This is a genomic window from Leptolyngbya sp. AN10 (assembly GCF_050565645.1).
GTDB lineage: Bacteria > Cyanobacteriota > Cyanobacteriia > Leptolyngbyales > Leptolyngbyaceae > Leptolyngbya.
This window is the reverse complement of the sequence record NZ_JBNXVP010000022.1, coordinates 1-57671: the sequence shown is the minus strand read 5'-3', so window position 1 is coordinate 57671 and position 57671 is coordinate 1. Positions and strand designations below refer to the sequence as shown.

The 57671-nt window shown below is 46.9% G+C and carries 49 protein-coding genes (1 of these 49 running past the window's edge); 21 read left to right on the top strand and 28 right to left on the bottom strand.

The window, feature by feature from the left end:
* Positions 1 to 803 carry the 3' portion of a Glu/Leu/Phe/Val family dehydrogenase gene (locus ACQ4M5_RS26545; protein ID WP_430678744.1) on the top strand. The gene continues 484 nt to the left of window position 1, outside the view, so 803 of the gene's 1287 nt are visible here — the last part of the coding sequence; the start codon falls outside the window, past its left edge; the stop codon is at positions 801 to 803.
* Positions 804 to 1034: 231 nt separating this feature from the next.
* On the opposite strand, the gene ACQ4M5_RS26540 is transcribed toward ACQ4M5_RS26545, so the two are convergent.
* Entirely contained in the window at positions 1035 to 1388 is a 354-nt protein-coding gene (locus tag ACQ4M5_RS26540) for a hypothetical protein (protein ID WP_430678743.1), read from the bottom strand.
* Positions 1389 to 1465: 77 nt separating this feature from the next.
* Entirely contained in the window at positions 1466 to 2494 is a 1029-nt protein-coding gene (locus tag ACQ4M5_RS26535; protein WP_430678742.1) for an ABC transporter permease, read from the bottom strand.
* Between the two features lie 23 nt (positions 2495 to 2517).
* Here ACQ4M5_RS26535 and ACQ4M5_RS26530 point away from each other — a divergent pair, with 23 nt between their 5' ends.
* On the top strand, positions 2518 to 3144 hold the full coding sequence (locus tag ACQ4M5_RS26530; RefSeq protein ID WP_430678741.1) for a type I restriction endonuclease: 627 nt from the start codon (positions 2518 to 2520) through the stop codon (positions 3142 to 3144).
* Here the strand turns inward: ACQ4M5_RS26530 and ACQ4M5_RS26525 are convergent.
* From ACQ4M5_RS26525 to ACQ4M5_RS26510, 4 genes are all read right to left on the bottom strand, one after another.
* Entirely contained in the window at positions 3113 to 4645 is a 1533-nt protein-coding gene (locus tag ACQ4M5_RS26525) for an ABC transporter ATP-binding protein (protein ID WP_430678740.1), read from the bottom strand. The genes ACQ4M5_RS26530 and ACQ4M5_RS26525 overlap by 32 nt on opposite strands.
* Before the next feature lie 140 nt (positions 4646 to 4785).
* The gene (locus ACQ4M5_RS26520) at positions 4786 to 6024 is read right to left on the bottom strand and encodes a BMP family lipoprotein (protein WP_430678739.1); all 1239 of its coding nucleotides are present in this window, start codon (positions 6022 to 6024) and stop codon (positions 4786 to 4788) included.
* A gap of 167 nt (positions 6025 to 6191) precedes the next feature.
* A complete protein-coding gene (locus ACQ4M5_RS26515) occupies positions 6192 to 8801 on the bottom strand; it encodes a chloride channel protein (RefSeq protein WP_430678738.1) in 2610 nt (869 codons plus the stop codon).
* 65 nt (positions 8802 to 8866) lie between these two features.
* Positions 8867 to 9541 (bottom strand): cytochrome b N-terminal domain-containing protein, encoded by a 675-nt coding sequence (locus ACQ4M5_RS26510; RefSeq protein WP_430678737.1) that lies wholly within the window; start codon positions 9539 to 9541, stop codon positions 8867 to 8869.
* 422 nt (positions 9542 to 9963) lie between these two features.
* On the opposite strand from ACQ4M5_RS26510, the gene ACQ4M5_RS26505 reads away from it, so the two are divergent.
* From ACQ4M5_RS26505 to ACQ4M5_RS26485, 5 genes are all read left to right on the top strand, one after another.
* Complete coding sequence (locus tag ACQ4M5_RS26505) at positions 9964 to 10686, top strand: pyridoxine 5'-phosphate synthase (protein ID WP_430678736.1); 723 nt, start codon at positions 9964 to 9966, stop codon at positions 10684 to 10686.
* Positions 10687 to 10722: 36 nt separating this feature from the next.
* Positions 10723 to 11049 carry an MgPME-cyclase complex family protein gene (locus ACQ4M5_RS26500; protein WP_430678735.1) on the top strand — a complete coding sequence of 109 codons (327 nt, stop codon included), beginning with the start codon at positions 10723 to 10725 and terminating at the stop codon, positions 11047 to 11049.
* A gap of 15 nt (positions 11050 to 11064) precedes the next feature.
* A complete protein-coding gene (locus ACQ4M5_RS26495) occupies positions 11065 to 11766 on the top strand; it encodes a hypothetical protein (protein ID WP_430678734.1) in 702 nt (233 codons plus the stop codon).
* A gap of 13 nt (positions 11767 to 11779) precedes the next feature.
* A complete protein-coding gene (locus ACQ4M5_RS26490) occupies positions 11780 to 12253 on the top strand; it encodes a type II toxin-antitoxin system VapC family toxin (protein ID WP_430678733.1) in 474 nt (157 codons plus the stop codon).
* A 241-nt stretch (positions 12254 to 12494) separates the two neighbouring features.
* Positions 12495 to 12854, top strand: coding sequence for an AAA family ATPase (locus ACQ4M5_RS26485; protein WP_430678732.1), 360 nt, complete (start codon positions 12495 to 12497; stop codon positions 12852 to 12854).
* Between the two features lie 200 nt (positions 12855 to 13054).
* Here the strand turns inward: ACQ4M5_RS26485 and ACQ4M5_RS26480 are convergent, their stop codons facing one another.
* The 7 genes from ACQ4M5_RS26480 to folD form a co-directional block, all read right to left on the bottom strand.
* Positions 13055 to 13345, bottom strand: coding sequence for a DUF7683 domain-containing protein (locus tag ACQ4M5_RS26480; RefSeq protein WP_430678731.1), 291 nt, complete (start codon positions 13343 to 13345; stop codon positions 13055 to 13057).
* A gap of 2 nt (positions 13346 to 13347) precedes the next feature.
* A complete protein-coding gene (locus ACQ4M5_RS26475) occupies positions 13348 to 13602 on the bottom strand; it encodes a colicin E3/pyocin S6 family cytotoxin (RefSeq protein ID WP_430678730.1) in 255 nt (84 codons plus the stop codon).
* A gap of 69 nt (positions 13603 to 13671) precedes the next feature.
* Complete coding sequence (locus ACQ4M5_RS26470) at positions 13672 to 14085, bottom strand: acyl-CoA thioesterase (protein ID WP_430678729.1); 414 nt, start codon at positions 14083 to 14085, stop codon at positions 13672 to 13674.
* Positions 14086 to 14157: 72 nt separating this feature from the next.
* Positions 14158 to 14637, bottom strand: coding sequence for a GNAT family N-acetyltransferase (locus ACQ4M5_RS26465; protein WP_430678728.1), 480 nt, complete (start codon positions 14635 to 14637; stop codon positions 14158 to 14160).
* A gap of 6 nt (positions 14638 to 14643) precedes the next feature.
* Positions 14644 to 15144 (bottom strand): divergent PAP2 family protein, encoded by a 501-nt coding sequence (locus tag ACQ4M5_RS26460; RefSeq protein ID WP_430678727.1) that lies wholly within the window; start codon positions 15142 to 15144, stop codon positions 14644 to 14646.
* 22 nt (positions 15145 to 15166) lie between these two features.
* On the bottom strand, positions 15167 to 16090 hold the full coding sequence (gene crtE, locus ACQ4M5_RS26455) for a geranylgeranyl diphosphate synthase CrtE (RefSeq protein ID WP_430678726.1): 924 nt from the start codon (positions 16088 to 16090) through the stop codon (positions 15167 to 15169).
* A gap of 40 nt (positions 16091 to 16130) precedes the next feature.
* Complete coding sequence (folD, locus tag ACQ4M5_RS26450; protein ID WP_430678725.1) at positions 16131 to 17006, bottom strand: bifunctional methylenetetrahydrofolate dehydrogenase/methenyltetrahydrofolate cyclohydrolase FolD; 876 nt, start codon at positions 17004 to 17006, stop codon at positions 16131 to 16133.
* Positions 17007 to 17245: 239 nt separating this feature from the next.
* On the opposite strand from folD, the gene ACQ4M5_RS26445 reads away from it, so the two are divergent.
* The 6 genes from ACQ4M5_RS26445 (at position 17246) to ACQ4M5_RS26420 (ending at position 28614) form a co-directional block, all read left to right on the top strand.
* The gene (locus ACQ4M5_RS26445; RefSeq protein ID WP_430678724.1) at positions 17246 to 17617 is read left to right on the top strand and encodes a hypothetical protein; all 372 of its coding nucleotides are present in this window, start codon (positions 17246 to 17248) and stop codon (positions 17615 to 17617) included.
* Positions 17614 to 18057 carry an NUDIX hydrolase gene (locus ACQ4M5_RS26440; protein ID WP_430678723.1) on the top strand — a complete coding sequence of 148 codons (444 nt, stop codon included), beginning with the start codon at positions 17614 to 17616 and terminating at the stop codon, positions 18055 to 18057. The genes ACQ4M5_RS26445 and ACQ4M5_RS26440 overlap by 4 nt, the downstream gene beginning before the upstream one ends.
* A gap of 17 nt (positions 18058 to 18074) precedes the next feature.
* Positions 18075 to 20555 (top strand): ATP-dependent DNA helicase RecG, encoded by a 2481-nt coding sequence (gene recG / locus ACQ4M5_RS26435; RefSeq protein ID WP_430678722.1) that lies wholly within the window; start codon positions 18075 to 18077, stop codon positions 20553 to 20555.
* Between the two features lie 199 nt (positions 20556 to 20754).
* Complete coding sequence (locus ACQ4M5_RS26430) at positions 20755 to 26724, top strand: choice-of-anchor I family protein (protein ID WP_430678721.1); 5970 nt, start codon at positions 20755 to 20757, stop codon at positions 26722 to 26724.
* Positions 26725 to 27001: 277 nt separating this feature from the next.
* On the top strand, positions 27002 to 27145 hold the full coding sequence (locus tag ACQ4M5_RS26425; protein WP_430678720.1) for a hypothetical protein: 144 nt from the start codon (positions 27002 to 27004) through the stop codon (positions 27143 to 27145).
* Between the two features lie 83 nt (positions 27146 to 27228).
* Positions 27229 to 28614, top strand: a complete 1386-nt coding sequence (locus ACQ4M5_RS26420; protein WP_430678719.1) for a serine/threonine protein kinase — start codon at positions 27229 to 27231, stop codon at positions 28612 to 28614.
* Here ACQ4M5_RS26420 and ACQ4M5_RS26415 read toward each other — a convergent pair whose 3' ends face one another.
* Together ACQ4M5_RS26415 and ACQ4M5_RS26410 are read right to left on the bottom strand one after the other, a co-directional pair.
* On the bottom strand, positions 28615 to 29154 hold the full coding sequence (locus ACQ4M5_RS26415; RefSeq protein WP_430678718.1) for a CAP domain-containing protein: 540 nt from the start codon (positions 29152 to 29154) through the stop codon (positions 28615 to 28617).
* A 67-nt stretch (positions 29155 to 29221) separates the two neighbouring features.
* Positions 29222 to 31288 (bottom strand): GAF domain-containing protein, encoded by a 2067-nt coding sequence (locus ACQ4M5_RS26410; protein ID WP_430678717.1) that lies wholly within the window; start codon positions 31286 to 31288, stop codon positions 29222 to 29224.
* A 164-nt stretch (positions 31289 to 31452) separates the two neighbouring features.
* On the opposite strand from ACQ4M5_RS26410, the gene ACQ4M5_RS26405 reads away from it, so the two are divergent.
* The gene (locus ACQ4M5_RS26405) at positions 31453 to 32958 is read left to right on the top strand and encodes a hydroxysqualene dehydroxylase (RefSeq protein ID WP_430678716.1); all 1506 of its coding nucleotides are present in this window, start codon (positions 31453 to 31455) and stop codon (positions 32956 to 32958) included.
* A gap of 421 nt (positions 32959 to 33379) precedes the next feature.
* On the opposite strand, the gene ACQ4M5_RS26400 is transcribed toward ACQ4M5_RS26405, so the two are convergent.
* Positions 33380 to 33772, bottom strand: a complete 393-nt coding sequence (locus ACQ4M5_RS26400) for a DUF3037 domain-containing protein (RefSeq protein WP_430678715.1) — start codon at positions 33770 to 33772, stop codon at positions 33380 to 33382.
* Complete coding sequence (locus ACQ4M5_RS26395) at positions 33750 to 34532, bottom strand: HipA family kinase (RefSeq protein WP_430678714.1); 783 nt, start codon at positions 34530 to 34532, stop codon at positions 33750 to 33752. The genes ACQ4M5_RS26400 and ACQ4M5_RS26395 overlap by 23 nt, the downstream gene beginning before the upstream one ends.
* 149 nt (positions 34533 to 34681) lie before the next feature.
* On the opposite strand from ACQ4M5_RS26395, the gene ACQ4M5_RS26390 reads away from it, so the two are divergent.
* Positions 34682 to 37273, top strand: a complete 2592-nt coding sequence (locus ACQ4M5_RS26390) for a filamentous hemagglutinin N-terminal domain-containing protein (RefSeq protein ID WP_430678713.1) — start codon at positions 34682 to 34684, stop codon at positions 37271 to 37273.
* Here ACQ4M5_RS26390 and priA read toward each other — a convergent pair.
* Positions 37227 to 39635, bottom strand: a complete 2409-nt coding sequence (gene priA, locus ACQ4M5_RS26385) for a primosomal protein N' (RefSeq protein ID WP_430678712.1) — start codon at positions 39633 to 39635, stop codon at positions 37227 to 37229. The genes ACQ4M5_RS26390 and priA overlap by 47 nt on opposite strands.
* 614 nt (positions 39636 to 40249) lie before the next feature.
* On the opposite strand from priA, the gene ACQ4M5_RS26380 reads away from it, so the two are divergent.
* The gene (locus ACQ4M5_RS26380; RefSeq protein ID WP_430678711.1) at positions 40250 to 41455 is read left to right on the top strand and encodes an RpoD/SigA family RNA polymerase sigma factor; all 1206 of its coding nucleotides are present in this window, start codon (positions 40250 to 40252) and stop codon (positions 41453 to 41455) included.
* Positions 41456 to 41830: 375 nt separating this feature from the next.
* On the opposite strand, the gene rarD is transcribed toward ACQ4M5_RS26380, so the two are convergent.
* From rarD to ACQ4M5_RS26360, 4 genes are all read right to left on the bottom strand, one after another.
* Positions 41831 to 42721 carry an EamA family transporter RarD gene (rarD, locus tag ACQ4M5_RS26375; protein WP_430678710.1) on the bottom strand — a complete coding sequence of 297 codons (891 nt, stop codon included), beginning with the start codon at positions 42719 to 42721 and terminating at the stop codon, positions 41831 to 41833.
* 75 nt (positions 42722 to 42796) lie between these two features.
* Positions 42797 to 43963, bottom strand: a complete 1167-nt coding sequence (locus ACQ4M5_RS26370) for a DUF4336 domain-containing protein (RefSeq protein ID WP_430678708.1) — start codon at positions 43961 to 43963, stop codon at positions 42797 to 42799.
* Positions 43964 to 44005: 42 nt separating this feature from the next.
* Entirely contained in the window at positions 44006 to 45718 is a 1713-nt protein-coding gene (locus ACQ4M5_RS26365) for a ShlB/FhaC/HecB family hemolysin secretion/activation protein (RefSeq protein ID WP_430678707.1), read from the bottom strand.
* Between the two features lie 91 nt (positions 45719 to 45809).
* Positions 45810 to 46847, bottom strand: coding sequence for an NAD(P)/FAD-dependent oxidoreductase (locus ACQ4M5_RS26360; protein ID WP_430678706.1), 1038 nt, complete (start codon positions 46845 to 46847; stop codon positions 45810 to 45812).
* A gap of 90 nt (positions 46848 to 46937) precedes the next feature.
* Here ACQ4M5_RS26360 and ACQ4M5_RS26355 point away from each other — a divergent pair, with 90 nt between their 5' ends.
* Positions 46938 to 47780, top strand: coding sequence for a YaaW family protein (locus ACQ4M5_RS26355; protein ID WP_430678705.1), 843 nt, complete (start codon positions 46938 to 46940; stop codon positions 47778 to 47780).
* A gap of 247 nt (positions 47781 to 48027) precedes the next feature.
* On the opposite strand, the gene ACQ4M5_RS26350 is transcribed toward ACQ4M5_RS26355, so the two are convergent.
* The 3 genes from ACQ4M5_RS26350 to ACQ4M5_RS26340 all read right to left on the bottom strand — a co-directional run bounded on the left by ACQ4M5_RS26350 (position 48028) and on the right by ACQ4M5_RS26340 (position 50300).
* Positions 48028 to 48606, bottom strand: coding sequence for a CAP domain-containing protein (locus ACQ4M5_RS26350; protein WP_430678704.1), 579 nt, complete (start codon positions 48604 to 48606; stop codon positions 48028 to 48030).
* Positions 48603 to 48767 carry a hypothetical protein gene (locus ACQ4M5_RS26345; RefSeq protein ID WP_430678703.1) on the bottom strand — a complete coding sequence of 55 codons (165 nt, stop codon included), beginning with the start codon at positions 48765 to 48767 and terminating at the stop codon, positions 48603 to 48605. The genes ACQ4M5_RS26350 and ACQ4M5_RS26345 overlap by 4 nt, the downstream gene beginning before the upstream one ends.
* A gap of 450 nt (positions 48768 to 49217) precedes the next feature.
* On the bottom strand, positions 49218 to 50300 hold the full coding sequence (locus tag ACQ4M5_RS26340) for a Gfo/Idh/MocA family oxidoreductase (protein WP_430678702.1): 1083 nt from the start codon (positions 50298 to 50300) through the stop codon (positions 49218 to 49220).
* A 413-nt stretch (positions 50301 to 50713) separates the two neighbouring features.
* Here ACQ4M5_RS26340 and ACQ4M5_RS26335 point away from each other — a divergent pair, with 413 nt between their 5' ends.
* A complete protein-coding gene (locus ACQ4M5_RS26335) occupies positions 50714 to 51070 on the top strand; it encodes an ArsR/SmtB family transcription factor (RefSeq protein ID WP_430678701.1) in 357 nt (118 codons plus the stop codon).
* A 21-nt stretch (positions 51071 to 51091) separates the two neighbouring features.
* On the opposite strand, the gene ACQ4M5_RS26330 is transcribed toward ACQ4M5_RS26335, so the two are convergent.
* Both ACQ4M5_RS26330 and ACQ4M5_RS26325 read right to left on the bottom strand, forming a co-directional pair.
* A complete protein-coding gene (locus tag ACQ4M5_RS26330) occupies positions 51092 to 51742 on the bottom strand; it encodes a GerMN domain-containing protein (protein WP_430678700.1) in 651 nt (216 codons plus the stop codon).
* A 137-nt stretch (positions 51743 to 51879) separates the two neighbouring features.
* A complete protein-coding gene (locus ACQ4M5_RS26325) occupies positions 51880 to 54345 on the bottom strand; it encodes a filamentous hemagglutinin N-terminal domain-containing protein (RefSeq protein WP_430678699.1) in 2466 nt (821 codons plus the stop codon).
* 249 nt (positions 54346 to 54594) lie between these two features.
* Here ACQ4M5_RS26325 and ACQ4M5_RS26320 point away from each other — a divergent pair, with 249 nt between their 5' ends.
* The 3 genes from ACQ4M5_RS26320 to ACQ4M5_RS26310 are packed head-to-tail and all read left to right on the top strand — an operon-like array spanning position 54595 to position 56319.
* Positions 54595 to 55011: a secondary thiamine-phosphate synthase enzyme YjbQ gene (locus ACQ4M5_RS26320; protein ID WP_430678698.1), complete on the top strand. Its 417-nt coding sequence runs from the start codon at positions 54595 to 54597 to the stop codon at positions 55009 to 55011.
* 28 nt (positions 55012 to 55039) lie between these two features.
* Positions 55040 to 56014 carry a hypothetical protein gene (locus tag ACQ4M5_RS26315; protein ID WP_430678697.1) on the top strand — a complete coding sequence of 325 codons (975 nt, stop codon included), beginning with the start codon at positions 55040 to 55042 and terminating at the stop codon, positions 56012 to 56014.
* Positions 56015 to 56016: 2 nt separating this feature from the next.
* The gene (locus ACQ4M5_RS26310; RefSeq protein ID WP_430678696.1) at positions 56017 to 56319 is read left to right on the top strand and encodes a hypothetical protein; all 303 of its coding nucleotides are present in this window, start codon (positions 56017 to 56019) and stop codon (positions 56317 to 56319) included.
* Here ACQ4M5_RS26310 and ACQ4M5_RS26305 read toward each other — a convergent pair.
* The gene (locus tag ACQ4M5_RS26305; RefSeq protein WP_430678695.1) at positions 56316 to 57371 is read right to left on the bottom strand and encodes a YcjF family protein; all 1056 of its coding nucleotides are present in this window, start codon (positions 57369 to 57371) and stop codon (positions 56316 to 56318) included. The genes ACQ4M5_RS26310 and ACQ4M5_RS26305 overlap by 4 nt on opposite strands.
* Positions 57372 to 57671: the final 300 nt, after the last annotated feature.

Sequence of the window (57671 nt, the reverse complement as noted above, 5' to 3'; positions counted from 1 at the left end):
GACGGCAGAACACACCGGGAGTCGTGACAGGAAAGCCGATCGCAATGGGTGGAAGCTTAGGACGAGATAGCGCGACCGCGATGGGAGCATTGTTTGTAATCGAGGCAATGTTACCGAAGTTTGAAATGAAACCGCAAAATACCACAGTTGCAGTTCAGGGATTTGGAAATGCGGGAGCAACGATCGCGGAATTGCTCTATCAGGCTGGCTACAAAGTCGTGGCAGTGAGCGATTCTAAAGGTGCAATCTATTCCAAAGCAGGCTTAGACATTCCAAGCATTCGACAGCATAAGAATTCGACTCGTGAAATTCAAGCGGTGTACTGCGAAGGTAGCGTTTGTAATGTTGCAGATCACGATCGCATTACTAACGAAGAACTATTAGAACTTGAGGTTGATATTCTGCTGCCTGCTGCACTAGAAAATCAGATTACAGAAGTGAATGCAAACAACATCAAAGCTAAGTTAATCTTTGAGCTTGCCAATGGTCCCATTACATCGAGTGCAGATGCAATCCTAGAGAGCAAAGGTATCTATGTATTTCCAGATATTTTAGTAAATGCGGGTGGCGTAACGGTGAGTTACTTTGAATGGGTGCAAAACCGGAATGGATTGTATTGGACATTGGGCGAAGTGAATCAATCGCTACAGCAAAAGATGGTGGAAGAAGCAGAGCGAATTTGGTCGATCGCACAAGAGATGTCGATTTCAGTGAGAACTGCTGCGTATGTTCATGCACTGAGACGACTGGGAGAAGCGATCGATGCGAAAGGAACTCGGAATTATTACACAAGCCGAAGCTAGATAAGAGAATGTTGAAGGAGTATCAAAGTTTTCTCGCTTCGTTCGATTTCGCCCCGGAATGAATTCGGGGCTATCGGGGGAAAGTCCTGTGAACAGGACTCAGAACACGGTTTTAGTCGGCTGTTAGTCCCCTTTAGTGGACTTCGTTTTGTTAGCCCCGAATTCATTCCGGGGCGGGTAGGCGCAAGCAACGACACGTTTCAAATATCTTCTAAACTTTTAGCTTAAGCTCTAGAGTCCAAACAGCTTCTTAACTTGGATATAGAAATAGATGACATAGACGAGAAGAGTCTGAGGGTCAACAACAAACCAGGCAAACATTAAACCGACAAAGAGCAGCAAGGAACTTCCAAAGAAATAGGCTCCTCTGACTTTTTTTCGACCAAACTTTGCCACAAAACCATCAACGGGGTGCACCTCAAAAAAGGTGTTCCAGTTGAAAAGACTTGCAAGCAAACCATAAGCGCCACCCACAATACAGCCAGCAAGAATTAGGGAAATTTTTGGCATTCCTGTTGATGTTGCTAAAGGAATCCAAACCAAGACAAGCGCGATCGAAATAACGACATAAAGCCAGATCTTCATAGAACTCTTTAACCATTAGAGACTATGCCCAGAATTCCCGAAGTCTATTTCAATCTAGCTTTGTTGTCTCATTGCTATTAAGCTTTCGCGCCGCGCTTCCATTCGCTGAATCCTTTACCCAAAATGACGAATAGCACTAACAAGCCTTGAATGACTCCAGCGAGTGAAGATTCAAGATCGAGATCTAACGGTAATCTCAGACTACCGATATTGAGAACGCTGAAGAAAAACGCGATCGGTAACAATAACCAAGCATTCATTCCAGCTAACAATGTCACCAACAGCGCTAGAAATCCTAAACCGCTGGAAATGTTCGGAATCAATCGGTGAAACACTGCTACGACTTGAAGCGCTCCTGCTATTCCTGCAAACGCGCCACAAATTGCGAATGAGCTTAGAAGCTGACGAATTGAGGGAATTCCTAGCACATACGAAGCGCGGAGATTTTGCCCGACTGCCCGGAGTTTCAAACCAAAATGAGTTCTGCCGAGAACCACGATCGTAATTGCGATCGACATGAAAGCGAGTAAAACAGCGATCGGGCTTGCATCGGTATTTCCAAAAGTCGGCAACCAGAGCGATTCTGGAAACTGTTCTGTTCCGCTCATTGATGCCACACCCGGACGTTTCCAAGGTCCAAACACTAGATACAATGCCAAACCATCTGCAAGGAAGTTCAGACCTAATCCTGCAAAGATTTCATTGATTCGACCATAGATATTGAGCACCCCTGCGAACAATCCCCAGAGCATTCCCCCAACACCACCTGCCAGAATTGCTAGGAACAGCGCAACGGCTGGAGGTAAGTTATCTTGCGTTAATCGCAGCATGAAAGTCGTTGCAATGCCACCAAACGCGATTTGTCCTTCGATGCCTAAGTTGTAGAGTCCTGCGGTAAACGTGAACAATAAACCGCAAGAGCAAATTAACAATGGAGCTAGAGTTGCAAGCACACGGGCAAACTGTCCAGGAGTGCTAAATGCACCTGCGATCATTTCGGTGAGAACCTCGATCGGGGATGCGCCTGCGAATAAAATGATGATCATCGTGAGGATCAGAGCGAGAGCGATCGAGCCGATTTGATACGTTAGTGTGCGGTTCAGCATTGTTTTGAAATTGAGGAAATTGTGTGGTTCAGTCAAAGCCTGCAAAGTCAATTAGATTGGCGGATTTGAGAGTGCAATTTGGATTGCAGCGGACTGAAGTGGAAGGATTTTTTTTGGAATGGTTGGAAGAATTGCCAGAACTATCAGAGTTTGAGAGACAGCGGTTGGATCAAGTGCGACGACAGTATCTTTATTTGCTGGAATATCCAGTATTAGAAGGGATTGTCAAGATGGTTGTATTGTCTCCATTGCTAGAGTTAGCAGGATTTTATCAAGAGCCGTTTCGGGTTGAAGGAGAAACCAGTATTCAAGTCAGCGCAACCGATGGGGATGAAATCATTCAAGGCAATATTGATGTTTTGATTGTTCAGAATCAATTTTGGATTACTGTAATTGAAGCAAAAAATTCGGAGCTTTCACTTACTAAAGCATTACCGCAAGCACTCGCTTATATGTTGGCAAATCCAGTGAAAGATCAACCAGGATTTGGAGTGGTGATGAACGGGAGCGAGTTTCAGTTCTTGAAATTAGTCCATCAATCATCGCCCCAATATGCTTTGTCTGATGTGTTTTCCCTCCTGAATCGTGGAAATGATTTGTATTCAGTGCTGAGAATTTTTAAGAGGCTTGGATCTCTGGTGCAGCACTGATTGATTCTGTTTCGGTCAAGCGTCCTCCGATCATCTGTCCAAGCTTTTCGACAGTGAGTTTTGAGGTTTCGATCGATGCCGAAACTTGACCCCCGCTAAAGACTAAAACTCGATCGCTATATTGCATAATTTCATCCAAGTCCGAGGACATAAACAAAATCGTTGTTCCGGTCTGACATCGAGTAATTAATTGTTGCCAAACCCACAGCGTTGATTCAATGTCTAAGCCGCGTGTGGGATGCTCCATCAACAATAGATTTAGCGGTACAGGTAACAATGCGAGTTGTGTTCGTTGTTGGTTTCCACCTGAAAGCCGCTCAACATGGGAGGTAGGTTTGCCTCGAATGTTGAACGTTGAGATCGCTTCAATTGCTTTTTGATGACTTCCTTTCCAATCAATCATGAGCTTCTGTGATGGGTTTCTCAGGATGAAATGCTCGTGAATTGATAGTCCTCGAATTAAGCCATCTTTTAATCGATCGGCAGGAGAGTAGCCGATTCCAGATTTGAGATAGTCCGAATAAGGCTTTTGAGTCATATCGGAATGATCGATGGTGACTCTTCCCAATGCAGGTTTGATCAATCCAGCACAGAGGAGTAATAGGAGTTGTTGTCCACTTCCTTCAAGTCCTGCAAGCCCGATCACTTCGCCTTTATAAGCAGTAAAGCTGCCCATATTGAGCGTTAAGCGATCGTCTTTTACAACAACATTGTGTAACTCCAACATTGGCTCGGTTTGTCGGGTGACAGGCTTCATCGGGGGAGCCAATTCTTTCCCGAAGATGAGATCAATTAAAACCGAGTCAGGACAAGGGATTTTAACATTGCCGACGACTTTGCCGGAACGCATCACGGTTACGCGATCGCACAATTCCTCAACATCTTCCAACTTATGCGACACGAAGATCACAGATTTACCTTCGGAAGCAAGTTGTCTAGCAGCATTAAACAATGCAGTTTTTTGATCTGCTGAAATTCCAGTCGTTGGCTCATCAAGGATTAGAGTTTTAACGCCCAAAGAGAGTAAGCGAATAATTTCAAGCTGTTGACGCTCTCCGACGGTTAGATCAGAAACGCGATCGTCAGGATTAAGCGAAAAATTGAATGTCTCAGTTAAGCGGAGAAATTCTCGACGAGCGCGATCGGGATTGACGAACTTCAAACCAGAAAAAATGCCCTTAGATAGAACTTCACCTCGACCCACCATGAAGTTATCTAAGACAGTTAACGGCGGGAAGTCGAGCGGATCTTGGTGCAGCATTCCAACCCCCGATCGAATCGCATCGGCTGGAGTTTTGACGCTGACAGGCTTGCCATCAAAGAGAACTTGACCCGAATCGCGACTGATAAAGCCACTGAGAACTTTAACGATCGTGCTTTTCCCCGCACCATTTTCACCCAATAATCCGTGAATGCTCCCTGCTTCGACAGTCATCGAAACATCATCATTCGCCAGCACTGTTCCAAAGCGTTTTGTAATCTGTTGAAGTTCGATTCGCATAGTTTCACACAGAAGTAAAAATGTGGGGAGTGGGGAGTGGGGGGAGTAAAACAAAGATTTACGACAAACCTAGTTCCTATCTCCCTACTCCCCACTCCCCACCTCCGAAGGGTCAAGCTTCTACACAAACTAACCTCATTCTATTTGCTGGGTCCTTCCATTCCCGCTAACAACTGAGGCATATACCAAATTTGTTGATCGGTTGCAGTCGCTCCCGCTTTCACAAACTCAGTTCCATCTTGGAATTGGAGCGGACCCCGATAGAGATTGATACTGCCATCCGCCATACCTTTCACAAACTCATCCAGGAACTTCTTGTTCTCGCCTAATGCTTGTCCAGAATTGAAGCCAACCATGCCTTTCTGGGGTGCAGAGAGATTTTGGAAATCTGCACCTGACCAGACAAATTCACTTGGATAGTTCCCCGATTTGGCTTTCTGAAGGGCATCTGTGTAGGGCAGTGACCAACGGTAGAAAGGAACACCCAGACAAATATTCGGGGCGAGTGAACACCCTGTTTCTAAGTCGTAGTGCACGAACTTGACGGGTTTTCCGGCATCTGCCGCTTTCTTCCCTTGTACCGCAGCTTCAGGCGTATCAATGCCGCTCATCACCACATCGAAACCACCATTGTAGTAATCATCTGCAACTTTAGTCGGATCAAGGGTTTTACCCGGAATGTTGAACCAGAAACCGATCCAAGTTACTTTGAAATCCAGATCGGCAGCAGGACGTTTGCGATAGTTCTCCCAGCAGTATCTTGCACCGAGAAATGCAGCAGAAGCATAGCGTCGGGTTTCATCATTGATCAAAGCACCGAGATAGCCAATTTTTCCGGTTTGTGTTCCTAATGCTGCGGAACAGCCTGCCATCATTTTGCCAAACTCCATCCGTCCCATGATGTTACTCAGGTTCGGTTGGTTTTTGAAGTTCTGCCCTTCTTTCCAAGCATAGTCACCCGACGCATGGATCACTTTCACATCAGGGTGTTTTTTCGCGGTTTCGAGCGCATCGTCTTTGAAGTCATCAGAGTTAAAGATGACGAGCTTTGCGCCTTTCGCAATGATGTCATCTGCAACTTGGGAACCTCTGACGTTTGGACGATCGACAGGGTTCACTTTATCCACAAATTCCAATTTGCTTCCAGGCACATTTTTGATCGCGCCTTCGATGCCTTCGTAGTGGGCTTGGTTCCAGCCTGCATCATTTCTGGGTCCGACTAAAACCATGCCGACTACAAAATCGCCACTGCCCCCTGCGGCTGGAGAAGATGCGGTTTGATTTGGGGTGTTTCCTGAGCCACAAGCTCCCACGATCGAGCCTAATGCAATTGCAAATCCAGCTTGTCGGAGCGTTCGAGAAAGCCAATACTTTGTCATATTTTGGAGAAATTAAAACAGTGATGAGGTGTGGAAGCGACGATAATAATTTGCTCTCGGATTATCACGAATTGATGCGATCGCAAAATGTATCCGAAACCACATCAAATTATCAAGATTCGCTAAGAATACGAGGAATTTCAGAAATTTTTAATTTATTTGTACTGTTACGAAATCGAGCCTCGAACCAGTACGACGGTACAATCACAGCGACGTGCGATCGCTCCAGGAATATTGCCTTGGATCGCTTGCTGCAACATTCCTTCACGAGTTGCACCCAATACAATCACATCACATTGATCTTTTTGCGCTAGATCAATCACCGCATCGGACACAGAGTTTGCACAAACAGGCATGAGTTCGACTGGGCAATCTAAGCGATCGCTTAAAAATTTCCTTGATTCATTGAGCGAATTCGGATCAGGTAAATCTCTCTGAGGCTGATGAATTTGGCACAAACAAATTTCTGGATGGTGTGCGAGTTTTGCAAGTCCAGGCATTAAGCGAATAGCTTGACGAGAATTTGGTCCGCCTGCGGTGGGAATTAACCATCGATCGAGCGTGGTTCCTTCTCCAAATTTCACGAGTACGACATCGCAGTTCGCTTGGCGGATCATGGTATCGACTACATTTCCAAAGATGCGTCCGGGAGTCGAAGTTTCACCATTCCAGCCCATGATGATTACATCAATGTGACGCTCTTTAATCGTTTCGAGAATTGCTTGGGAAATCTCATGAGTGACGCGAACTTGAGTGTGAACAGAGATTTTCCATTGTTTACCTAAGTGAGCCGCTTTCTTGAGTAGCTTGCGGCTGATTGTGGTTGAAACCGCAGTTTCAGCGGGATTACGATGACGAGCGATCGGAATTACCTGCAAACATTCCAATTCGTATTCTCGATCGTTGGCGATCGCGGCTGCCATTTGTAAGAGTCGTCCAGCGGTTTGCGGATTCGCGATCGGAACTAACACCCGACCTTTCCCGGTTTCTGGCGCACGAGTTTGATAAACCACATAAGACGGCTCTGGTTGAGGTCCAACTTGTGCGGTATTCGAGAGTTTATCCGACTCAGCCCGAATAATATCAGCGCGAGTAATAATGCCAACGAGCTTGCGACGATCCACCACAGGCAATCGACTAATCTTATAACGGTTTAATAAATACAAAACCTGACTGAGTGGATCATTCGGATGCACTGTAACAGGTCTGGGAGTCATGATTTCACCCAGGGGTTGAGTGTGATCTAAATGTCGATCGCTAATATGCGCCAAATCTGTTTCAGTGACGATTCCGACTAGCTTTCCATTATCAACAACCGGAAAGCCACGATGATGCGATCGAGAAAATGCCTGAATTGCTTCATCTAAACTAATTTGGCTCGATAATGTCTCAACTCGTCGCTGCATTAAATCTTCTGCGGTCAAGCCAGATAGTCGAGTCTCCATTTCTGGATTTGCGGCTTGCAGATGAATGCCTCGATATTCTAATAAATGCTTATAGACTGAACCGCTGAAAGTACTTTCTGCAACGAGATAAGCGGTGACAGATCCGATCATCAGAGGAAGTACCACATTGAAATCGGTGGTCATCTCGAACACAATGACGATCGCAGTAATTGGACCACGAGTAACCGCACTAAAAAATGCTCCCATTCCTGTGAGTGCAGCAGTGGTTGTGAGCGCAGTACTCAAATCTAAACCTAACGGGACTCCAGCATTCTCAATACTTTGAGCCGCGAAGCTAATCAGATAACCTAAAGCCGATCCCAAAATCAGCGAAGGTGCAAACAATCCACCGGGCGCACCAGAACCAAATGCGACCAACGTTAGAACGAATTTTGTAACGAAGAGAACCGCTGTGATTCGCCAGCCTAATTCACTCGTGATCCAAACTTCTTGCAAACTGGCACTATCTCGTAAAGCACCGGGGAGAATCGCGATCGCTAATCCAGAAAGTCCACCTGCAAACGCAATCCGAAAGGGCAAGCTCCAATTCAAACTCTTACGATTGAGCTTCAGACTGAATAAAATTCCTCGCACAAAGAGCGATCCAAGCAACCCCGATACAACGCCAACTAATAAAAAGATCGGAATCGACGTGACGCTAAAACTGGTCATGATGTCGATTCCGTAAGGAGTTCCGTTAAGTCCTTGCCCGCCCAAAAGTCTTGATACAACCGCTCCAACGAACGAAGCCAGAATCGCAGTTCCAAGCGTTAAGCCGGAAACATCTTGTAAAAGCTCTTCAACAACAAATAACACTCCAGCGATCGGCGCATTAAATCCTGCTGCCAATCCCGCCGCCGCTCCTGCTGCAATTAGTTGTCTACGATGAATCGGAGAAGTCGGAACCCAATCGCTTAACTGTGCTGCGATCGCGGCTCCAATTTGAACCGTTGGACCTTGCCGCCCCAAATTTAATCCTGATCCAAGCGCGAGTAGAGTTGTTGCGAGTTTTGCGATCGCGACTCTCAAATCTAAAGCACTTGAAACCCCGCCCAAAGCCGCCTTCACTTGAGGAATTCCGCTACCTGCGACTTCAGGCGCAAACTGTTCAATGAGCCAACCTGCCAACAATCCCGCAAGAATCCCGATCGCAGGCAACACGATCCACGCAGGATAAATCGTTGCCGAATATAATCGCCACTGGCTGAGCCAGCCGACTCCTTGTTTGAGCGCAACCGCCGCCAGTCCCGAAACGAGTCCAATCAAACACGCTTCAAAAACTGCGAGTTGCTTCGGTGATACCGCACTCAGCCTAAATCTCTGCCGCCACATATTGAGGCTCTGAGGAACGAAGATGCTAAATTATCGTATCCGAGACTGGGGCGATTGAAGTTCTTCTAGACAGGAGATTGCACTTCAGAATCGGCTGCGATCGCAGGTTGTTCAATTTCCGGTTGTGCAACAGGCTTGACCGCAGGAGCGATCGATTTCTCGGCTTGCATTTCTTTTTCTTGGAACAGCAACGCACCTAAATGTACGATCGACAATCCAACCGCTGCTAATGAAACCACATAGCTATGCAGTGCGTACAAATGAGCGACTGTTAGCGTTCCAACTGATCCGCCTGTAAGAATATCGCGTAAGGTCGGACCAATAAAGGGAATGGCTTCGATCGTGCCTAATTCAATCTTGAGCCGCCAGAACCCAATCTGATCCCAGTTGAGAATCATCGCTGTCCAACTTAGCCCGATCGCGCTCAGGGTGAATAGAATGCCGCTAATCCAAGCCGTCAACCAACTGCGACGAAACCGCTCACCGAGGAACATCACCACAATTTGCACCAGACCCAAGACGATCACGAAATTGCCCGACAAATTGTGCAGCGTATGAACTAACCAACCGTAAGGAACTTCTGTGTCGATCGCTTTCAATGAATCATACGCGCCGCCCGCAGTGGGAACGTAATAGAACGCGATCAGAATTCCAGAAGTGACTCCCACTAAGGTAAGCGTGAGAATCGAAACGGCGAGAACAGTAGATAGCCGTCGTAGGAAAAAGGCAGGATTCAGCATGACGAGGCTCGGTAATGAACAATTATTAATTCCTGTTAAGCAGATTTTAACGGAATTCCAGATTTGAGAAATCCTTCTTAGTTCCTTTAGAGCTTTTTAAGACTATAAGAATCGGTTTCGTTTCGCTGCTGCCCGCCCGTGATTGGAAATCACGGTCTATCGGAAAAAGTCCTCTAAAGGGGACTGATACCCAATGAGAGCATGTATTTCAGTCGGTTTAAACCGACTTCGTTCCGATAGCCCCGAATTTCATTCGAGGGGCGATCCAAGCAATAAACGACTCCACTTAAAACACATCCTTTCAACTAAGAATTTCAATCTTGTTTCAGAATACGATTCTCGATCGAACCTTTACTCTGTCTAAACGCAGAATCTCAAACGGACACGATAAAATAAGTCCCTGAAGCTTTGGGGACAAAACCTTGCCTACTCTTGGTGTCAACATTGACCACATTGCAACCATTCGTCAAGCTCGTCGCACTGTCGAACCTGATCCCGTTGCCGCTGCTGTACTCGCCGAACTCGCCGGAGCCGATGGAATTACCGTCCACCTGCGCGAAGATCGCCGCCACATTCAAGACCACGATGTTCAACTGTTGCGCCAAACAGTTCGGACACACCTGAATCTAGAAATGGCTGCCACCGATGAAATGGTGTCGATCGCGCTCGATATCAAACCTGATTACGTCACGCTCGTCCCCGAAAAACGCGAAGAAGTCACGACTGAAGGCGGACTCGAAATCGCAGGACAACTCGATCGTATGACCGAAGTGGTAAGCACTCTTCAAAATTCGGGCATTCCGGTCAGTCTCTTTATCGATGCTGACCCCGAACAAATCGAAGCCTCGGCTGCCACAGGTGCAAAATTCATCGAACTGCACACCGGACAATATGCCGGATCGTATTCCGAAGAAGGACAAGCCAAGGAACTAGAAATTTTGTCGCAAGGGTGCGAAATCGCGATCGCGGCAGGTCTGCGAATTAATGCCGGACACGGATTAACCTATTGGAATGTTCACCCGATCGCACGACTCCCAGGCATGGAAGAATTGAATATTGGACACACGATCATTAGTCGCGCTGTTCTCGTTGGATTAGAACGAGCGGTGCGAGAAATGAAACAAGCCATTCGCGGCGAACTCTAAGTTATTCCGGATTTTTTTGAAAAAGGACTGATCAATATGACGACTTACTACTACGTTTTGGCAAGCCAGAAATTTTTGCTGGAAGAAGAACCAATGGACGAGGTTCTAAACGAACGGTATCGCGATTACAAAGAAAAAGGCAGAGAAATCGATTTTTGGGTGATCAAAGAACCTGCGTTCCTTGAAGCGCCTGAAATGGCAGAAACCAAAGCCAAATGTCCCCGTCCCTGTGTTGCGATCGTCTCGACCAACAAACAGTTTATTACTTGGCTAAAGCTGCGTCTAGAATATGTCATCACTGGAGAGTACCAGCAATCGGAAACATTGCCGAACCCGCTGGGATCTCTAGAACCTGTTTCTTAGTCTCTCTAAACTTCTATGCCCCAGACGACGCTTCAATCGGTTTTCTCAGGACTCGCAGGAGTCACCCTTGCTTTCAGTGGAATGCCGTTCGCCCAAGCCCAACTCCCGAACTGTCAAGCTCCTCGATCGAATGAATTTCTCTTGCTGATTGTGACCCGCACTCCAGAATCCCAAGCGCGGGTTCGCAGCGTCGTCTCTCGCACTGCTGATGTCTCGGTCTGTAACTATTTCGGTGAAACGGTCACACGAGTCGGCGGCTACAAAGACGCTAACACCGCCAACTCTTGGGCAAATTATCTCAATGACACCGTTCGCCTCAGAGCCTTTGTCGCAACTCCTCCCGGTGGCACTCAAGTTGCCAGAAGCGATGTTCCTCGACAGCAACCTCCTCAACCAATTGTCCGCCAAAACGAACTTGCTACCGCTTCCGCAGGCTTCAATCCTCAACGCCTTGGACAAGGTTTTGCAGTCATCGTCAATCACTACAATCGTCCTGAAGTTGCCGCTCAAGTTAGACAAGTTCTGAATCGAAATATTGGACTGGCTTCATTTGAGCAGCGTCCTTATTTACTGGCAGTTCAAACGACCGATCGCGGTGTTGCCAATTCAATTTTGCAGACTTTAAGCGATCGAGGATTTGCCGCAATGTTGGTGAGAAGCGATCGAGTTACTTTACTCACGCCCGTGGTTCAAATTCAGCCTGTAGGCGGTCAGTAAGGGCAAACTCGACATGAGTGAAACCGTCTATATCGAAACCAGCATTTTGGGCTATCTCACTGCCAGATCAACCGAAAATCTAATTTTGGCTGCAAATATGCAGATCACAAAAGACTGGTGGAAGTTTCGTCGTAATGCTTTCGTTCTCTATACTTCGGAAGCTGTACTTGACGAAGCAGCCCAAGGAGACTCTGAAATCGCTACTCAGCGACTAGAGTTTTTGAGTAATCTGCCTTTGTTAGCATTAAACCAAGCCGTACAGGACTTAGCCTTGCAGTTCTTGAGCCGAAGCAGCTTGCCACCCAAAGCAAGAATAGATGCTATTCATATCGCTGCTGCAACAATTCACGAGATGGATTATCTGTTAACGTGGAACTGCAAGCATATAGCCAATGCTCAAATTCAAAGAAAGTTGGCTGAAATTAGCCTTGATTCCGGTTATCGGTTGCCCATTCTTTGCACACCCAACGAACTCATGGGAGATTAGGTCATGTGGACAGATCCGATTGTCGAAGAGATTCACAGAATCCGTGAAGAATATGCGAAGTCCCTGAACGATGATTTAGAGGCGATTTTTGCAGACCTACGTAGGAAGGAAGCTCAAAGCGATCGGAAAATCGTGGATCGATCGCAAAAGTCATACACTAGCGACTCAAAACAGGATGTAAAAGATGTTAGCTTTTCAAGCTGATCTTCATGATCTAGATATTTAAGTAGGATTGGTCGCGATGTTGCAATCAGGAAAGCTGTTCTTCTTTTGTGGAAAGATGGCGGCGGGAAAATCGACTCTTGCAAGGGAAATCGCACGACGAGAGGATGCGGTTTTGCTGGTGCAAGATGAACTGCTAGATCAGTTATTTCCTGGCGAAATTGTTGATATTCCTGACTTCGTTAAGTATTCATCTAGGCTGCGAACTGCGTTCGATCGACCAATCTCTGCGCTGCTCTTAAAGGGTATTTCTATTGTCCTCGACTTTCCTGCAAATACGAGAACGCAACGGGCTTGGTTTCGATCGCTATTTGAACGAGCCAATGCGGATCATGAGTTGCATTATGTCGATATTTCTGATGACCTGTGCAAGCGCTAGCTATGGGAGCGGAGCAAGGATCTTGCTGAAGGTTCAGCGTTTACGAGTGAGGCTGAGTTTGACGCAATTACAAAGTATTTTCAGCCACCTTCGGATGATGAAGGCTTCGACGTTATTTATCACCGCCGCGACTAACGCCTGATTGCAGTAGACAGACTAATAAACAGGGAGTAATTTTGATTGCAAATCGCGATCGCAAATCACACCGCATCGCATTCGACATAGTAATCATAAGCACTTAGATCAATTCGTTCTGCAAGCCCGCTTTGTAGTCGAGTAACCTGAGCGACTGAGACAGGATAGCTGTCCACCATCAGACTATCCGCAGACTCTTGAAACAATTCTTGCAATTCAGGCAAGTCCAGCGCATTGAGTACAGCCTCATCCACTAGGCGATCGCCGTTTTTCTCATACCAGCGCAATACTCTGATGATTGAGTGAGAGTTATGATTTGAAGCTGATTTCACTTGCGCCTTAATTTGGTCAGTCATGATTATGGGTCTACCTCGTAATCAGGATTTGCTGGCTTCAGTTGTTCGCCTGTAATCGGATCAAACTCACCCAGATGCTTACCCTTCCTATCATATTTCTCGATCGTGCCATGCCGACTGTCCCACTCGTATATATTTCCCTCCTCATCTTTCCATCGCTTTCTCAATCCGCCCCCTCCTTGAACAGAAGTTTTAGGCTTTACAGGTTTTGCATCAGGAAAAGCCTGCAAAAGTTTAGGAGCGGGGATATACGGCATTGATAGGATGTGCAGTCAAAATAGGTTCTAAGCTTATCATTTTCTCTGACTGCAAGTTCTCATCAGGGGTCAATTATCTGAAAGAAAAGCAGCTTTGATCTCGCTTGGAATTTTTGCGGGTCGGTTGCGGTTGGCATCAAAATAGCACCACTCGGTGAGCGATCGACACAGCATTTTCTGATCCGAAATTCGCACAAATTCAACCCGCCGGAAAAAAGTCGATAGCGTACCACGCTCCACCCAAGTCGTTAATCGAATCACATCTCCGACAAAGGCAGGCGAGAGATAATCTACTTCGTGCCGTCGGACAAACCAGATGATGTGATTTTTCTCATCGAATTCGCGGGAATAGCCCTTAGAACGGTAAGCCGCGAGAGCAATGTCCTGAATCCATCGCACGTGAACGACATTGTTCATGTGATTTTGCGGATCACAATGCTGTAATTGCACTTCGCGTTCTTCGGTGTAGACGATCGCAGACATACAGGAATTTCTAGACGCTCTTCTGGTTTTAGCGCAGAATTTCTGATTTAACTTTATTCCTTGAATCTGTTATTAGAGCTTCTTGAAGTATCTAGCAATGGGAAGCAAACCGAAGCCCGCTTTTTCGTAGGTGTGACGCGCTGGAAGATGACCCGAATCGCCTCCGGTTTCCACCATCGCGATCGACATTCCAGCTTCTTTCATCCAGGAGAGCGCAAATTCTATTAGAGCGCTTCCAATCCCTTGATTCTGAAACTCTGGATCAACTGCGACCATGTAGATTTCACCCATGCTAGATTCGGCATCTAGTTTCGCAGCGACAAAACCGACCACAGAATCCGCATCGATCGCAATCCAAACACTCGTATCTTGATCAGCACAAACATCCTCAACAGCTTTTTGCTGGCTCACACGCCAACCGTCGGGATAGAAAACGTCATAGATTTCAGCATCCAGCGAGTTCTGGAGCGACTCAAACACAGGCTCCCATGCCCGAAGTGAAAGACGGACAACAGCATCAAGATACTGAGGAGCATAGAGTTCAACCTGCATATCTCTTTAGGGAACGCCTGCGATTTGAACGAATAGCGATCGCCAACTTCCCCCTAACCACCAATCTCCGACGACGCAAACCACGACACCGAGAAGTGATCCCATAATGACTTGAACGGGAGTATGTCCTAACAATTCTTTCAGGCGGGCTTCGTTGAAATGATGCTCACCTGTGAACAATTCATCAATAATTTGGTTCAGGATTTTGGCTTGTTTTCCGGCAGCTTGACGGACTCCTTGGGAATCGTACATCACGATAAAAGCCACGATCGTCGCGATCGCAAATTGTGTACTGTCCCAACCGTCAGTTAATCCGACTCCAGTTGCCAGCGCGGTCACGAGTGCTGAATGAGAGCTTGGCATACCGCCAGTTTCAACCAGTACTTTGAAATTGACTTTGCGATGCACGATCAATTCGATGATCAGTTTGGTCGCTTGGGCAATTAAACAGGCAACGAGGGCTAAGAGCAGCACTCTGTTATCAACAATGTCACCAAAGTCCTGCATTCGTTTAGAGGGTAGATAGAGTTTAATTCTTACGAGCGGTAATGTAATCAGCGATCGCCATCAGCGGTAAAGCTTGTTCACCGAATCCGGAGACCTCTGTTTTTGCCTGTTCGACCAGTTGTTCTGCTTGGCGGCGCGACTCTTCCATTCCAAGCAAACGCGGGTAAGTCGCTTTCTCGACGTTCATATCTTTGCCGATACTCTTGCCAAGTTCTTCTTGCGTCGAAGTGATGTCGAGCAAATCATCGACGATTTGGAACGCTAACCCGATCGCTTGAGCATATCGAGTTAAATGCTGGATGTCAGAATCAGAGCCACCTGCGAGAATGCCACCGCTGACGACTGAGGCTTCAAGGAGAGCAGCAGTTTTGTGCGTGTGGATGAAATTCAGAGTGTCGAGGGTGACATCTTTTTTGCCTTCGCAATCGAGATCGACCACTTGACCGCCGACGAGTCCAGCGGCTCCGACTGCACGACCGAGACGGGAAATCACTTTGATTAAGCGATCGGCAGGGACATTCTTGGTTTCTTCCACGATATGCTCAAACGCATAGGCGAGTAAACCGTCTCCAGCTAGAATTGCCACCGCTTCCCCGTACACTTTGTGATTCGTCAATTTGCCGCGTCGATAATCGTCGTTATCCATCGCGGGCAAATCGTCGTGAATCAGCGACATCGTGTGAATCATTTCGAGAGCGCAGGCGGTTGGTAGTGCCATTTCAGAAGATCCGCCTAAAAGATCGCAAGTTGCGAGGCATAAGACAGGACGTAATCTTTTTCCGCCTGCAAATAGCGAATATCGCATTGCTTCGTAGATTTTATCTGGATAGACGATGGGAAAAGCTCGATCGAGGGCGGTTTCAACTTGTTGCTGCTTTGCCGCTAAATAGCCTTTCAAATCAAATTGGGAGGCTTGATTTGATTGCGTTTCTCCTGTCACGACCATTCCGATCTCCTCCGATTCAATGCGCGTATGTAAAGTTCACTTAACGTTGGAAGCGTTGTTGATAGCTCCATACTGTATTGTGCAACAGCATGGTCACAGTCATCGCACCAACTCCACCGGGAACGGGTGTAAGGTATCCCGCCACGGATTGTACCGCATTGAAATCCACATCTCCGACTAATCGGCTTTTTCCCGTTTCATCGGTGATTCGATTGATCCCGACATCAACAACGATCGCGCCCGGTTTTACCATGTCAGCGGTGATTAGATTCGGACGACCCACGGCAGCGACGAGGATATCCGCTTCACGAGCGACTTCTGAGAGATTTGGAGTGCGAGAATGAGCGATCGTGACAGTCGCATCGGCATCCAGCAGCATTAATGCGATCGGCTTTCCGACTAGAATACTTCGCCCGATCACAACTGCCTTCTTCCCACGCGGATCGATCCCATATTCTTCCAAGAGTTGCATCACTCCGTAAGGCGTACAGCTTCTTAATCCCGGTTCAGTTCTGACCAGTCGCCCCAAATTCATCGGATGCAAACCGTCTGCGTCTTTGTCCGGGTGAATTTGATTTAAGAGTGCAACGCTATCGAGATGATCGGGGAGCGGCAATTGAACGAGAATGCCATCAACTCGATCGTCTTGATTGAGTTCATCGATTACGGCAGCGAGTTCTTCCTGAGTTGTTTCGGTGGGGAAATGTTTGCCGAATGAAGCGATCCCGACCGAGGCGCAGGCTTTTTCTTTATTGCGGACGTAAGCAGCACTGGCTGGATTGTCTCCGACCATGAGAACGGCTAGACCAGGAGGGCGACCATATTGGGGTGTAAGCGATTGGACTTGTTCAGTGAGCGCAGCTTGCATCTTTTGGGCAAGGGCTTTTCCGTCGAGGAGTTGAGCGATCGAAGACATAGGAACCTTTACAATGCAAAATTTCTCACCAAAACTTGTAAAGATCGTTCAAAATGTGAACCAAGATTGCTCAGATTTCTGATTTTCCCGGTTTTGGATTTGGAACTTTTGCATTTTTAGAATATCGACTTATCTAGTGTCGCAGATTCGTGCCCGATCGGGTGCGCTGCGATCGGGTTAGACGCTGTGAAGGAGTCGCTCTCTAGCTGGAACAGTTTAGAGGTAAGGGCAGGTGAAGTATGAGTTTCTCAAGAATGGGTTTGGTGGTGCTTTGTTTGAGCGCGATCGGGTGTAGCGCGTCCCCGAATTTGCCAGTGGCATCGACGAATGTGATTACGGCGTTGCAGCCTGGGGAACGGGTGAAGATTCGGGATGTCGGATCGAAGCGCGATCGAGTGGTTCAGGTGGAAGGAAAAATCAAAGGACAAGCGCCGTTAATGGGCGGACAACGGGCGTATGAAGTGCAGGACGATACGGGAAGCGTTTGGATTGTGACGAGTCGAGCGATTCCGGCAACGGGCAGTTCGGTCACGGTTTCAGGTACAGTAAGGCTGCAAAAGATTGATCTTGCAGGTCAGGATCAAAGCACCGTTTTTATTGAGCAGCAATGAAGCCAGAAGTCGCGAACACGAAGAGCGCTGTAAGCATCGCAATCATCCAAAAACAAGATCAATTCCTCTTACAACTCCGTGACAATATCCCGAATATTGCTTATCCAGGGCACTGGGGATTATTTGGTGGACATATTGAAGCCGAAGAATCTCCAGAAATTGCCTTGGTACGAGAGTTGCAAGAGGAAATTTCTTTTTCGCCTGCTGAGTTCGAGAAGTTTGGAATTTACGAAGACGATCGCGCAATTCGTCATGTTTTCCTAGCTCAGTTGACAGTGGCGATCGAAGATTTGACCTTGTTGGAAGGGTGGGATTTGGGATTGTTTACGCGATCGCAAATCGAAAAAGGAGAGCGATTTAGCGATCGAGCGAACCAAATCCGACCGCTTGGCGCAATTCATCAACGAATTTTGTTAGACTTCATCAAGAAAAACGGCTGAGATCAGTTGATCTATCTATGGATTTGGTGCGGTTGCAAAAGGCGTTATCGGTAGAAGCCGATCGCGGATTTAATGATCTGGAGGGGAATCAATTTCGCTTCAGCGAGTTTTTGCATTTGAGTTTGAGCGATTCGAGTACAGAATTACCCAAAGTAGAGCGAGAAAAATGTCAGGCGATCGCAAATCAATACTCAAAGTATTCAGAACTCGAATTTGCTCAACGGCAGCATCTCGTCGCTGAAACTCGCCGCTTTCTTTATCAAGTCAAAAAGTTTGAAGAAAAAGCAGCTTCCGTCAAAGAAAAGCCTGCTGAGAAGTCGGTTAAAGAAAAGCCAGCTTCGACTCGTAAGATTGCCGCTGCTCCAGCCGTTCCCGAAACTCCAGCCCGTGACATTCCGCTGATTCAAGCGATCACGTATCTTCCTGGAATTGGACCCAAAAGCGCTGAAAAGCTCGCCAAACTCGGACTTTATTATGTTCGAGATATGTTGTATTACTATCCGCGTGACTACATCGATTACGCCCGCCAAGTCAATATTCGTGACCTCAAGCCAGGGGAAACGGTGACGATCGTAGCCACGATCAAAAACTGTAATTGCTTCACGAGTCCGCGTAACAGCAAGCTCACGATTCTAGAGTTGACGATTCAAGATTCGAGCGGACAGATGAAGATCACCCGATTTTATATGGGCAGTCGGTTTGCGAGTCGGGGATGGCAAGAACAGCAGAAACGGCTTTATCCGAAAGGAGCTTCGATCGCAGCTTCAGGTTTGATTAAAGAAACCAAATTCGGTGGAGTTAGCCTCGAAGATCCAGATATTGAAGTGCTCGACCAAGAAGGCGAATCGTTGAATTCAACCAATATTGGGCGGATTGTTCCGGTTTATCCCTTAACTGAAGGCGTTGGGGCGGATTTGGTACGGCGGGCGGTTTCGGCATCATTGCCAGCGATCGCAAACCTACGTGAGCCAATTCCGAAAGGGCTTTTGACGGAATATAAATTGGTAGGAATTCAGGAAGCGATCGCGAATATTCATTTCCCAACTGATTCCGAAGCTCTAGAATCTGCCCGTCGTCGGTTAGTTTTCGATGAATTTTTCTATCTACAACTCGGTTTACTCAAACGTCGATACGAACAGCGGCAAACTCAAGCCAGTGCCGTTCTCGCACCTACAGGTAAGCTAATTGATGATTTTTACAAGTTGCTGCCGTTCAAGCTCACGAATGCTCAACAGCGTGTCACGAACGATATTTTGAACGATCTTCAGCGTCCGATTCCAATGAATCGTTTAATTCAAGGCGACGTGGGATCAGGAAAAACGGTTGTTGCGGTGCTGACAATTCTGGCGGCGATTCAATCGGGCTATCAAGCGGCATTTATGGCTCCGACTGAAGTTCTCGCAGAACAGCACTATCGAAAATTAGTGGAATGGTTTAATCAGCTTCATTTGCCTGTTGAGTTGCTCACAGGTTCGACCAAGGCTGCCAAACGTCGAGAGATTCATAACGGGCTACAAACCGGAGAATTGCCGCTCTTGGTTGGAACTCATGCGCTGATTCAGGATACGGTGAGCTTCGATCGATTAGGCTTAGTCGTGATTGATGAACAACATCGCTTTGGAGTGGAACAACGCGCCCGACTCCAGCAAAAAGGCGAACATCCACACGTTTTAACCATGACTGCAACGCCGATTCCTAGAACATTGGCGTTAACGTTACATGGCGATTTAGATGTGAGTCAGATTGACGAATTGCCACCGGGACGGAAGCCGATTCAAACGACTGCGTTGACGGGACGCGATCGACAACAAGCCTATGATTTGATGAAGCGCGAAATTGCTCAAGGTCGGCAGATTTATATTGTGTTGCCGTTGGTGGAAGAATCCGAAAAATTGGATCTCAAATCAGCGATCGACGAACATCAACATTTAAAAGAAGATGTCTTTCCAGATTTCAATGTTGGCTTACTTCACGGTCGAATGACTTCTGCTGAGAAAGACGAAGCGATTACTCAATTTCGAGATAACAAAACCCAGATTCTCGTCTCTACAACGGTTGTTGAAGTTGGGGTCGATGTCCCGAATGCAACTGTGATGATGATTGAACACGCAGAACGATTTGGACTATCACAGCTTCACCAGCTTCGGGGTCGAGTTGGACGAGGCGGATCACAGTCGTTTTGCTTATTGATGAGCAGTTCTAAGAGTGAAACGTCTCAGCAACGATTAAAAGTTTTAGAACAATCGCAGGACGGATTCTTTATTTCGGAAATGGATATGCGATTCCGAGGTCCTGGAGCGGTTTTGGGAACGCGGCAATCAGGATTACCAGATTTTGCTTTAGCCAGTTTGGTGGAAGATCAAGAAGTGCTGGAGATGGCGCGGGATGCAGCGGAAAGAACAATACAGAAAGATCCCACGATCGAGAAATGGAACGCGATGAAAGCCGAATTAGAGTATCGCTATCAAAGGTTAATGGGCGGCGCAATTCTGACTTAATTAGAGAATTTCGTAAACAACGTCATATTTTTTTTGCGATCGTACCTCATCGAAACTTTACCCAAATCAAAAAGCGATAAAGTCAACCGTAGATTTTAGGACTGTTAAATTCGCATTAGCCAGTTCTTAAAGTTCGTATGAGACGAATGAATCAGTGGATTTTTCTATCCTCTGTCGTTTTTGTTACAAATCTTTTCACATGGCGTTCCAACTACAAATTCTGCACGCTTCAGATTTTGAAGCAGGCATTCCTGCGCTAACAGATTCTGTTAATTTCTCAACAGTTATCAATGCACTCAAAGACGACTACGCAAATACTCTGATTTTATCTTCCGGTGATAACTATATTCCCGGACCATTTTTCTCAGCTTCCAGCGATCCCGCACTGCGATCAATTCTCGGTCAAGAAGGAGTCGGACGTGCGGATATTGCTATCCTGAACGAGATTGGATTTCAGGCTTCAGCGTTTGGTAATCATGAATTCGACTTGGGAACCAATACGATCGCATCACTGCTAAATGTCGATCGAGCTTATTCCGGTACGAGATTTCCCTATCTCAGCACCAATCTCGACTTTGCAAATGATCCTGCTTTACGCGGTTTGGTGGTTCCTGACGGGCAAGCTCCCAGACCCAACAGCATTGCGAAAAGCACCGTGATCACAGTGGGTGGAGAACGTGTCGGAATTATTGGCGCAACGACTCCAACCCTTGCCGCAATTTCTTCTCCAGGTGCAGGCGTTGTCATTACACCGCAACCGTTTGGAGCAACGCCTACCCCGGAACAATTGGATGCACTCGCGCAAGTCATTCAAACTGAAGTCAACAATCTTGCTGCTGCTGGAATTAACAAGATTGTAGTGATGGCACACATGCAGCAATTGTTTATTGAGCGCGAATTGGCGAAACGATTGTCGAATGTGGATATCATCATCGCAGGTGGATCGCATACGTTGTTGGCAGATAGTAGCGATCGCTTACGTCCAGGTGATACCGCAGGAGATATCTATCCGTTAGTTGAACAATCGCCGACCGGAAATGTTCTCGTTCTCAATACAGCGGCGAACTATCGATATGTTGGGCGATTGGTTGCTGAATTTGATGATCAAGGCAGAATTGATCTTTCCAAACTTGATCCACTGATTAATGGTGCGTTTGCGACCGATGCGGAAAGTGTTACAGCTTTGACTGCGACGAATCCGGGAACACCTGATCCAGAAGTGGCAGCGATCGTAGAAGCATTACGCGATCGAGTGATTGTTCCGAAAGATGCTGTAATTTTTGGTCGCTCTGATGTGTTTCTCAATGGAACCCGTGACGATGTGCGAACTCAGGAAACGAACTTAGGAAACTTAACCGCTGATGCAAATCTATTTGTTGCACGACGAACTGATCCGAATGTTGTCATTTCGCTGAAAAATGGCGGTGGGATTCGGGACAACATTGGAGTTGTGAGCGGTGCAGGGGGAGCTACGGGAACGGTCGATCGATTACCAACCGTTGCAAATGAATTAGCGAATAAGCAAGCAGGTGATGTTTCTCAGCTTGATATCGAAAATTCGCTGCGGTTTAACAATTCGCTCACGCTAGTAACCGTTACAGCGGCTCAACTGAAAGACTTAATCGAGCATGGTGTTGCTGGAGTTCGTCCGGGTGCAACACCGGGAGCATTTCCGCAGATTGGAGGATTTCAGTTCAGCTTTGATCCAAATCGGACTGCACGAACCGCGACGGTTGCAGGCGATCGAGTGCAATCTCTGTCGATTACGGATGCGAATGGCAATGCGATCGATGAAGTTGTGCGAGGGGGACGAGTAATCGGTGATCCGACTCGAACATTCCGGATGGTCACATTAAGCTTTTTGGTGGGCGCACCTGGAGCCGCAACAGGTGGAGATGGTTATCCATTCCCGCAAATTCTTGCTGCAAATCCAACTTTGGCGAATCGGGTGGAATTGCTTGATCCGAATGCGGCAAGAACTGGAGATGCGACCTTTGCAGCGAATGGAACAGAGCAAGATGCGTTTGCGGAATATCTGAAAGCGATCGGGAATTTCGATGCGGCTGATGTTGCTCCTACAGAAGATCGGCGGATTCGCAATCTATCAGTTGCACCAGAACCGACTATCACAGGGTCTAGTGTGCTGAAGAAGCTTGGAACATTTGCGGGGAATGGTTCGGAAATCTCAGCTTATGATTCTGCAACTAAACAATTGGTTGTAATCGGTGGCGGGACTTCGGTGCAAGTGTTAGATCTCAGTGATCCATCGAATCCAAAGTTGGCGAAAACGTTGGATTTATCAGCTTTTGGAAGTGCAACAAACAGTGTCACGATTCGAGATGGCATTGTTGCGATCGCAGTCGATGGCATTGATCGAACAGGTTCGGGGCAAGTGGTCTTCTACAATTCTGCGGGTGATTTCCTCAGAGCGGTGGCAGTGGGCGCAGTTCCCGATATGCTGACCTTTACGCCTGATGGGAAGAAGATTCTGGTTGCAAACGAAGGCGAACCGAATAGCTATAATCAGGCGAATTCGATTGATCCAGTCGGTTCGATCAGCATTATTGATCTGTCGAATGGTGTGAACAATGCAACTATTCAGACAGCAGGATTTGAGCGATTTAACGATCGTAAAGCGGAACTCCAAGCCAAAGGAATTCGGATTTATGGACCGAATGCAACAGTCGCTCAGGATCTTGAGCCGGAGTACATCACTGTTTCTGAAGATGGCAAAACAGCATGGGTGACACTTCAAGAGAACAATGCGATCGCAGTTGTTGATATCAATACGGCTCAAGTATTAGACATTGTTCCGCTTGGATTAAAGGATCACAGCAAACCTGGGAATGGTATCGATCCAAGCGATCGGGATAATGCGATCAATATTCGCAATGTTCCGGTGTTTGGAATGTATCAACCGGATGCGATCGCATCTTTCCAAGTGGGCGGCAAGACTTATCTAATCACCGCAAACGAAGGAGATGCGAGAGATTACACCGGATTTGCTGAAGAACTGCGCGTGGGTGATAGTTCGTACCAACTTGATCCGACTGTTTTCCCGAATGCAAGTGAACTGAAACAGAATGCGAACTTGGGACGATTGACGGTTACAAGAGCTACCGGAGATTTAAACGGAGATGGATTGTTCGAGCAGATTCAAACGCTTGGAAGTCGATCGTTCTCGATTTGGGATGATAGCGGTAAGCTGGTGTTTGATAGCGGCGATCAGTTAGAGCAAATTACTGCCAGAGCTTTCCCGGCAAACTTTAACTCTGATAACAGTGCTAACACCTTTGACACTCGGAGCGATAACAAAGGACCTGAACCGGAAGGCGTTGTGCTGGGGACAGTTGGCGATCGCATCTATGCTTTCATCGGACTAGAGCGAATTGGCGGCGTAATGATTTACGAAGTCACGAACCCGCAAAAACCTGTGTTTGTTGAGTATGTGAATCCGCGTGATTTCAGGCTCGATCCAACTACAGGCGTAACTGATTCAGGCGTTGAAGGACTGAACTTTATTCCCGGCAACATTAGCCCGAATGGTAAGCCGCTTCTTGTTCTCACGAATGAGGTTAGTAAAACCACTTCGATCTTTGAGTTCACGCCGCCGACTCGGATTAGTGACATTCAGGGAACGGCTCATCGATCGACGTTTGAAGGTCAAACCGTGAACAATGTCGGTGGCATTGTAACTGCACTTCGCAGCAATGGATTCTACATTCAAGATCCGAATCCAGATACCAATGCAGCAACGTCTGAAGGTCTATTTATTTTCACGAATACGGCTCCAACAGTTAAAGTTGGCGATGCAGTTCAAGTGAGTGGAACTGTGAGCGAATTCCGTCCAGGTGGAGCAAACAGCACGAATCTAAGCACCACTCAAATCGGAGGTGCTGGAAGTCCTGCTGCGACCTTCAGAATTCTTTCAAGCAACAATCTGCTACCGGATGCAACCACGATCGGAACTGGGGGACGCATTCCACCAAATCAAATTATTAGCAGCGGTGCAGTCAATGGCAGCGTTGAAAATCCAGGCTCAGTGTTCAATCCAAACATCAATGGAATTGATTTCTATGAAAGCTTGGAAGGAATGCGCGTCAGAGTTAATGATGCAGTTGCCGTTAGTCCAACGAATAATTTTGGTGAGATTGCTGTTCTAGCAGACAATGGTACGAATAGTTCTCTTCGGACTGATCGAGGCGGCATCATTATTCAGCCTGGTGACTTCAATCCAGAACGAATCATTATTGATGATGCGATCGTATCCAATCCCCCAGATGTAAATGTGGGCGATCGCTTTTCCAGTGTTACCGGAGTTCTTGATTACAGCTTCGGTAATTTCAAACTCTTGAACACTGAAGCTCTACCTGGGGTGACTTCTAGCAATCTAGATCGCGAGACAACTACTCTAGAAGGTGGAATCAATCAACTCACTGTTGCTACATTCAATGTTGAAAATCTCAGTCCTTCTAGTGGTGCTGCAAAGTTCAGTGCTTTAGCTGATCAGATTGTTAACCGTCTGAAGACTCCGGACATTCTGAATGTTCAAGAGATTCAGGATAACAATGGCTCACAGAACAATGGTGTCGTTGATGCAACTCTGACTTATCAGCGATTGATTGATGCGATCGTAGCTGCTGGAGGTCCTCGATACGAATATCGCCAGATCAATCCGGTGAACAATCAAGACGGCGGACAACCTGGAAGCAACATTCGAGTTGGATTCTTGTTCAATCCAGAGCGCGTCAGCTTTGTCGATCGAGCAGGTGGCGATTCTCTTACCAATACGACTGTCGATCGAGATGGTCTTTCTTTCAGTCCTGGTCGAATTGATCCGACGAATCCTGCTTTCGATGATTCTCGCAAACCGCTTGTTGGAGAATTTCGCTTTAACGGTGGCAATCAAGTGTTTGTGATTAACAATCACTTCAATTCTAAAGGGGGCGATCAGCCGTTATTTGGAAGATTCCAGCCGCCGACTTTAACCACCGAAGCTCAGAGAATTGAGCAAGCGCAAATCGTCAAGAACTTTGTCGATCGCTTACTTGCCCAAAATGAGAACGCCAATGTCATTGTCACGGGCGACCTCAATGATTTTCCATTCTCTGATCCGCTGGATGTTCTCACAGGCGATCAGTCGCTTGTCAATCTCCATGACACGTTAGCTGTAAATCAGCGGTACAACTACAATTTCGAGGGCAATTCGCAAGCACTTGATCACATTTTAGTGAGCCGAAACCTGTTCATTGAGGGTGACGCGAAGTTTGATGTCGTTCGGATTAACTCTGAATTTGCCGATCAAACGAGCGATCATGATCCTCTAGTTTCGCGGTTTACCTTTGCTCAACCGGATGGAAAAGGCGGACAAAAAACCTTTGAGATTCGCGCTGGCGATCGTACAACAATCGAGAATTTTGGCGGAGTTGGTCTAGGTTCAAATCCTAATCGGAACACGATCGCAGAAGTTGATACGCTGAAATTTACCGGAGCAGATTTGACTGCGCGAAATCTCCAACTGAATCAAAGTGGAACTGACCTCGAAATTTCTTTCATTGCTGCAAACAGTCCAAAAGTGATCCTCAAAGACTTCCGACTGGAGAATCTCGACAACTTACAGCGACGGACGGGAGCCTCGATCGACATCGGAAATATTCGATTTGACGGACAGCGATCGATTTCCGATGATTTCGATGTGTTCGATGCGGATATGGTTCGTCGCACCGTTTTCAATCGCAACACTGTAACTTTCCTAAATCAGCTTGATAACGTCGTAGATGGCTTTAATGGTTCAGACGACATCATCAATGGTTTAGGGGGCAATGACACCCTGTACGGCTTGAGTGGTGATGATATTCTCCGGGGCGGTAACGGTGACGATACGCTGTTTGGCGGAATCGGCAACGATCGCTTAGTCGGAGGTGCGGGTCGCGATACGTTCGTGATTCGTCGCCAGGATGGTTTAGATGTGATTGAAGACTTTGAAGTAGGAGTCGATCGAATCGGATTGGCAGGCAATCTGAGGTTTGAACAACTCTCGATCGTTCAAGGTTCAGGTGGAGCAGCGAACAATACGCTGATTCAACTGACGCGGAACAATGAAGTTCTAACGACATTGATTGGAGTGCAAGCGAATCAACTCACTCGATCGAGCTTTGCAGCGGTCTAATTAACTTACTGAGTATTTATACGGATGTCGTGAGTCGTCGCGGCATCCGTTTTTTTGTTTCTGTCAGTGTATCTATCTTGTGATAGAACTTAGATCGCTCAACTCGATTAAAAATTCATCTAGAAGAGATAACAAGAACTCAGCAAAACGACTCAAAATTTGTTGTATCTTGATAAAACTTATAACTTTCGCTCTATCTTAAAGGAATAGAACGAATCGTTTGACACGCCAAGCATGGCGTATTATTCTACACCAACCTAGTTTCTCTACATCAGCTATGGCAACTTTTGTTTTACTCAAATTTATTGCGATCGCTTCACTCGGTTACTTCCTTTTTCTCAGCCTGTTGGCGGGAACTCTGGATAGTCCATTCACTTTCGTCGATGCTGGATTACTCTGGCTCGTTGGGAAGAAGATGTAACGCGATTTCGACCTAGCGGTGCATCAGTGACGATCGCAAAATCCTAAAGAGATAATGGTGTCATCCAGTGGATCAGAGGCATCATGGATCAACTCATTAGACAAACGCTGCACGATCGTTATCAGATTCAATCGCTGCTAGGTCGGCAAACCGGACGAAGAACTTTTCTAGCAAAAGACTTACACACTGGCTCATCGGTTGTGGTCAAACTTTTGCTATTCGCACCTGATTTTACTTGGGACGATTTGAAGCTGTTTGAACGTGAGGCGGCAGTTTTACGATCGCTGAATCATTCTGCTATTCCTCAATATCTCGATGATTTTGAGGTCGAAACGGAATTGGGAAAAGGATTCGCACTCGTTCAAACTTACATCGAAGCGCGATCGCTACAAGACTGGATACAATCCGGGCGAACTTTTAGCGAAGAAGAACTAAGAACGATCGCGAAAGATTTACTAGAGATTTTGAACTATCTCCACGATCGCCAACCTCCGGTCGTTCATCGTGATCTGAAACCGAGCAATATTCTGTTAGGAAATCGAACTGGAAATCATCCTGGACAGATTTATCTAATCGATTTTGGCTCTGTCCAAACTGCGCTGACCTATGGCACTCGAACGATCGTCGGAACGTATGGCTATATGCCGCCAGAACAATTCGGAGGGCAAACCGTTCCCGCATCAGATCTCTATGCGCTCGGTGCAACTCTGATCTGCCTTGCAACCGGACAGAATCCCGATCAACTTCCGCAGCAAGAAATGCGAATTTTGTTCGATAAGCACGTAAATCTCAGCCCGGATCTAATCGATTGGCTCAAGTGGCTGACAGAACCCAGTTTAGATTTACGATTACAATCTGCCAAACAAGCCTTAGAAGCCTTAGAAACACCTCGATCGTTAGTGAAAGGGCAACCTGCCGGGAGCAAGGTTAAACTCACCCAAACTCGCCAAACGTTAGAGATTGCGATTCCACCACGTGGCTTTCATTTGGGATTGATTCCCGCGATCGGGTTTGCGATCGCCTGGAATTCTTTTCTTGTAATGTGGTACAGAATGGCATTAATGGGTTGGAGTTCTGGCGGTTGGTTTATGGCTTTATTTTCGATCGTGCATTTAGGCGCAGGTTTATGGATGATCTGGGGAATTCTGTTCGATCTGTTTGGAGAAGTCAGATTAGAAATCACTGACTCCGAGATTTTTCGTGCAACTGAACTCTTTGGCATTGGTATTTTTCCGCTCGTTGCTAAACGAGAGCATCTCTCGCGGATTGATCTGATTCATGACTCTTATGGACGCGATTCAGAAGGCAATCAGATAAAGGTTCCACCCCGAATTGACATCTGGGCAGGAACCAAACAATTTACCTTGGGTGGCGGGAAAAATAACAATGAACATTTGACACTGCCAGAAATCATTTGGCTGGCAGAACAACTCAGTCAATGGCTCGACTTACCGCTCGATCGTAGATAGTTACTGTCTCAGAAACAATTGCGTAATGTAGTAGGTATTGCCCTTTTTCCACACGCCAATTCCAGTTTCAGCATAGATCGGACGTAAGATATTTTCTCGATGTCCCGGACTGTTCATCCAACCTTCAACCGCATTATCCGCAGGCTTTCTAATGTTCGTGCCCATATACAAATTCTCGCCCACGATCTGAAAAGAAATTTGTCCAGCTTCAACCCGCTCGGCAACATTTGAACCATCTGCGCCTGTATGACTAAAGAAGTTATTCTCTGCCATTTGCTGACTGTATCTTCGGGCGACTTCTGCTAATCGATCGTTCTTTTTCAATGCCTTTAATCCATCTTGTTGTCGGACTTGATTGATTTGTTGTTGAATCGCAGTTTCGATCTGGGCTGCGGTTGGGGATTGTGCAGGCTTCGGAGGCAGTGGAGCAGGACGCTCGAAAGTCGGGAGTTCGGGAAATTGTTCTCTGATCTCTTTGCATCCAGTGAATGTCAAGATCAGTAGCAGACCAGCAATAAATTTGAACTTGTAGTGTGGCATAGAAGCGATCGATCTAACGCATTCTTCAATTATCGATCGCTTTTTTGCAATTGGAGAGCGCGATCGATTAATTTGGCACGTTCGTTTCTAGCTCGATCGGTAAGCAAATAATAAACTCTGCCCCTTCTCCAAAGGAAGACTCAAAGCTTAGTGTTCCACCATGTTTCTCCACAACAATTTGTCTGGAAATCGATAGTCCTAAGCCTGTTCCTTTCCCGATCGGCTTTGTTGTAAAGAAATGATCAAAAACTTTGCTTTGATCGCGCTCTGTCATTCCCATCCCATTATCCTGAATCCGAATTTCGATTTGATTCGAGCCAGTGACTTGGGTTTGAATCTGAATCTTTGGAGCCGCCAGGTTTCCAGCTTCTACCGCTTCATCAATGGCATCGATCGCGTTCGCCAGCAAATTCATAAACACTTGATTCAACTGCGCCGGATAGCAATCGACTAAGGGAAGCTCACCATAGTCTTTGATCACTTCGATTTCGCGTCGATCGCCACACGCTTTCAGCCGATGTCCCAAAATCAGCAAAGTATTATCCATGCCTTCATGAATGTCTACTCGCTTAAATGCAGCCTCATCTAAACGGGAAAAGTTACGGAGCGAGAGAACAATCTGCTGAATCCGATCTGCGCCGACCTCCATTGATGTCAGAGTCTTGGGCAGATCTTCTAGAATAAAATCAATGTCTAGTTCCTCAGCTTGTTCTTGTAGTGATTTGATGCCTTCAGCGGATACAGGATAAAAGCGCTGATAAGAACGAATCAGACTCAACAAGGTTTTTACATAGTCTTTGACGTGGATCAAATTGCCATAGATGAAGCTCACTGGATTGTTGATTTCATGCGCTACTCCAGCAACAAGCTGCCCTAAGCTTGCCATTTTTTCCTGCTGGACTAACTGTATTTGGGATTGTTTAAGTTCCTCAAGGGTTTGCTTTAGCTCGATCGATTGTCTCTGAATCTGTTGAACAAATTCTGCTTGCTGTAACGCGATTCCTAATTGTTCTCCAATCTGGGCAAGCAGTTCAACTTCATCGGGTTGCCATTGTCGCGGTGCAGCATTTTGATAAGCAGCGAGCAATCCCCACAAGCGATCGCCTCTAAAAATCGGCGCTATCATGTAAGCTTTCGCCTGCAATTCTTCTAACAGTGCCACATGGCAATCCGCGTGACCTGCGGCGTAAATGTCTGGAACTACATAAGTTTCATTTGCAGCATACCGCCCGCCTTGAGTCTCCATCAGATGCGTATCTGCGATCGTAGGAAATACATCGACTAAGGGTTTCCATCTGTCTGCGATCGATTCAAAAATAATGTTGCCGCTCCAATCCGAATTAAAGCGATAGATTGCGACGCGATCGGCTCCCAACAATTGTCGAACTTCATACGTCGCCGTTTGACAGATCTCAGCAAAATCAAGGGTTTGGCGGATTCGATTGGTGATTTTGACCAGCGCTTTCTGACGAATCAGTGCTTGTTTTTGAGCTTCAACTTGAGCAAGTAACGCGGCTTGAGAACGAATCTGGTCTAACTGTTCGGCTTGCTGTAATGCGATCGCGAAATGGGTTGCAATCTTGCGAACAAATTCAATTTCTGAAAGTTGCCAGCGGCGCGGATGGTGACACTGATGAATACAGAGCAATCCCCAAAGTTCTTCGCCTTTCAAGACTGGAACAATCAAATTTGCGCGAACCTGGAATTGCGCCAAAATTTGAATATGGCAATCACTCAGTCCAGCATCATAGATATCTGCAACGGCTTGAACTCGTCCTTGAGTGTAGTACACCGCAAACTGAGATCCGAAACAGTGATCATGCACTTTTGCCGCGATCGCAGAGGGCAACTCTGAACCGACATCTTCTGCGACAAATTCACCTTCATCCCATCCTGTCCCTGGTGTAAACCGGAAAACACCAACGCGATCGGCATTCAATAACTGTCGAATTTCTAGCGAGGTGACATTGAAGATCGTTTGCAAATCGAGGGTTGCTCGAATGCGATCGATAATGCCATTGAGAATCTGTTCTTGTTCAATTTGCTGAAAGAGTTGATCCGTACAAGCGGAAAGCTGATAGGCGGCTTGCTGGAGGGCATTAAAGGGCTGGTTTAGAATCGGTGAACTCGACATAGCACCTGCGTATGAATTTTACATATTCAAGAAAACCGCTCTTATATTGCCCTTCCCGCTTTAGAACAAACGATGAAGGAGATCATTACGGTCTGCTTACCGAACTTTTGCAAGATTAAGTCGATCGACGTATGCTGTGAAGCAGGTGATCTCGGACTCGATCGATGACTCAAAATCCCAAAGTTGTAATTGTCGGTGCTGGTTGGGCTGGTTTAGGAGCGGCTTACCATTTGGCACAGCAAGGATATGCCGTCACGCTATTGGAGGCGGGTGGCTATCCGGGTGGATTGGTGGCAGGCTGGAAAACCGCGCAAGGTCGATCGGTTGAAGCGGGCATTCATGGATTTTGGTATCCGTATCGCAACATTTTTGGACTTGTCGATCGATTAGGCATAAAACCTTTCACGGATTGGACTCGATCTTCGCAATATTCTCCCGCAGGCTTGGAAGTTGAATCGCCAATTTTTCAGCAAGAACCTCGTCTGCCGACTCCTTTGGGGACTTTTCTCTACACTCGATTTAAGCGACTTCCACTTAGCGATCGACTGTCTGCGTTGCCTTTGCTCTACGCAGTTGTAGATTTTGATAATTCAGATGAAGCATGGCGCAGATATGATTCAGTCACCGCCCGTGAACTATTCAAACAGTTCGGAGTGTCAGCGCGACTGTACAAAGAGTCGTTTGAGCCAATGTTGTTGGTGGGATTGTTTGCACCTGGTGAACAATGTTCTGCTGCGGCTGCATTGGGAATGTTGTATTACTTTATTCTGGCGCATCAACCGGATTTTGATGTGGTTTGGTGTCGGGGGACAGTCGGAGAGCAAATCTTTCGTCCGTGGGTGGAGCAGATTGAACAAGCAGGCGGACGAGTTCTGACACAACGGCGCGTGAGTGATGTCATTTTGCAAGAGGGAACAGTGCCTAAGATCACTGGGGTTGTTTGTGGTGATGAAGTGTTTGAAGCGGATTCGGTGATCTTTGCAGTGGGCGTGACGGGAATGCAGAAAATTGTTTCTCAGAGTTCTACATTGCGGCAGTTTCCAGAGTTTTGTAACTTGATGAACTTGAATGCGATCGATGTTTTGGCGACGCGATTATGGTTCGATCGAAAAGTTCATGTTCCACTACCATCGAATGCTTGCTTCGGATTCGACAATACAACAGGCTGGACATTCTTTGATCTCAATGCGCTACATGATGAATTCAGAAATGAGCCTGGGAGCGTGATTGAAGCTGATTTTTATCATGCGAATCAACTGTTGCCGATGGATGATGCAGATATCATTGCGAAAGTTCAGCGAGATTTAGCAACTTGTGTTCCTGAATTTCGCAATGCAAAAGTGATCGATAGTAGTGTGATACGACTTCCGAGAGCAGTCACGCATTTCTCGCCGGGTAGCTATCAATCAATGCTATCGGGTACGACAAGTATTGCTAATCTCTTGATGAGTGGGGATTGGATTGTGACTCGTCACGGATCTTGGTCGCAGGAGAAAGCTTACGTGACTGGGTTGGAAGCTGCAAATCGAGTGATTCAGCAGTTTGGTCTGGGTATGCCTGCTCAGATTATTCCAGTCGAGGCGGATGAGCCTCATATTGCGATCGCTCGGAATGCGAATCGAACTGTGAGAGAGTTGGCGAGCTTCTTACCATCGATTTGGTTGCCTTGAAGCGTGTTTGAGAAGTATGAAAAGCGGCTTTGCTTCGTTGTAAGTCCGCCCGGAAATGAATCTCCGGGCTAATGGAGGAAACTCCGCTGAAGCGGACTCCGAACGCAATACATTCTTAGAGGATGTTTGAAAATTATAGGAAGACTCTTCGCTGCGATTGCGTTCCGCCCGTGATTAGAAATCACGGTCTATCGGAGAAAGTCCACTAAAGGGGACTGAAAGCCAATCTTCAGATCCTCTTCAGTCTGTTTCAACAGACTTTGTTCCGATAGCCCCGAATTCCATTCGAGGGGCGCTTCAGGCGATGAACGATCACTTCTCAAACATCCTCTTAGCCCAGTTTAGTGAGCTTCCCCCGATCAGCCCGGAGATTCATTTCCGGGCGGGTGAATGCGACAAACGATACTTCTCAAACACCCTCTCAGCAAGCCGATCGAACCATCTTATCCAACAAATGTTCCAACACTGCCGCTAAATCCTCACACAGTCCCGTATGCACTCGCGAAGTTTGAATAATCGTACTGCGAGGAGCGACTAACCAATGGAATCGTTCTCGTTGTGGCAATTGACCGATCGCGCCTGCGGGTTTCCCTCCTGCACAGATAATCGGAATCGCTGCCAAATGCTGATGCACCATTGCTAGATCAAGCGTTGGATCGATCGCAGTTAATCGCCCTTCATCTACTTCAATCCGGGCTTCGAGAAATCTGCGGGCAGCACAAGACACAATCACGCCAACATTGACGAACTCTTCGCGCTCAACCCTGGGAACGACGCGGATAATTGCATAATCATACGTTGACGGTTCGGGCACGAATCGCTTCCTCCAAAAACACGTGCGGTTGCTCTAAACGGGATAACAAATACTCAATATACGCTGTTCGATGTCGATCGCTGTTCTCAAACGGGGTATTTGTCACGAGCCAACTTTCAGGAATCAAGTTCACAATTTGTTCGATCGTCTCATGCGAGAGTTTCCCAATCATTGCTTGATCAATCGCTTCAAGCTCTGTAGCAAATCGTAGGAGAACATGATCTTTAATCGCAGGAAAGCGATCGCGGCTTCGTTGAAGATAGTTCGTCCAAGTATGGTGAAAGTACAAAGCAGCACCATGATCAATCAACCAAAGATTGCGATGCCACATTAGTAAATTTGCATTTCTAGCAGTCCGATCGACATTCGTAATCAACGCATCAAACCAAACAATGCGAGAAGCCAGTTCCGCATCAACGGTTCCAGCGATCGGATCATACGTGACTGAACTCGGTAAATAGTCTAAAGCAAGATTTAGTCCTGCACTGGCACGAATGAGATCTTGAATTTCTGGATCAGGTTCAGTTCGAGCTAAATCTGGGTTGAGTTCGACGAAGACAATTTCTGGAACAGGTAGCCCTAAAACTCTTGCTATCTCGCCGCCAATCAATTCTGCAATCAGAGACTTTTCCCCTTGACCTGCCCCGCGAAACTTCAGCACATACATCCCGTCGTCATCTGCTTCCACGATCGCAGGCAGTGATCCGCCCTCGCGTAACGGCGTAACATAGCGCGTGGCAGTGACAGTTCGCAAATTCATAGACCGCAGCGATCGAGAGTTCTTTCTCATCTTAGGTCGTGAAATCCTTCTCATAAGTCCCATCGGAAGAAATCTAAGGGCAAAATCGCTTCATTTTCGCGATCGCAATCTGGGCACATTAAGCGAGTTCCAGAAGAATGGAGACTCCTATGCGACGCGCCCTTTCCTGTGTTGGATTAAGTACGGTTTTGGTTTGTGGAAGTGCTTCGGCACAAGTGACTAGCGATCGTTCAACCGCAACGAATGTGACACCCTTACCAGGCAACAACTTCATCATCACCGGAGGACGCGCCGAAGGAAGCAATCTTTTCCATAGTTTTGGTAGTTTTTCGATTCCAACAGGCGGATCAGCGACTTTCAATCTCTTGGGAACCCGGAACGCTTCTACTATCTTCAGTCGCGTTACAGGAGGAACTGTCTCTAATATTGATGGACGCATTTTCGCGACCCTGGATGGACGGACTCCCGCGCCTGTGAACCTGTTTCTAATAAATCCAAGCGGCGTTGTATTTGGGGCAAATGCTCAATTGATTGTTGGAGGTTCCTTTGTTGGGACAACGGCTTCGAGCGTTCGATTTGCAGATGGAACTGAATTCGCCGCAACAAATACCGCGCCACTTCTAACAATGAGTGCTCCTGTCGGATTACAGTTTGGGCAAAATTCTGCTGCGATTCAAGTGCAAGGTGCAGGACATCAGTTAGCGAGTGCAAGTACCTTGGGCGGCAATTTGCCACAGAATCCGGTGCTGTTTCCTTATCTTCCGACCAGTTTTTCACTGGCAGGTTTGCGGGTTGCGCCAGGACGGACGCTGGCGCTCGTGGGTGGAGATGTCTCGCTAAATGGTGGGATTGTGGCAGCATCGGGAGGACGGGTTGAAATTGGCAGTGTGGGTTCAGGACAAGTGGGCATTCGTCCAACGGCTCAAGGATTTGAATTGGATTACGGTGGCGTAGCAAGCTTGCGAAATATTCAGATGAGTCAGCGATCGCTCGTTGATGCAGGCTGGCTCTTGGATCAGTCTCGCAGCGCTGGTTCGATTCAAATTCAAGGGAATAACATTCGCTTGAGTGATGGATCGGTCGTGCTGAGTCAAAATCGCGGATTGCTTCCGGGCGGTGATGTGACCGTGAGAGCCGCAGGATTGTTAGAACTCATTGGAATGAATTCAACCGAAACGATTTCGAGCGGCATTGTGAGTGAGACTTCTGGCTTGGGCAGCAATAGTCCGGTGAATGTGAGCGCGAGAGGATTAGTGCTACAAAATGGTGGGATTATTCAGAGCAGATCGTTTAGTCCTGCTCCGGGTGCAGCCGTGAATGTGGCGGCAACCGACTTTATCGAAATGAGTGGATTCTCTCCGCAAACGAGAGTGTTTAATACGATCGGGACTTCCACGTTTTTCACCTCGCTGTTGATCAATCCTGCTGCACCTCCGGTTAGGACTGGAACCGCAGGCAGTATCAATGTTTCGACTCAGCGACTTTCGCTCAGAGATGGATCAACGATCGCGGCTCTTTCGTTTGGGGATGGCTCCGCCGGAAACATTGTGGTAAATGCCGATACGACGGAACTCACTGGCATTCTGCATGACACGATCGAACTGATTGAAGTGATGCCGACCTCGCTTTTGGGTGTGAGCTATCGACGCGGAAATTCAGGCACGATCGACTTGAATACTCGAACATTGAATATTCAAGATGGCGGAACGATTTCGACTACAAATTTGGGACTTGGAAACTCTGGCAGTATTCGAGTAAACGCTTCAGAATCGATTCAGATGTCGAGTCGATCGGGGACATACAGTAACATCAGTTCAACGATCGGGGGATTGGGTGACTTTAGCAGTTCAAATTTGATTAGTGGCAGACCGACTGGAACGGCTGGATCTGTCACAGTGAACACTCCCTTGTTGCAAATCAATCAAGCAGGAATTGGAGTTGGAAACTATGGGATTGGTTCAGCAGGAACCGTGACCGTGAATGCAAATACGATTCGATTAACCAACTCTGGGGGAATTTCTGCTCAAACTTTTGCGGGAGAAGGTGGAAATATTGATTTGAATGCGCGGTTGTTAATTCTGCGCGATCGCTCTTTTATTACAACCGATTCAAAAGGCGCAAGTGCTGGCAGTTCAGGCGATGGGGGAAATATTCGGATCTCGAATCCGTTGATTATTGCAAGTGGAAACAGTGATATTGTGGCGAATGCGATCGCGGGTCGGGGTGGAACTATTCGGATTACGACTCAAGGAATTTTTGGTTTGGCGTTTCGAGATTTGCAAAACCCTCAAGCAGTTCCAACAAATGACATTACTGCAAGCTCTGGAATTAGTGCAAATGGAACGGTGGAGATTACAACACCAGGAGTTGATCCAAATTCAGGATTGGTTGAACTATCGGAGGATCTAATCGATTCGAGTCAGCAAATTGCAAAAGGATGCTCAAGTACTCCAGGTAGTAGCTTTGTTGTGACTGGACGAGGAGGCATTCCGATCAATCCTCAGCAAGAAGTTTTTCATGCTCCGACTGTTTGGAATGATCTGCGTGAGATAGGTCGATCGACAACTGCAATTCAACCCTCGAATCCATCTGCTCCACTGGTTGAAGCAAGCACTTGGCAGCGGAATCCGAAGAATGGCAAAGTCGAATTGATTGCAGCAAAACCGGCGCAGCTATTGTCGATCGAGACTTGTGCTACATCAAATTCATCGGATCAACATCGATCGTTAAGCTCACGGTAGAAGGACAATGCGATCGCAGTTCGGTTAAGTCTGGAATGCGATCATCGTTCATTTTTAATAAAATCTGCCATCGATATCGTTGAGCAATTCTCAAAATCGTTGCTGGAGCAGGACCTAAAATCTGATAGTCAGTAGATTGAAGAATATCCGCGATCGTTTCTGCGGTACTTTGAACAATGTGAGGATTTAATCCACTGAGTCGTAGAAGAACTAAACGACCATAAGGCGGATACGTTAATGTCGATCGTTGTTCTAATTCCTTCTCAACAAACGGTTCATACTGCTGTTGTTTAACCGCTTGAATGACCGGATTTTCAGGTGCATAAGTTTGGAGAATCACTCGTCCAGGTTCTGCTCCGCGTCCTGCTCGTCCAGCAACTTGTACTAAAGTTTGGAAGGCTCTTTCACTTGCTCGAAAATCTGCTAAGTTTAACAGTCCATCGGCTGAAATAATGCCAACTAAAGTCACTTGTGGCAAATCAATTCCTTTCGTGAGCATTTGCGTTCCAACTAGCAAATCAGCATCACCATGAGCAAATTGATCTAACAATGCTCGATGTGCGCCTTTTGCACGAGTGGTATCACTGTCAAACCGAATCGTTTTGAGTTCTGGAAACAGTTTAGAGAGTTCTTGTACGACTCGCTGAGTTCCACTCCCAAAATTCTTGAAGTACGAAGAACCACAAGATGGACAGCGCTCCGGCTGGTGTTGAGTATGGTTACAGTAATGGCATCTCAGCAACGGTTGAGCATTTTCGTGAACTTGGTGATAGGACAGGGAAACATCACAGTTTGGACAGTCCATCACATAGCCACAACTGCGACAAGAAACAAAAGTGCTATGTCCGCGACGATGGATAAAGAGCAAGCCCTTTTGATTGTTCTCTTTTAATTTTTTTAGTCCAGCTTGCAGCGATCGACTAAAAATCGAACGATTACGATCGTGCAATTCTTTCCGCATATCAATCACATCAATGCGCGGTAAAGGTCGATCGAGAATTCGCTTCGGTAAGGATAAGTATGTCGATCGCTCTAACCAAGTTTCCAAAGATGGCGTTGCAGAGCCGAGAATTAACGGACAATCTTCAAGCTCTGCTCGCCATTGAGCTACCGATCGAGCGTGATAACAGGGTGCAGGCTGATCTTGTTTGAAGCTCGAATCGTGCTCCTCATCGAGAACAATCAAACCTAAGTTTGGCAAAGGTGCGAAAATAGCCGATCGCGTTCCAATCACAACTTGAGGCGTTCCGGTTAACATCTGCCGCCAAGTATCAAAGCGTTCACCATCCGATAAAGCACTGTGATAAACGCAGACTCGATCGCCAAATCTTGCCTTGAATCGATCGGTTAATTGTGGTGTTAATCCGATTTCAGGAACGAGTACTAAAGCAGATTGCCCTTGTTCGAGAATCGGTGCGATCGCTTGCAAATAGACTTCGGTTTTACCTGAGCCAGTCACACCATGCAGCAGAATTTTATCGAATCCTGTGACTGCATGAATTCGCTCTAAAGCTTGTGCCTGATCGGATGTGAGCGATTTAGCTGAATCTGTGTTTACATCCGGACTTTGTTCACTCCGCAGCACTTCCCGCCCTTGAAGAATCACACAGCCTTCTTCCTGTAATCGTTTGACAGTAGGCGTAGTCGTGCGGCAATGCTGCAATAAATCGGTGAGCCACATTTCGCCGCCATTGCGCTTAAGAACTTCTAAAATTTCGCGTTGTCTTCCCCGCAATTCACCCTGCATCGAAACCAGAATCACCGCTTGCCGCAACTGGGGGCGAATAGTTGCAGGTGGCTCTAGATAGCTCTCAACCCAATTAAATCTCAGTAAATCTTGAAGTCCTCGGTGCGCTCCCTTTACCTGTCGCTGAATAAACTGCCAGGAATAATCCTTCGTTTTGCTCGATTGCAACAACTTGAGAATCTGTTGAGCAGCAGGATTGAGAAAAACCTCATTTGCAGCGGGATCGATCAATCGAATTCGTCTTTGCGATCGCGCCAACAATCCCGGCGGTAATGCCACTCGAACCACTTGCATCAGCGAAGTTTGATAATATCGCGCCACTCGATCGAGCAATGCCCAGAACGAAGCCGGAAAAAATCCCGCACTCACGATCGAATCAATCGATCGAATCTGCTCCAAGTCCGGCGACTCATTCAGCACGCGAACCGCGATCCCGCCCACCTGCTGTACCCCAAATGGCACACTCAGAATATCACCCGGTTCCACGCGCAATCCCGACGGCACAGAATAAGTAAACACGCCTTGCGCCCCCGGACAATCGACCAGCACCTCAACCCACAGAGGAACAGTTCGATACTCCGCCCTCGATTCCGCTACAGACTGCAATTCAGACATATCCTCAAATGAAGAGAAAAACTTAAGAAAATCGGTGAAAAAGGAAATTTACGGTATGTAATTACCAGGGAATCGGGGGGCATTCAGTTCAAATGAACCACTCCAATATATTAACGTGTGATTGAGTTTACCGGATCGATCGTACTCTGATGCGATGATTCGTCTAAAGATAGATTGAAACGAATACCATTTGCTTTTCTCACCATTGGTAGAGATGTAAAACGGAACGGGTATGAGAATCTGTTATAGCAGCGACCGGGAGGTTTGGGATCTTGTCGTATGGGCAAACATTCTCAGAGCAAACGGGGATCTGCATCACGGAAACACGCCGAAGCTGAAACGCACCTCCAGGATTTTTCCCGATTCAGAGCGGCGATTTTAGCTGGGTTTTATCCGAGGCTCATTTCTAAAAGTTTCCGAAAAAAATTCCAAAAACACGCCAATTCGTCATAGGTTCAGGAGGAGTTCTCAAGCTACAGATTCACAATTTGAACAGAAAAGATTCAGATTAAAAATTCTCAATGCTGGCTTAAGTTTTCGATTCATTCTGATGACTTAACTTGGCAACTCTCTCAAAACACGATCGCGTAAAATTACCTCGATATAACATCACTATGAACGAACAAAGCAACAGTTCTCACACAGAAGCCCTCTCTAGTGATTTGGACTTTGCAATGGACGTTGCTGAGTTAGATTCAGTGGACTCTTTGCAATTAGAAGCCGATTTCGCAGATAGCACTCCCATCGAAATTGAACCGGATTTACTCGAACTCACTTCCGTTGCCGCTGATTTAGCAGACTCTAGCGCGACTGACGAAACCGAGATCGATCAAATGGCATCGGCTCGATCGTCGGGATATAACAAAACCGTGGCGGATGATGCCGTAGGCGCATTCTTCAAAGAAATGGCGCGTTATCCCCTGCTTAAAGCCGATGAAGAAGTCGAATTAGCTCGACGAGTCCAGTATCTCGTAGAAGTCGATGAGACACAGCGAAAACTGTACAGTGAACTCGGTCGAGCGCCAACTAGGGCAGAACTCGCTGAACGTTTAGGCTTAACCGAACGACAATTAGAGCATCGATTACACCGGAGCCGCGTAGCAAAGCGGAAGATGATTCGATCGAATCTTCGTCTGGTGGTGTCGATCGCAAAACGTTATTTAAATCGCGGAGTCCCTTTCCTAGATTTGATTCAAGAAGGAGCATTGGGACTAAACCGCGCCACTGAGAAATTTGATCCCGATAAGGGCTATAAGTTTTCCACATACGCATATTGGTGGATTCGGCAGGGGATTACGAGAACGATCGCGAATGATGCTCGAACGATTCGCCTCCCGATTCATATTGTCGAGAAGCTCAATAAGCTGAAGAAAGCGCATCGCGAATTAAAGCGCGAACTAGGTCGCAATCCGACAGAAGCGGAATTGGCTCAATCGCTTGAACTCACCGTTGAGCAGTTACAGCATCTTCAACAGGTTCGCCGCCAGTCGTTGTCGCTGAATCACCGAGTTGGGAAAGGCGAAGATACGGAACTGATGGATTTGCTGGAAGATGGCGATACGCAATCACCAGAATCTCAGATGAGCGAAACGATGCTGCGTCAGGAGATTTGGGATGTGTTGGGGAATGTGCTGACCGAGCGCGAGAAGGATATTATCTCGTTGCGGTACGGGTTGACGACGAGTAAGCCCTGTACGCTTGAAGAGGTTGGCGGTATGTTCAACTTGTCGCGGGAACGAGTACGGCAGATTCAGAGTAAGGCGATGCGGAAGTTGAGAAGACCTCAGATTGCGGAACGGTTGAAGGGTTGGTTGGGTTAATCGATCGATAGGGTTATTTGCTGCGTTTGGAGCGGCTAATGCCCCCTAAATCCCCCAAATTTGGGGGACTTTGAAGCTTGAGGACTCATCGAATTTGAGAACTCTTTATTGCTCAAAGTCCCCCAGAATGGTAGGGCTGATTCATTCTAATCAAATGATGTTCTCTGCTCCGATTCAGCCGTTCTGCCCTCATCCCCAACCCTTCTCCCCAAGGGAGAAGGGAGCTAGAAATCTTGTTCCCTCTCCCTTGGGGAGAGGGCTAGGGTGAGGGCAGGAAAGGCTCTCGCTAGAATGAATCAGCCCTAACCCAGAATGGGAAATTTAGGGGGCGAATTCTGAAGAATTTGTCGCTCGAAGAATCCATCGAATTCGTCTTCAAGAAGGTTTCCATCGTCTATTTCCCACAGATGCGATCGAATAAATTGCGATCGCGCTCCAAATCAGCAAAAATGTCACCGCATGAATCGCTGTAAACGGTTCTCGATATCCGATCACACCGATCAAAAGCTGAAGACTCGGTGCAAGATACTGGAAAAATCCCAAGGTTGAAAGCTGTAATTTTTTTGCCGCAGTGTTGAACCACAGCAATGGAAGTGCGGTAACAATTCCACAGCCGATTAACAGTAAATTAACTTGCAAACTGGTTCCAAAGCTTCCAGTTCCAGTGACACCGACATAACTGATATAAAGAAGCGCGATCGGCGTTGCTAATAAGGTTTCAACCGTTAGCCCAACAATCGGCGTTACCACAATCAATTTGCGAAATAGCCCATACAATGCGAACGAGAATGCAAGCGCGATCGCAATCCAGGGAATTTGTCCAAAATGCCAGATGAAATTGAAAACCGCGATCGCAGCCAGCAACACCGCGATCTTTTTCGGAAAATTCAGCTTCTCTTTCAGAATCACAGAACCGAGCAACACCGTAACTAAGGGATTAATGTAATATCCCAAGCTCGTTTCAACAATGTGACCTGCATTGACTCCATAGATATAGATGCACCAATTTCCGGCGATCAGAGTCGTCGTGAGGAGCAGAGACGCGATCGCTTTCGGGGACTTCCAAAGCTGAAGGAATTCACCAATCCGGTGTTGTACAAGGAGCAATCCCATCAGTAACACCATCGACCACACGATCCGATGGCAGACTAATTCTACAGCGGGAACCTGAGTGAGAAGCTTCCAATAGATTGGAAACAATCCCCAAGTAGAATAAGCCAAAACTGCGTAGATTGCTCCAGATTTTGAGGCGGAATGTTCTTTCAAAACAGAGATGCAATGAAACAATAAGCTGAAATTCTAACAATCGATTTCAAGAAGTTTCCAGACCCATCCAACCGATCAAATCTTTTCCTTCGGAGGCGGTGTCACGTTTGTTTTGATCAAGCCTTCTTCGATCGCTTTTAAGAGTTCAAAATCCTCATCGGGCAAACTACGATCGCCATTCTTTTCCAGAAAGCTAAATGCCGATCGAAACTCTTGGGAATCCGCGTCGATCGGGGCATCTAAATGACAAGGAATAATCCGCTGAATGTCCCAGCTAGAAACCTTTTCCGCCCAATCGATCACAATCTGCGGCTCCCGATTCAAAATCAATCGCTGCAAAATCGGAGCAACAATCAATTGGTGTTTCCGCAATGATTCAAACGATCGCTGCCAACCCACTTTCCACCGAAATGGATACCAACCGAAAAAGGCTTTTTTTGATCGATCGAATGCTTTCCCAATTTCCCGAAGCGATGGAATCAAATCGGCAATATCTAGCCCGCTCGGACGAAAGTAAAAGGTAAACAATGCAACTCGTTGCCAACCTTTGCGGCGATTTTCTTCGGTATCTTCGATCTTCTCTAATCCATTCTCGCGTGCATGAAACAGCAACGGATACGGATCGATTTGAATAATTTCTGGGGCAACTTCTGGAACTGAGAGAACAGAATCCGTCACTAGCAGCGTTTTAGAACGTCGATCGAACAATGCAATTTCTTCAAAAGGTCCCAGTCCTAACCGAATTGGACCCAGTTTCGCATACTCAAACTGATCGCCAAACGGAATCGATCGACCATCCAGCAAATGGGTTCGATCTTTTGGAAATCCCAACCACGACAACGGCAAATTAACCGGATAGCTCCATTGATCCGGTGCAATGTAAATCTGAGCATTCGGAAACTTCCGAGCAAACGGCGGTACGAATGCTTTATGCTCCAAACCAGAAGTAGTTGGGAGAATAATATATTGAACATCTCCATGAACAGAAACAATTTCGTTCAACAATCGTAAACACTCACCTGTTGGAGCCACAGGCGCATAGACTAAAAGCCCACCTGTATCGAGCTTTACAACCGTCATCCGAATTGGTGTGACAACATAGAAAATACCTTGAAGCTGCTCAAAGACCCAAACCGAATCTTTGACCACTTCTCGTCGAATCGTATGGCGTTGACTATACGGATAAATCGGAACCGTAAACCAATAAAACCACGATCGCTCTTTTCGATTGTCTTGCACCATTTCCCAACTCTTGCCCAAATCTGATCTAGTGTCGCACCAAACCTAGAACGATGGACTATAGCGAATTGAGAAATAAATTCCTTTCTCTTGCAAGCTGCGTCTTTCGCCCTCGATCGACACCAGCGGAAAGCCAAAATCAATCCGGGCTGAAAAATCATCTCCCTGCCGCCACAAAAAGCCAAACCCCGCGCCCAATAACGTGTTTCTATCTGGATTCACACCGCTACGATTCCAACCCGTTCCCAAATCGATAAAGGGTGTGACTTGAACAATCGCCCGACCCGATCGCAAAATTGGAAATCGCGCCTCAGTGGAAAAGAGAAACCCGTTATCGGTTAACAGTGCATCTTGTCGATAGCCGCGAACCGTCTCTTGTCCACCGATTCCAATTTGTTCAAGCGGGACTAAAGTTCGATCGACAAGCTGCAAATCTCCGCGCACTAACAACAATGAATCTCGTGCTAAAAGTCTCGTCCACTGAGCTTGTCCGCGCCATGCAAAGAACTGACTATCGGGAGCTTGATTATTAATCGTGGCATTGAACAACCCTAAGCCGACACTAAACTGCGATCGTGCCGCAAATACTTGTCGATCGCTACGCTGTACATATTCCTGAAAAAAACGCAGAGCCGAAATTCTCGTGCGTCCTTGCTCATCGGCTCCCGGAGACAATCGAAACGGACCAATATTATCAATGCCTAATTCTGTCTGGCTTTCCTGGCGTGAAAACGTTAATCCTAAAGTAAATTCATTCGTCGGACGCTGCACGATCGGCTGTCGAAACGTCAATTCGTAATAGCGCGATCGAGCGGTGATATCCAACACATCAAATGGCTCTTCGATTACCCGACTCCGAGTGCTGCCATAAGCAAATCGCACCGTTCCATTTCTAGGATTCAACGGAACCGAATAGCTCAAATCAATTCCATTACTGCCATCCGTATTCGTGTATCCAGCTCTTAATCCATCTCCTAACCCAAGCAAATTCGCCTGTGCTAGTTCAAGCTGTCGTCGGAATGTTCCGACACTGGGCGATCGAGCATTATCGAGTGAGGGCGTGATCGAAAACGTTTTCGCTTCCGCGATCGTTACTTGTAAAACGCTAGTTCCCGGACGAGTTCCCGCCTGCAAATCGGCTGAAATTGACGCAATCAATGGATCGAGTTGCAGCAGTCTCAAACCTTCGAGTAAGCGATTCACATTTAAGGGCGCTTGAACTGTTAGCCCGATCCGACTCCGAATATAAGCGGGATTCAGCCGACGAGTTCCAATCACATTAATTTGCTCGATCGACCCTTCAATCACTTGAATCTTGACGACTCCGCCCGTTAGAACTTGAGGAGGCAACACTGCCGCAGACGTGACATAACCATTTTTGATGTAGAGTTCAGCGATCGCGGATCTCAACTGCAACAATTCCGCAAACGACACATTCCGATTCAAATACGGCTTTGTAATCGGCTCAAAATCTTTCGCGCTAAAAACCGTACTACCTACCACATCAAACTGCTTAACCTGAATCGTATCGGGAATATTACCCGGAGTATCAGGCGTAGAAGGTGGCGTAATCGGTTGCGGAAGTAACTGATCGGGAGGCGGTAGCGGAGTAGGAATTTGCGGCGTTGGGGAAGGTTCCGGTGGCGTTGGGCGGGGAATATCTTGAGGAGGAATCGGAACCACCGACTGAGCAACCGCAGGAACCGGAACAAACAAACCGAACAGTAGAGCAACTTGGAACAGCGATCGGAAAGTCATTTTCTAAAGTATCACTTCACTACAGGGGCGGATGACGAATTATCATTCTTGTACACTTAAATGCCAGAGCAGGCAAGGAAGCACGAAATCACTAAATCTGCATCCAGAATGCTGTGGGTAAAGTTTGACTGCTCAATTGCTGATTCAAATAGCCCGCTGTCGCAATTCCCGCCTGAAACGCCTGTTCAACCCGATTTCCTCCACACCAATCACCTGTGCAAATTAAAGGATTGGCAGTATTCGCAACTAAGTACTTTTCCGAAATGGGATTCATCGGAAACGCATATCGCCAGCGGTGAACCTGTAGCACTTCAGGACTGGTAAACCACGGCTCTGTTACTTCTGCCGCTCTTGTTAATAAATATTCTCCAACTTGCTGCAAGTCAGAATCTTCTAAATGCTGAGTCGCAAAATTAGCATTACTTTGAATCACGATCGCAGGTTGTACGGGATTCAATTGCTTCGTACTATCAATGGCAATCCAGCCCAAAGCCGGATCATTCAGAGAAACGATCGCTTTCCAATTCAATCTTTCTACATCCGCCTGCCGCTCGATCGGATAAACCGCGATCGCACTAATACAAGGTGAATACTCGATCGACGTTAATTTCTCAATGAATGATCCACACAACATTGCCGCCTGTGGAGCCGGAATCGCCACAATGACCGCATTTGCAGAAATCACTTCTCCCGCTTCACAGTAAAGTTGCCAGCCGTCCTGTTCCTCAATTCGTTCCACTCGATGATTCAATCGCAGGGTTAAACCGATCGACATAAACTTCGCGATCGCAGTAATTCCATTCGATGCTGCATAACACGGAGCTTGCTTGGAAGGCGGTTGAATTTTGCCTTCGTTCAATTCATGAATCGTCTCTGTCCAAACGCGCAGAACTTTACGATCGACTAATTGATTCAACAAACTCTGAAACTCAGGTGATTTTGGCTTGAGATAGCACACGCCATGATCCGCATACGTTCCCTGCAATCGTCTTGTTGCCATTCGTCCCCCCAAACCACGGGACTTATCCATTACAACAACCTTGTAACCTGCTTGCTGAAGCATCTGGGCACAGGTCAAACCCGCCATTCCTGCACCCACGATCGCGATATCAAACTGAGAATCGAGCATATTCTTAACAAATTCTGAAACAGTATTATCCGCTGTGCCGTCTTGCTTATGTAGAATGAATTGGACGCTGCATCGGGAGGAAGACCACCAGTGGATGAGTTTAGAGCCGCATTGGAATTAGCGACGGATGATGAACTGCGCGAACTCACAGATATTTTGTTTCGTCCGAAGTTCAACCCGCTGGATTATGTCAATGCTCCTGACCCGATCGACCTACAAAGCCAAGATCGCGAAGAGTGGCTCGATGCGATCGACGATCGATTTCGCTTTCTCGCAGCCGATGGTATCACAGTCCTTCGCCGTAAAACTGGACAAGTGACTTACCGCCAAGTGCTGATCCAAGTGTGCCGTTACATGAAACTGCCGTATTCAGCATCACTGTCTACGACAGATCTGGAAGCCGAAATCTTTCTTAGTCTATTAAACCGCGCCTGGAAACAACTTCCCGTATCGGAACAGACTGCTTTAACCCAACGAGTGCAAACTTCGCTGCTAGAAACCAGTTTTGCCGAAGAATTACCGCTATCTTTGCAGAAAAATCCAATGTCGCTTGTGGTTAAAGGGGGCAGTGCATTGGCAGTCAATACGGTCGTGCAGCCTCTTCTGCTGGAACATGTTGCACGACAGTTTGCGCTCCATTTTGCCCGTTATCAAATGGCTCAACAAGCGATCGCTCAAGGTGGAATTGCTGCTGCGACTCAAATTCAAACTCAAGTATCAATGCAGTTAGCAAAGCGAGGAATGACGCTGGCAACGGCGCGATATGGGGCGACTCGTGCGGCGTTTGCCTTTATGGGGTCGGCTCTGTGGGCGTGGTTTTTGGCAGATTTGGGCTGGAGAGCGATCGCGACCAATTACGGGCGCGTGATTCCCACGATTTTCGCTTTGGCTCAGATTCGATTAACGCGATCGGACTATTTTGAACCTGCTTAAGACGACGTTTTAAAGGGATAAACAGATCCATTGCTGCGATCGCATTTCACCCGTGATTTCTAATTACGGTCTATCGAGGTAAAGTCCTCCGAAGAAGACTCACAGCCATCAAACTCACGTTCTCAGTCTTGTTCACAGGACTTTCTTCCGATAGCCCCGAATTCATTCCGGGGCGAAATCGAACGCAGTAATCAAACTTTGATGCTCTTCAAACATTCTCTAAGAGCTAGAGTTTCCTTACATTTAATCAAGCAATCTGCATTGCCGTTCCAAAGTTTTGCGTCCAGTATCCGTTATAGTATCCCACTCCGATTTCTCTCAAATTCGGATCGAGAATGTTTTGTCTATGTCCTGGACTATTCATCCAAGCGGTTACAACTTCTAGCGCAGATGGATACCCAAAAGCAATATTTTCAGCCGCTCTCGAATAGTTGTAACCGCCTGTTCTCATGCGATCCCAAGGAAGCGATCCATCCAGTCCTTGATGACTGAAATAGCTCCGAGTTGTCATATCTACGCTGTGTTTTTCCGCAACATCGTTCAGCGTGAAATTGAGTGTCAGCGGGACTAATCCCGCTTGAATTCGCTGTTGATTGGTGAAATCGTACACTTGCCATTCAAGATCCTTAAATCCTGTACTGATATCCGTTTGAACAGGAGCAGGAGTTGGAGCAACTTCAAGTGGAGCAGGACTGCTCGACTTGGATTGCACAGGAAGCGCATCAGGTTGAGGCGCGGTTGTCAATGGGGTTTGAAAGCGCCCACCAAATGGATCTTGTTGAGTTTGCGAGAATTGATTCGATCGATTAACAGAACGAAATATCATGCTGATTTTCCTGGAATGACAACAAGCAGAATTTGACATGCCAAATCGGATCTCAAATCGAGATCATTTGGAAAGAATTCTGGTGCGATCGGGTGAGCGATCGCGGTTTCGACGACTGAGGAAGCTTTGCGAGTCTGAATCTCTGACTCAGTAAGGAACACAACACGGAGGATTAAAGCGTAGACTTCAACGATCGCCGATAAATTTGGAAGTTGGGCGATCGATTACTGAACGTCTCTGAGTGTTAAATAATGCGATGGATGCACGCAGCTAATGTAAAGGGAAAGCGAAGATTGCTCGATCATGCGTGTGCCAGTTACGGAGTTGGACTGATTTTGATCGTTAGACTGTTTTGATTGATGACACGTGTTTATGCCCAGTCCACAAGCCTAATCAGTCTTATTAAATGTCAAACTGATTTATGCCAATCAAACGATCGACCACTCCAAATTTCTTTTGTCTAAATATGTGATGTCACGTTAATCAATGCAATTTAGAAGAATTCAAACGATAAGTTGTGCGTTTACTGGTCAAATAAGTTTCAAACATTTTTAATCGCAAAAAAATGAGGGACAGCCACGCCATCCCTCAACGATGTGAAATAAATTGATCTAAACTGCGATCGCGGCTGTCTCCAGTTCGATCACTTTAGAATCCGAAGCCGAATGCCAAACTTTTCCATCTAGTGCCATCTGTTCGATCAAACTCGCTAATCTCAGAGCCTTGAGCGCTTGAATTCCCCCAACCGAGGGAGCCATTCCGCCCCGAACACATTGCACAAAATGTTCCAATTCAGCATGAAGCGGCTCAATATTGCTCGTCTTCACCTTCTCAATCAATCCATCCTGGCAGTACAACACCTGACCGTAATCCGTTTTGTAATTCGCGGTTGTTTGACGATGAATCAGAATCTCATTATTGAGAAAATCCGCTTCCGTCAAAGAATTCCGACAGTGTGCCGAAATCCGTCGAATCTTACGATGTGTGACTTTGCTAGAGGTCAACGTTGCAACGATGCCATTTGCAAATCCCAACGTCGCCGTCACATAGTCAAGCTGACCCGAATTCGTCGCCCGACTTCCACTTGCCGTCAGCTTCACAACTTTAGAATTTGCCAATTCCAACAGCAAATCAATATCGTGAATCATCAGATCGAGCACGACTGATACATCGTTTGCTCGATCGCTATAAGGACTCATCCGGTGAGCCTCAAGCGCCAAGACTTCCTCAGTTTTCAGAACCTTGCTGAGTTCTTGAAATGCTGGATTGAAGCGCTCAATATGACCGACTTGCAAAATACATTGACAATCCGCAGCAGCATTCACCAGCGATTCTGCTTCCGCGATACTTGCCGCGATCGGCTTTTCGATTAATACATGAACTCCAGCTTTCAGAGCCGCCATTCCTACCGCATGATGCAACCGAGTCGGAACCGCAATACAAACGGCATCCACCCGATCCAACAAATCATGAAAATCCTCAAAAAATCGGACACGATACTTACTTGCCGTGTCCAATCCGCGCTCTACATTAATATCTGAAACTCCAACGAGTTCCACATCTTTTAGTAGACTTAAGACTCTTGTATGATGCTGCCCCATATTGCCCACACCGATCACGCCAACGCGAAGCGGTTCTGGCTGAGTCCGGGGGACACCAAACTGGGAATACCCAATTGGGATATTATTCTGCACTCTTAATCCTCCTCCACCACCGAAATTGTGCTGATTACCAGCAATAAAATCTCCTCAGACATCCAGATACTATCACAGCGACATTATTTATGAAGAATTCCAAAGTGCACGGTAAGTTCCCTTTTACAATAGGGGGTTAAGTTTTTTAATTTCTACGTCCAGAGAGGGACTTTCATGCGTGTCTTTGGGCGTAAGCTCTACTTCAACTTTAGAATTCCATATTCCGTTTTCCGCAGTGACACGGATCTGTTCAAAGTTGTATCTCCGTAGAATTACTATATGTTCTCTACAAGATTGCCCTTGGTTTTATGAAGTTTTAGCCAAAATCACGTAGAAAGAACATGGCTCTATTGCTATGGAGAATTGCACTTGGCTAAGATTCGGGGATCAAATCCTTCTGTTGTCAAGTTGGCATGAAATCACCCGCACAACCTGTGCCGCCCGAAGTGGTACAGCAAGTTTCCGATTATTTTAGTGTATTAGGCGAACCGATGCGGCTCCGCATCTTAAATTTGCTTCGAGACGGCGAAAAATGTGTCCAAGATTTAGTGGACGCAACGGAAACCAGTCAGGCAAATGTGTCGAAGCACCTCAAAGTAATGCTCCAAGCTGGAATTCTCACTCGTCGATCGAAAGGGACGCTGGCATATTACAGCGTCGAAGATGATCTGATTTTCGAGTTGTGTAATCTGGTCTGCGATCGACTCGCCAGCCGGATAGAGCAGCAAGCTCAGCACTTTCGAGCCTTTAGCCTAGCGAGTCGTCGCTGAAAGGAATCGAGCAGGGTCTCCCTAGTTTTTGGTGGAAGCCGTATCTTGCTCAAACTGCGATCGCGTTAGGGGTTGATCCACCATCAGCCCTTCTCCGCCCAGAACCGTCAGCGGCTCTCCTTCGACGGACAAATACACTTTGGCACTAGGATTCAGGCTGGTTGCGGTGTAGAGGATCTGACCGAGGCGACCTGTCATCGAGAGGCTACCACCGCCAGAAACAAAGGCTTTGGACAGATCAACATAGACTGCATCGGATTTCACTTTGAGACTCCGAAGCGTGGTTCCTTTGGGAATGCCTGTAATCAGGTCTTTATCGGGGGCATCGCTCAAGAGATTATTCACAGCGGTGGTTAAGAGGGCTTCTTCTCGATCGGCGGATTTCACTTTTACCGCGACGGGAACGAGTTCTAAATCGGTGGCGCTATTTTTGAGCCAGTACACTTGAGCGGTTTTCTCGATCGTAGGTTGAATCGAGTTTTGTGAAGTTGAAGGAGCCGCTGGAGCCGACTGAGGCGGAATCGCTTGAGGGGATTCGGCTGCAACTTGAACAGGCTGGCTCTTTTGAGCGTTTTGCCAAGTGAAAAAGGCGGTCGCACTTCCGGTGGCGACAACGAGAGTGGACAGACCGACCACAATTCCAACAGGAAAACGACGTTGATGCTCTTGCATGGGAAGACCTCGACTAGATTGGGATTCGCAACGACGAAATTTAATGAGCAGCACACAGATTCTACAAAGCTACAATACTCTGCAACGCAATTTCGGAATTTCTACAGAAAATATATAATCTCTCATTACATTATTTTCTAGCGATTCGCTTCAAATCCGGTACAGGTGGCGCTGGGCAGCGCGGCGCTTCGAGAATTGCCTACGACTAAAACGACTTTTCCAGTACGATCGCGTTTCCATCCAGTCGCTTCGACGATTTCAGCTTGAGGAACTTGCGCGATCGTTGATCGTCGGACTTCTCGCAAATCGACCCAAGTGCGTGGAAGCGTCGTCTGTTCGATCGGATTTTCAGGAACGCCACCGCGACCCGTGATGATGAATTGGCTATCTGAAAGAACATCACAGCCTTGAGCCACCTGCTGATTTGGATCAATTAGCTCGATCGAGAGTTCAATTAGCCCCGCATTTGGGTCAACTTCAGGCGAACTGACGGTCACAGAACCACTCATCCCAATTTCAGAGGTTGCAGTAATATCGCTTTCGGGAGTTTGTTGCTTGCGAAATGCTCCGCCTAACAATCCCTGTGCTGAAATCTGAATCGTTCCTCCGCGTCCTCGACTCGCATTTGCAGTGATGTCACTATTACTCCGCTGAATCACAAAGTTCGAGGTAATGTCAATGTTGCCTCCGTTGCCTGTTCCGCCTGCGGTTGAAGTGATTTCGCTATTGTTTTGCAGGTGAAGAACGTTGGAGCGAATCTGGATTTCTCCGCCTTCACCGGATGCTGTGTTCGCTAAAATCTTGCCCTGGTTTTCCAGTCGAATTGTCCCTGCATTGATATCGATCGAGCCTCCGTTCCCGCTTCCTTGATTGCGAACCTGAATCGATGCCCCGTTCATCACTCGTAAAGACGGGGTGCGAATAGCGATCGTACCTGCATCACCCGTAGGCTTTTGATTGGTCAGTCCCAAAAAGCGTTGAAGCGAAGTGGGCGCAATATTTCCTGATGAACCAATGCTGCTAGAAATGATTCCGTCGCGTCCCCTGACCGCGCCGCTAACAAGAACAGATTCTCTCGCATTCACGGTTACGCTTCCCGCCCGTCCTGCCGCTAGGGTTGTACCGACGATCGAGGCTCCATCAAACACAGAAACGCGATCGGCATTAATCACAAGTTTGCCAGAATTACCCGCATTCAAAGCAGAAATACCAATATTGCTGTTTTCATCGGTAGCAAAGTTGTATCCTCGCAACATTACATCTGAAGCGTTGATCGTGACATTGCCTGTGTTTCCTGTTCCAAAAGTGCTGCTAAAGAATTGTCCTCCATTGAGCAAAGTGAAGCTTGGAGTTGTTACAGCGATCGAGCCTGCTTTTCCCGATCGAAACGAAGAAACATAAACGCCACCCCGAACAAAAGTCGGTTCTGAACTGCTGCCATCAACCACGATCGATTTTGGTGCAGTAATGCTCACCGTCCCACCTGTTGCAGCGCTAAAGGTTGTACTCGCTAGGCGCGATTTCTCCACCATTGATAACTGAGGAGCAAAGATCGAAATCTCTGCTCCTGCTCCTTGTCCAAGAGTTTGGCTCCAGAGTCCGCTTGTAATCGTTCTATCGCTCGGATCTGCACCACCAAAAACGATCGATTCGCTGGCTCTCACTTGGATCGGGGATGCAGCTTGAATGCCTGTATTGCTGATGAATGCGAAAGAGCCATCTTGGAACGAGAGTTGTCGCCCTTGAATTTGAATGCCATTGCTACCCAATCCGCTGGCATCCAGCAGCGATCGACGAGAGAGGCGAATGTCTCGAAACACAGTATCGGGCGCATAGTTGAACCGAAATCCGTTCGGAGTTTGGGCGAGTTGGACTGTTGTTGTACGATCGACTGCACCTAGTTCGATTCGTCCAGTTAGAGCCGTCAACACTCCACCCTCTAACACAACCTCTCCACCGATTAATGCCAAGGTCTGCTGGGATGAAAGCGTTAACCCTTGTGGATTGTTCGGAAAGATCGGTGCAAAAATCGAGTTCACTTGAATAGTGCGTCCTGTTTCCTGCACCCGAATTGCCTCCGCAGTTTGTCCGAACTGTAAGCCTACTGGAGCACTGATTGTTAGCAAAGGAGCATCGGGATTGGTTGCAGAAAAGCTCGAACCATCTGCAAAAAGAACGCGATCGGCACTGGTCGCAATGAATGATCCACTCACTTCTAATCGAGCATTTGCACCAAAGAGAATTCCATTCGGATTAAGTAAGAAAACATTAGTTGGAACGCTTCCGTTAATTGTGCGAATTGTTCCATCAATGCTTGAGAGATTGCTACCTGTTACACGATTAAAAATTGTAGAAATATTCGGTGTATTAACTAAATCAAAGGTTGCTGATCCGCCTGTGGGGATGGAGAACTCGCGGAAACTATGGAATAGATTCTGGTTTGCGGCAGTTCCATTGACGATCGTAAAGTTGCGTCCATCTGGACTGATCTGAACTTGAGTATTGAGACGGGCATCAGGAATGATCTGTTGAGCTTGTGCGATCGAGGCAAGAAATAAAGCATGACTTATCCAACCAACCAACCAGACCAAAGCACGAGACATGAGCTTGATTTCCGTTGTAGAGCATCGTAGTTCAGTGTGCCCAGTTTAGTTCGCTAGTGAGAACAGATCCCGATTTGGCGCGTGATCGATCGTAAAAATCTAGACAGAAAGAAGCAGGAAAAATTCATTTTGAGCAAGGTTTGTGGAACAACAGCCATGCTTTTTGAGCAGACAGATTAATTATTTCTTAACTTGAAAGCGCGATCGAATTCGCTTGAATAATGGTATTCAGTGTTACAAGGATTGACTATGACGCAGTATCAAAAGGTAATTCGGATTGCTACACAAGGAAAATCGCTGCACAAAATTACTCCCCAGGTGAATGCGATCGTGGCTGAGTCGGGGATTAAAACTGGATTGTGCAATCTATTTCTGCGGCATACGTCTGCCAGCTTGATTATTCAGGAAAACGCTGATCCAGATGTGTTGCAGGACTTAGAGAACTTCTTTGCCAAACTGGTTCCAGAGTGGGAGAACTATATTCACAGTGCAGAAGGCGCGGACGATATGCCTGCTCATATTCGCACTGTGTTGACGCATTCTTCCGAGCAGATTCCGGTGTCTCAAGGTCGATTGGTCTTGGGAACGTGGCAAGGAATTTATGTGTGGGAACATCGACAACAGCGGCACACACGAGAATTAGTCGTGCATTTGATGGGTGAATGATCGTATTGGGTAAGAGGAGAGGTGCAAAATGAGGCGATGGGCGGTTTCGGTTTTAATCGTTGGAAGTTTAGCGTTAGGAGGTTGCAGTGTCGAAAAAGCCCGTGCTCTACAAGGTGCAGCACTACAGTTTCGCAATGAATCCCTCAGCGCGATCGATGCGATCGACACGATGCGAAAACGTGAACTCGAAGCCCCGCCCAAATCCAGTGCAGAAACTCGCCAAGCCTTTATCAATCGGATTCTGACTTCAAGAGCGGAAGTCAGCGGAGAAATTATTGATTTAGCGATCGATCCCTTTCAGCCCCCAAAAGTCCGCGAATGGGACACATTTATTAGCGACCTAAGGAATCAGTACGAGGGCTTTTCCGAAATTTTTGAAAAGCTCGATAGTCGAAGCATGGTAAGCCGCGAAGAAGTCAAGAAATCGGCAGAGTACGCCCAAACTTTAACGGTTCAAATGGCATTGTTAGCGAAAGCGATCAGTGACAATCCACCTGTGTTAGTTCAACATCGAACAAGTACGATCGTTAAACTTCAAGCAATCAAGCGCGAGTATCAGTCAGTTCAAGCCCGAATCAAAGCTGGAGAGACACAGCCTGCTTTGTTCCAGCGCAAAGCAGAACTCGAAAATCAAACTGGAACAATGCTGGATGAATGGCAGCGAATTAAACAAGACGAACAGCGATTGCTCGAAACAACTGTAGCTCAATGTATGAAAGCTGCTGCGGTCGGTAAAGATGTGATCGAAACTGCAAATCGATATGATCAATTGGATCTCAATCAATTAAATGCTTTAGTTCCAAGAGTTCTAACAACTGCTTCTACCTTTACAGGACGTGACTATTCAAGCCTAAGAACCAAAGCGACTCGACTTGTGACCGATATTCAGAGCGATCCGTTATGGAGAGATGTTGCACAGAAATTTCTCGATCGAGTAAACACTGCGGCTCAAAGTCGAGTTCCGAATCGAAGTGCTGAAGTTGGCAGTTTAGACAGGAGGTAGGAATGGCAGACAACAATGAGCTTTTCTTTAAGCAAGCTTCTGATCTGCTGAGTAAGATTGAGATTCGCTATATGCAGGCAGATTTCGATGACCAGATTACACTCAAAGATGAACGCGATCGAGCAATGACAATCTATTCCCAAGCTCGATTAGCGATTCTGAAACAAAACATTGCTTGCACTGATTCGGATATTCAGAAAATGAAGGAACTCCGGCAAAAGATCGATCGTTCACCGGATATTGTACAAGTGGTTTCGACGGTGGCAAGTTTCGCAGTATTTATGCGATCGAGGTTCTTGCTCTAATCTTCTACTTCAGCGATCGCTTTACTGCACCGTTTCTCGATCGCGCTCAAAATCCCCATTTCATGAGGCGAAACTCCATCTTTGCTCTCAGCAATTCGACGACATTGAACTAACAAAGGAACTGCAAAATCGCAATTTAGTTGATCCAATAAAGCATTCAGAGGTTGCGGCGATCGCAGATTGCTTTCAATTGTTTTCAGCGAAGAAGGCTCAAGATTCAACGATTTCAGTTCAGGTAAAATCGAGTCCCAAGTCTTTGAAGGATAGCTTGCTAACAACATGTGGGCGAGGACTTGATCCATTACTGTTTGTTGTGCGATCGCAACATTGAGGTACTTTTCGCTGTCCTGATGAATCTTTTCCAATGCTTCCGACTCTGGAACATCTGCTCGCAGTTTCGCTTCGTAGAATCGGCTCGCAGCATAGCCTAGAGAGTAAAGCACTGTTGCATTCGTACTAGCCCCGATCGCGGCTCCAGCAAATGGCACATTCCGCAGAAACTTCAATCCTGCTCTGAGAGCATTACTACCACCAAGCGCCAATCCAAAGATTGCTAATACTTCTCCTTTGCGTTCTTGATCGCGAAGACTTAATCCGTAAGCGGCTGCAATCTCGTACACCAGTGCAGTTTGAAGCGCAGTTACAGCAGCGAGATCGAGCGCCAGAAATGCGATCGCAAATCCTGGAAGAATGCTTGTAATGAAGCCTGCTCCCCCAGCTTGAGTTGCTTTGCGAACAATTAATCGATGTGCAATCTGTTGAGGCGTTTCATTCGGATATTTCTGTTGTAGCTTTTTAACTGCCGCTTCTGCCTTTCCGACATCAACTTGACTACTAATTCCAAGGAGCCAATCTAGCTTGAGAACTCCTGCAAATCGTCTGACAATTGGATTTCGGAGTAAGGGAATGTTACCAATAAAATCTACAATATGTCCTGCCCGTTTGCTTAATTGTCCGACCCAGCGAATCGAACCTTGAGCGATCGCTTTTCCTAAATCAAATACGCCGCTTGTACGAGGAGATAGATTACTCTGTTTGCTAGATTGCGCCATCGGTTTAACACTCAAACTCTGAAAATTAGCATCGCGTTTATTGAGATGTTGTTCATCCTTCTGGATGCTTAAGTAAAAGGCAGCCCAGAGATAGACTGGACTGCCAAAAGTAAGAGGGTGTTTGAGAAGTACAAAAAGCGGCTTTGCTGCGTTGCCAGTCCGCCCGGAAATGAATCTCCGGGCTAATGGAAGAAACCCCGCTGAAGCGGGCTGGGAGTGTAATTCTGAGTTCTTAGGAGATTTCTACGAAAGAGCTTACCGCTTGAAAGACTGCCCTTCGGCTTCGCTCAGGGCGCGATC

Bases quoted from the DNA above. Each gene is read 5' to 3' on its own strand.
- ACQ4M5_RS26305 (WP_430678695.1), bottom strand. From the start codon at position 57,371: ATGGCGCAATCTAGCAAACAGAGTAATCTATCTCCTCGTACAAGCGGC.
- ACQ4M5_RS26430 (WP_430678721.1), top strand. From the start codon at position 20,755: ATGGCGTTCCAACTACAAATTCTGCACGCTTCAGATTTTGAAGCAGGC.
- ACQ4M5_RS26490 (WP_430678733.1), top strand. From the start codon at position 11,780: ATGAGTGAAACCGTCTATATCGAAACCAGCATTTTGGGCTATCTCACT.
- ACQ4M5_RS26310 (WP_430678696.1), top strand. From the start codon at position 56,017: ATGGCAGACAACAATGAGCTTTTCTTTAAGCAAGCTTCTGATCTGCTG.
- ACQ4M5_RS26510 (WP_430678737.1), bottom strand. From the start codon at position 9,541: ATGCTGAATCCTGCCTTTTTCCTACGACGGCTATCTACTGTTCTCGCC.
- ACQ4M5_RS26395 (WP_430678714.1), bottom strand. From the start codon at position 34,532: ATGAATTTGCGAACTGTCACTGCCACGCGCTATGTTACGCCGTTACGC.
- ACQ4M5_RS26500 (WP_430678735.1), top strand. From the start codon at position 10,723: ATGACGACTTACTACTACGTTTTGGCAAGCCAGAAATTTTTGCTGGAA.
- ACQ4M5_RS26465 (WP_430678728.1), bottom strand. From the start codon at position 14,637: ATGCAGGTTGAACTCTATGCTCCTCAGTATCTTGATGCTGTTGTCCGT.
- ACQ4M5_RS26485 (WP_430678732.1), top strand. From the start codon at position 12,495: ATGTTGCAATCAGGAAAGCTGTTCTTCTTTTGTGGAAAGATGGCGGCG.
- ACQ4M5_RS26360 (WP_430678706.1), bottom strand. From the start codon at position 46,847: ATGCTCGATTCTCAGTTTGATATCGCGATCGTGGGTGCAGGAATGGCG.
- ACQ4M5_RS26415 (WP_430678718.1), bottom strand. From the start codon at position 29,154: ATGCCACACTACAAGTTCAAATTTATTGCTGGTCTGCTACTGATCTTG.
- ACQ4M5_RS26325 (WP_430678699.1), bottom strand. From the start codon at position 54,345: ATGTCTCGTGCTTTGGTCTGGTTGGTTGGTTGGATAAGTCATGCTTTA.
- ACQ4M5_RS26330 (WP_430678700.1), bottom strand. From the start codon at position 51,742: ATGCAAGAGCATCAACGTCGTTTTCCTGTTGGAATTGTGGTCGGTCTG.
- priA (WP_430678712.1), bottom strand. From the start codon at position 39,635: ATGTCTGAATTGCAGTCTGTAGCGGAATCGAGGGCGGAGTATCGAACT.
- ACQ4M5_RS26535 (WP_430678742.1), bottom strand. From the start codon at position 2,494: ATGCTGAACCGCACACTAACGTATCAAATCGGCTCGATCGCTCTCGCT.
- ACQ4M5_RS26440 (WP_430678723.1), top strand. From the start codon at position 17,614: ATGAAGCCAGAAGTCGCGAACACGAAGAGCGCTGTAAGCATCGCAATC.
- ACQ4M5_RS26445 (WP_430678724.1), top strand. From the start codon at position 17,246: ATGAGTTTCTCAAGAATGGGTTTGGTGGTGCTTTGTTTGAGCGCGATC.
- ACQ4M5_RS26425 (WP_430678720.1), top strand. From the start codon at position 27,002: ATGGCAACTTTTGTTTTACTCAAATTTATTGCGATCGCTTCACTCGGT.
- ACQ4M5_RS26420 (WP_430678719.1), top strand. From the start codon at position 27,229: ATGGATCAACTCATTAGACAAACGCTGCACGATCGTTATCAGATTCAA.
- ACQ4M5_RS26480 (WP_430678731.1), bottom strand. From the start codon at position 13,345: ATGACTGACCAAATTAAGGCGCAAGTGAAATCAGCTTCAAATCATAAC.
- ACQ4M5_RS26380 (WP_430678711.1), top strand. From the start codon at position 40,250: ATGAACGAACAAAGCAACAGTTCTCACACAGAAGCCCTCTCTAGTGAT.
- ACQ4M5_RS26335 (WP_430678701.1), top strand. From the start codon at position 50,714: ATGAAATCACCCGCACAACCTGTGCCGCCCGAAGTGGTACAGCAAGTT.
- folD (WP_430678725.1), bottom strand. From the start codon at position 17,006: ATGTCTTCGATCGCTCAACTCCTCGACGGAAAAGCCCTTGCCCAAAAG.
- ACQ4M5_RS26410 (WP_430678717.1), bottom strand. From the start codon at position 31,288: ATGTCGAGTTCACCGATTCTAAACCAGCCCTTTAATGCCCTCCAGCAA.
- ACQ4M5_RS26315 (WP_430678697.1), top strand. From the start codon at position 55,040: ATGAGGCGATGGGCGGTTTCGGTTTTAATCGTTGGAAGTTTAGCGTTA.
- ACQ4M5_RS26470 (WP_430678729.1), bottom strand. From the start codon at position 14,085: ATGTCTGCGATCGTCTACACCGAAGAACGCGAAGTGCAATTACAGCAT.
- ACQ4M5_RS26370 (WP_430678708.1), bottom strand. From the start codon at position 43,963: ATGGTGCAAGACAATCGAAAAGAGCGATCGTGGTTTTATTGGTTTACG.
- ACQ4M5_RS26390 (WP_430678713.1), top strand. From the start codon at position 34,682: ATGCGACGCGCCCTTTCCTGTGTTGGATTAAGTACGGTTTTGGTTTGT.
- ACQ4M5_RS26365 (WP_430678707.1), bottom strand. From the start codon at position 45,718: ATGACTTTCCGATCGCTGTTCCAAGTTGCTCTACTGTTCGGTTTGTTT.
- ACQ4M5_RS26525 (WP_430678740.1), bottom strand. From the start codon at position 4,645: ATGCGAATCGAACTTCAACAGATTACAAAACGCTTTGGAACAGTGCTG.
- ACQ4M5_RS26475 (WP_430678730.1), bottom strand. From the start codon at position 13,602: ATGCCGTATATCCCCGCTCCTAAACTTTTGCAGGCTTTTCCTGATGCA.
- ACQ4M5_RS26520 (WP_430678739.1), bottom strand. From the start codon at position 6,024: ATGACAAAGTATTGGCTTTCTCGAACGCTCCGACAAGCTGGATTTGCA.
- ACQ4M5_RS26320 (WP_430678698.1), top strand. From the start codon at position 54,595: ATGACGCAGTATCAAAAGGTAATTCGGATTGCTACACAAGGAAAATCG.
- ACQ4M5_RS26460 (WP_430678727.1), bottom strand. From the start codon at position 15,144: ATGCAGGACTTTGGTGACATTGTTGATAACAGAGTGCTGCTCTTAGCC.
- ACQ4M5_RS26540 (WP_430678743.1), bottom strand. From the start codon at position 1,388: ATGAAGATCTGGCTTTATGTCGTTATTTCGATCGCGCTTGTCTTGGTT.
- ACQ4M5_RS26515 (WP_430678738.1), bottom strand. From the start codon at position 8,801: ATGTGGCGGCAGAGATTTAGGCTGAGTGCGGTATCACCGAAGCAACTC.
- recG (WP_430678722.1), top strand. From the start codon at position 18,075: ATGGATTTGGTGCGGTTGCAAAAGGCGTTATCGGTAGAAGCCGATCGC.
- crtE (WP_430678726.1), bottom strand. From the start codon at position 16,090: ATGGTCGTGACAGGAGAAACGCAATCAAATCAAGCCTCCCAATTTGAT.
- ACQ4M5_RS26350 (WP_430678704.1), bottom strand. From the start codon at position 48,606: ATGATATTTCGTTCTGTTAATCGATCGAATCAATTCTCGCAAACTCAA.
- ACQ4M5_RS26405 (WP_430678716.1), top strand. From the start codon at position 31,453: ATGACTCAAAATCCCAAAGTTGTAATTGTCGGTGCTGGTTGGGCTGGT.
- ACQ4M5_RS26495 (WP_430678734.1), top strand. From the start codon at position 11,065: ATGCCCCAGACGACGCTTCAATCGGTTTTCTCAGGACTCGCAGGAGTC.